At 68.9% G+C, this 51417-nt stretch carries 43 protein-coding genes, 2 pseudogenes and 1 riboswitch; of the genes and pseudogenes, 16 read left to right on the top strand and 29 right to left on the bottom strand.

The genetic code is table 11. From position 1 onward, the window contains the following. Positions 1 to 410, top strand: a pseudogene (locus tag ACIPC1_RS35420) (2-oxoacid:ferredoxin oxidoreductase subunit beta); the annotation flags it as partial. A 73-nt stretch (positions 411 to 483) separates the two neighbouring features. Here the strand turns inward: ACIPC1_RS35420 and ACIPC1_RS35415 are convergent. Beyond that, a complete protein-coding gene (locus ACIPC1_RS35415; protein ID WP_402524703.1) occupies positions 484 to 855 on the bottom strand; it encodes a winged helix-turn-helix transcriptional regulator in 372 nt (123 codons plus the stop codon). Positions 856 to 942: 87 nt separating this feature from the next. Between ACIPC1_RS35415 and ACIPC1_RS35410 the strand changes: the two genes are divergently transcribed. Further along, on the top strand, positions 943 to 1797 hold the full coding sequence (locus ACIPC1_RS35410) for an SDR family oxidoreductase (protein WP_402524700.1): 855 nt from the start codon (positions 943 to 945) through the stop codon (positions 1795 to 1797). Positions 1798 to 1940: 143 nt separating this feature from the next. Further along, positions 1941 to 2666: pseudogene (rarD, locus tag ACIPC1_RS35405) on the top strand (EamA family transporter RarD); the annotation flags it as partial. A gap of 59 nt (positions 2667 to 2725) precedes the next feature. On the opposite strand, the gene ACIPC1_RS35400 reads toward rarD, so the two are convergent. Continuing rightward, positions 2726 to 4213, bottom strand: a complete 1488-nt coding sequence (locus ACIPC1_RS35400; protein ID WP_402524698.1) for an MFS transporter — start codon at positions 4211 to 4213, stop codon at positions 2726 to 2728. A 125-nt stretch (positions 4214 to 4338) separates the two neighbouring features. Here ACIPC1_RS35400 and ACIPC1_RS35395 point away from each other — a divergent pair, with 125 nt between their 5' ends. After that, positions 4339 to 4779, top strand: a complete 441-nt coding sequence (locus ACIPC1_RS35395) for a helix-turn-helix domain-containing protein (protein WP_365442037.1) — start codon at positions 4339 to 4341, stop codon at positions 4777 to 4779. Between the two features lie 203 nt (positions 4780 to 4982). On the opposite strand, the gene ACIPC1_RS35390 is transcribed toward ACIPC1_RS35395, so the two are convergent. After that, positions 4983 to 5591 carry a CGNR zinc finger domain-containing protein gene (locus tag ACIPC1_RS35390; RefSeq protein ID WP_402524731.1) on the bottom strand — a complete coding sequence of 203 codons (609 nt, stop codon included), beginning with the start codon at positions 5589 to 5591 and terminating at the stop codon, positions 4983 to 4985. A 37-nt stretch (positions 5592 to 5628) separates the two neighbouring features. Here ACIPC1_RS35390 and ACIPC1_RS35385 point away from each other — a divergent pair, with 37 nt between their 5' ends. Beyond that, on the top strand, positions 5629 to 6087 hold the full coding sequence (locus ACIPC1_RS35385; RefSeq protein ID WP_402524695.1) for a VOC family protein: 459 nt from the start codon (positions 5629 to 5631) through the stop codon (positions 6085 to 6087). Between the two features lie 212 nt (positions 6088 to 6299). After that, positions 6300 to 7241, top strand: a complete 942-nt coding sequence (locus tag ACIPC1_RS35380) for a M28 family metallopeptidase (RefSeq protein WP_402524692.1) — start codon at positions 6300 to 6302, stop codon at positions 7239 to 7241. A 237-nt stretch (positions 7242 to 7478) separates the two neighbouring features. On the opposite strand, the gene ACIPC1_RS35375 is transcribed toward ACIPC1_RS35380, so the two are convergent. Continuing rightward, the gene (locus ACIPC1_RS35375; protein WP_402524690.1) at positions 7479 to 8897 is read right to left on the bottom strand and encodes a tetratricopeptide repeat protein; all 1419 of its coding nucleotides are present in this window, start codon (positions 8895 to 8897) and stop codon (positions 7479 to 7481) included. Positions 8898 to 9207: 310 nt separating this feature from the next. Between ACIPC1_RS35375 and ACIPC1_RS35370 the strand changes: the two genes are divergently transcribed. Beyond that, on the top strand, positions 9208 to 9789 hold the full coding sequence (locus tag ACIPC1_RS35370; protein ID WP_402524688.1) for a flavodoxin family protein: 582 nt from the start codon (positions 9208 to 9210) through the stop codon (positions 9787 to 9789). 18 nt (positions 9790 to 9807) lie between these two features. Here ACIPC1_RS35370 and ACIPC1_RS35365 read toward each other — a convergent pair whose 3' ends face one another. The 4 genes from ACIPC1_RS35365 to ACIPC1_RS35350 form a co-directional block, all read right to left on the bottom strand. Next, a complete protein-coding gene (locus ACIPC1_RS35365) occupies positions 9808 to 10701 on the bottom strand; it encodes an ABC transporter permease (RefSeq protein WP_402524686.1) in 894 nt (297 codons plus the stop codon). Beyond that, a complete protein-coding gene (locus ACIPC1_RS35360) occupies positions 10688 to 11722 on the bottom strand; it encodes an ABC transporter ATP-binding protein (RefSeq protein WP_402524683.1) in 1035 nt (344 codons plus the stop codon). The genes ACIPC1_RS35365 and ACIPC1_RS35360 overlap by 14 nt, the downstream gene beginning before the upstream one ends. 140 nt (positions 11723 to 11862) lie before the next feature. After that, complete coding sequence (locus ACIPC1_RS35355; RefSeq protein ID WP_402524680.1) at positions 11863 to 13080, bottom strand: outer membrane lipoprotein carrier protein LolA; 1218 nt, start codon at positions 13078 to 13080, stop codon at positions 11863 to 11865. A gap of 318 nt (positions 13081 to 13398) precedes the next feature. Continuing rightward, positions 13399 to 14409, bottom strand: coding sequence for a polyprenyl synthetase family protein (locus ACIPC1_RS35350; RefSeq protein WP_384374182.1), 1011 nt, complete (start codon positions 14407 to 14409; stop codon positions 13399 to 13401). 378 nt (positions 14410 to 14787) lie between these two features. Here ACIPC1_RS35350 and ACIPC1_RS35345 point away from each other — a divergent pair, with 378 nt between their 5' ends. From ACIPC1_RS35345 to ACIPC1_RS35335, 3 genes are all read left to right on the top strand, one after another. Further along, entirely contained in the window at positions 14788 to 16296 is a 1509-nt protein-coding gene (locus ACIPC1_RS35345; RefSeq protein ID WP_402524677.1) for a peptide MFS transporter, read from the top strand. A 17-nt stretch (positions 16297 to 16313) separates the two neighbouring features. After that, positions 16314 to 18332 carry a CocE/NonD family hydrolase gene (locus tag ACIPC1_RS35340; protein WP_402524674.1) on the top strand — a complete coding sequence of 673 codons (2019 nt, stop codon included), beginning with the start codon at positions 16314 to 16316 and terminating at the stop codon, positions 18330 to 18332. A gap of 285 nt (positions 18333 to 18617) precedes the next feature. Further along, a riboswitch (cyclic di-AMP (ydaO/yuaA leader) is annotated at positions 18618 to 18811 on the top strand. Positions 18812 to 18814: 3 nt separating this feature from the next. Further along, complete coding sequence (locus ACIPC1_RS35335; protein WP_402524672.1) at positions 18815 to 19573, top strand: LysM peptidoglycan-binding domain-containing protein; 759 nt, start codon at positions 18815 to 18817, stop codon at positions 19571 to 19573. A gap of 273 nt (positions 19574 to 19846) precedes the next feature. On the opposite strand, the gene ACIPC1_RS35330 is transcribed toward ACIPC1_RS35335, so the two are convergent. Beyond that, a complete protein-coding gene (locus ACIPC1_RS35330) occupies positions 19847 to 20653 on the bottom strand; it encodes an HAD family hydrolase (RefSeq protein WP_402524670.1) in 807 nt (268 codons plus the stop codon). Between the two features lie 311 nt (positions 20654 to 20964). On the opposite strand from ACIPC1_RS35330, the gene fahA reads away from it, so the two are divergent. Then, positions 20965 to 22212: a fumarylacetoacetase gene (gene fahA / locus ACIPC1_RS35325; protein WP_402524668.1), complete on the top strand. Its 1248-nt coding sequence runs from the start codon at positions 20965 to 20967 to the stop codon at positions 22210 to 22212. Positions 22213 to 22647: 435 nt separating this feature from the next. On the opposite strand, the gene recQ is transcribed toward fahA, so the two are convergent. Continuing rightward, entirely contained in the window at positions 22648 to 24684 is a 2037-nt protein-coding gene (gene recQ, locus ACIPC1_RS35320; RefSeq protein ID WP_402524666.1) for a DNA helicase RecQ, read from the bottom strand. 394 nt (positions 24685 to 25078) lie between these two features. On the opposite strand from recQ, the gene ACIPC1_RS35315 reads away from it, so the two are divergent. Then, complete coding sequence (locus ACIPC1_RS35315; protein WP_402524663.1) at positions 25079 to 25306, top strand: hypothetical protein; 228 nt, start codon at positions 25079 to 25081, stop codon at positions 25304 to 25306. Positions 25307 to 25404: 98 nt separating this feature from the next. Here the strand turns inward: ACIPC1_RS35315 and nuoN are convergent, their stop codons facing one another. From nuoN to ACIPC1_RS35245, 14 genes are read right to left on the bottom strand one after another with little or no spacing between them, the layout of a single operon-like run. Then, the gene (nuoN, locus tag ACIPC1_RS35310; protein WP_402524661.1) at positions 25405 to 27054 is read right to left on the bottom strand and encodes an NADH-quinone oxidoreductase subunit NuoN; all 1650 of its coding nucleotides are present in this window, start codon (positions 27052 to 27054) and stop codon (positions 25405 to 25407) included. Next, the gene (locus ACIPC1_RS35305; RefSeq protein ID WP_402524658.1) at positions 27051 to 28622 is read right to left on the bottom strand and encodes an NADH-quinone oxidoreductase subunit M; all 1572 of its coding nucleotides are present in this window, start codon (positions 28620 to 28622) and stop codon (positions 27051 to 27053) included. The genes nuoN and ACIPC1_RS35305 overlap by 4 nt, the downstream gene beginning before the upstream one ends. 5 nt (positions 28623 to 28627) lie before the next feature. Further along, the gene (gene nuoL, locus ACIPC1_RS35300) at positions 28628 to 30541 is read right to left on the bottom strand and encodes an NADH-quinone oxidoreductase subunit L (protein ID WP_365439088.1); all 1914 of its coding nucleotides are present in this window, start codon (positions 30539 to 30541) and stop codon (positions 28628 to 28630) included. 14 nt (positions 30542 to 30555) lie between these two features. Continuing rightward, entirely contained in the window at positions 30556 to 30855 is a 300-nt protein-coding gene (nuoK, locus tag ACIPC1_RS35295) for an NADH-quinone oxidoreductase subunit NuoK (RefSeq protein ID WP_003974374.1), read from the bottom strand. After that, positions 30852 to 31670, bottom strand: coding sequence for an NADH-quinone oxidoreductase subunit J (locus ACIPC1_RS35290; RefSeq protein WP_402524654.1), 819 nt, complete (start codon positions 31668 to 31670; stop codon positions 30852 to 30854). The genes nuoK and ACIPC1_RS35290 overlap by 4 nt, the downstream gene beginning before the upstream one ends. After that, a complete protein-coding gene (nuoI, locus tag ACIPC1_RS35285) occupies positions 31667 to 32278 on the bottom strand; it encodes an NADH-quinone oxidoreductase subunit NuoI (protein WP_402524652.1) in 612 nt (203 codons plus the stop codon). The genes ACIPC1_RS35290 and nuoI overlap by 4 nt, the downstream gene beginning before the upstream one ends. Beyond that, positions 32271 to 33644 (bottom strand): NADH-quinone oxidoreductase subunit NuoH, encoded by a 1374-nt coding sequence (gene nuoH, locus ACIPC1_RS35280; protein WP_402524650.1) that lies wholly within the window; start codon positions 33642 to 33644, stop codon positions 32271 to 32273. Before nuoH ends, nuoI begins: the two co-directional genes overlap by 8 nt. Further along, a complete protein-coding gene (locus ACIPC1_RS35275; RefSeq protein WP_402524648.1) occupies positions 33641 to 36145 on the bottom strand; it encodes an NADH-quinone oxidoreductase subunit G in 2505 nt (834 codons plus the stop codon). Before ACIPC1_RS35275 ends, nuoH begins: the two co-directional genes overlap by 4 nt. Beyond that, positions 36142 to 37527: an NADH-quinone oxidoreductase subunit NuoF gene (gene nuoF, locus ACIPC1_RS35270; RefSeq protein WP_402524645.1), complete on the bottom strand. Its 1386-nt coding sequence runs from the start codon at positions 37525 to 37527 to the stop codon at positions 36142 to 36144. The genes ACIPC1_RS35275 and nuoF overlap by 4 nt, the downstream gene beginning before the upstream one ends. Next, positions 37527 to 38366, bottom strand: coding sequence for an NADH-quinone oxidoreductase subunit NuoE (gene nuoE / locus ACIPC1_RS35265; RefSeq protein WP_402524643.1), 840 nt, complete (start codon positions 38364 to 38366; stop codon positions 37527 to 37529). The genes nuoF and nuoE overlap by 1 nt, the downstream gene beginning before the upstream one ends. After that, complete coding sequence (locus tag ACIPC1_RS35260) at positions 38363 to 39706, bottom strand: NADH-quinone oxidoreductase subunit D (protein WP_384374232.1); 1344 nt, start codon at positions 39704 to 39706, stop codon at positions 38363 to 38365. Before ACIPC1_RS35260 ends, nuoE begins: the two co-directional genes overlap by 4 nt. Beyond that, positions 39703 to 40440 carry an NADH-quinone oxidoreductase subunit C gene (locus ACIPC1_RS35255; protein ID WP_384374235.1) on the bottom strand — a complete coding sequence of 246 codons (738 nt, stop codon included), beginning with the start codon at positions 40438 to 40440 and terminating at the stop codon, positions 39703 to 39705. Before ACIPC1_RS35255 ends, ACIPC1_RS35260 begins: the two co-directional genes overlap by 4 nt. Next, on the bottom strand, positions 40437 to 40991 hold the full coding sequence (locus ACIPC1_RS35250; RefSeq protein ID WP_301983200.1) for an NADH-quinone oxidoreductase subunit B family protein: 555 nt from the start codon (positions 40989 to 40991) through the stop codon (positions 40437 to 40439). Before ACIPC1_RS35250 ends, ACIPC1_RS35255 begins: the two co-directional genes overlap by 4 nt. 14 nt (positions 40992 to 41005) lie before the next feature. Then, complete coding sequence (locus tag ACIPC1_RS35245; RefSeq protein ID WP_365439105.1) at positions 41006 to 41365, bottom strand: NADH-quinone oxidoreductase subunit A; 360 nt, start codon at positions 41363 to 41365, stop codon at positions 41006 to 41008. A 713-nt stretch (positions 41366 to 42078) separates the two neighbouring features. Here ACIPC1_RS35245 and ACIPC1_RS35240 point away from each other — a divergent pair. Continuing rightward, positions 42079 to 42915, top strand: a complete 837-nt coding sequence (locus tag ACIPC1_RS35240; RefSeq protein WP_402524638.1) for a C40 family peptidase — start codon at positions 42079 to 42081, stop codon at positions 42913 to 42915. Between the two features lie 279 nt (positions 42916 to 43194). Continuing rightward, complete coding sequence (gene def / locus ACIPC1_RS35235) at positions 43195 to 43824, top strand: peptide deformylase (RefSeq protein WP_402524636.1); 630 nt, start codon at positions 43195 to 43197, stop codon at positions 43822 to 43824. Between the two features lie 80 nt (positions 43825 to 43904). On the opposite strand, the gene ACIPC1_RS35230 is transcribed toward def, so the two are convergent. After that, a complete protein-coding gene (locus ACIPC1_RS35230) occupies positions 43905 to 45200 on the bottom strand; it encodes a geranylgeranyl reductase family protein (protein ID WP_402524632.1) in 1296 nt (431 codons plus the stop codon). Between the two features lie 98 nt (positions 45201 to 45298). On the opposite strand from ACIPC1_RS35230, the gene ACIPC1_RS35225 reads away from it, so the two are divergent. After that, positions 45299 to 45805: a GNAT family N-acetyltransferase gene (locus tag ACIPC1_RS35225; protein ID WP_384374247.1), complete on the top strand. Its 507-nt coding sequence runs from the start codon at positions 45299 to 45301 to the stop codon at positions 45803 to 45805. A 92-nt stretch (positions 45806 to 45897) separates the two neighbouring features. After that, a complete protein-coding gene (locus ACIPC1_RS35220; RefSeq protein WP_402524630.1) occupies positions 45898 to 46239 on the top strand; it encodes a PASTA domain-containing protein in 342 nt (113 codons plus the stop codon). Positions 46240 to 46247: 8 nt separating this feature from the next. On the opposite strand, the gene ACIPC1_RS35215 is transcribed toward ACIPC1_RS35220, so the two are convergent. From ACIPC1_RS35215 to ACIPC1_RS35200, 4 genes are all read right to left on the bottom strand, one after another. Then, positions 46248 to 46943, bottom strand: a complete 696-nt coding sequence (locus ACIPC1_RS35215; RefSeq protein ID WP_402524628.1) for a demethylmenaquinone methyltransferase — start codon at positions 46941 to 46943, stop codon at positions 46248 to 46250. 120 nt (positions 46944 to 47063) lie between these two features. Continuing rightward, positions 47064 to 48431, bottom strand: coding sequence for an acyltransferase (locus ACIPC1_RS35210; RefSeq protein WP_402524625.1), 1368 nt, complete (start codon positions 48429 to 48431; stop codon positions 47064 to 47066). Next, positions 48432 to 50750: a bifunctional polysaccharide deacetylase/glycosyltransferase family 2 protein gene (locus ACIPC1_RS35205; protein WP_402524622.1), complete on the bottom strand. Its 2319-nt coding sequence runs from the start codon at positions 50748 to 50750 to the stop codon at positions 48432 to 48434. Between the two features lie 19 nt (positions 50751 to 50769). After that, positions 50770 to 51192, bottom strand: coding sequence for a hypothetical protein (locus ACIPC1_RS35200; RefSeq protein WP_402524620.1), 423 nt, complete (start codon positions 51190 to 51192; stop codon positions 50770 to 50772). Positions 51193 to 51417: the final 225 nt, after the last annotated feature.

Raw genomic sequence — 51417 nt, 5'->3', positions numbered from 1 at the left:
TCTTCAACGACGGCGCCTTCGAAGTCCTCAAAGACAGACAGCAGGCCCAGGAAGCGGTCATCCGCCTGGAACACGGACAGCCCATCCGCTTCGGCACCGACCTGGCCAAGGGCGTCGTAAGGGACCCGGACACCGGCGACCTCAAAGTCGTCGACGTCACCGCGCAGAACGAGGCGCAGATCCTCGTCCACGACGCGCACGCGGCCTCGCCCACGACCGCCTTCGCCCTCTCCCGCCTCGCCGACCCCGACACCCTGCACCACACCCCCATCGGTGTCCTGCGTTCCGTCGAACGACCGGTCTACGACACCCAGATGTCCGACCAACTCGACACCGCCATCGAACAGAACGGCAAAGGCGACCTCGCCGCACTCCTCGCCGGCGGCGACACCTGGACAGTCGTCGGCTGATCGCTCGGTGACGTCCTACAGGGCCCTCGCTCCGTACGTCGTCACACAGGTACGTCCTACAGGGCCCGGGCCATCAGGTCCGGGCCCCGTCGTACGTCTCTCGCGCCTTCACCACGTCGTCCATCCGCTCTTCCGTCCAGGTCCCCAGCGCGCTCACCAGCAGGGCGGCCTCGCGGCCCAGCTCGGTAAGGGAGTAGTCGACCCGGGGCGGGATCACGGGCTTGGCGTCGCGATGGACGAGACCGTCGCGCTCCAGGGTCTGCAGGGTCTGGGTCAGCATCTTCTCGCTGACGCGCCCGATCGCTCGGCGCAGCTCGCTGAAGCGGTAGGGGCGTTCGTTCAGCTCGATCAGGACGAGGACGCCCCAGCGGCTGGTGACGTGCTCCAGGACGAGGCGGCGCGGGCACATGGCCTCGCCCTCGACGTTCCACTTACTTACGGCCATGCCAGTACCTTACTTCAAAGTGGGTACTTTCAAGAAGTTAGTGCAGCTCCTAGGGTGAGTGCCAAGCCCCCCAAGGAGAGAGCAAACATGAGCATCGTCATCACCGGAGCCACCGGACACCTCGGCCGCCACGTCATCGAGGGACTGCTGGAGAAGGTTCCGGCCGACCGGATCACCGCCGTCGTCCGGGACGAGGCGAAGGCCGCCGGGTTCGCTGCCCGCGGGGTGAGGATCGCGGTCGCCGACTACAACGCCCCCGAGACCTTCGACGGCCTCTTCTCCGCCGGCGACAAGGTGCTGCTGATCTCCGGAACCGAGTTCCACCTCGGCCGCGTCGGCCAGCACCAGGTCGTCATCGACGCCGCCAGGGCCGCCGGGGCCGCGCTCCTCGCGTACACCAGCGCTCCCGGCAGTCTCACGGCCGCCCTGGCCGACGACCACCGGGCCACCGAGGAGGCGATCCTCGCGTCCGGTCTGCCGTACTCCCTGCTGCGCAACGGCATGTACAACGAGAACTACACCGAGAACCTCGCCCCCGCACTCGAGCACGGCGCTGTCGTCCAGGCCGCCGGTGACGGTCGTATCGCCGGTGCCTCGCGCGGCGACTACGCGGCTGCCGCCGTGGCGGTGCTGACCGGCGAGGGCCACGAGAACACGACGTACGAGCTGAGCGGCGACACCACGTTCGGCTTCGCCGAGTACGCCGCCGAGGTGGCGAAGCACTCCGGTAAGGAGATCGCGTACCACTCCGTTCCGGCCGACGTCTACCTCGGCATCCTGACCGGCGCCGGGCTCCCCGAGGCCTTCGCCACGATCCTGGTGGGCGTGGACGCGTCCATCGAGAAGGGTGAGGTCGCGGCCACGACCGGCGACCTGTCCCGACTGACCGGCCGCCCGACCACGCCGATCGCCGAATCGGTCGCGGCGGCGCTGAAGGGCTGACTCCCCCCTCTGGCCCTCGCTGCCGCTTTCGAGCGCCCCCGCCTGTCATGACCGTATGGCGATACGGGCATGACAGGCGGGGGCGCTCGGCGCTACCTTCTTGAAGGCCGTACGAGCACGGCCGGACGGGCGAGGAGGACGCGATGGCGGTGAAGGCCAGGGGCGAGCAGCACATAGGTCTGCTGAACGGCATCGCCGCGTACGGCATTTGGGGCCTCGTCCCCCTGTTCTGGCCGCTGCTGGAGCCCGCCGGGGCGGCCGAGATCCTCGCCCACCGGATGGTGTGGTCGCTGGCCTTCGTCGGGATCGCGCTCGTCGTGCTGCGGCGCTGGGCCTGGGCCGGTGAACTGATCCGGCAGCCGCGCAAGCTCGGACTGATCACGGTGGCCGCGGCCCTCATCACCGTGAACTGGGGCGTCTACATCTGGTCCGTGAACGCGGGTCACGTGGTCGAGGCCTCGCTCGGCTACTTCATCAACCCGCTGGTCTCCATCGCGCTCGGTGTGCTGATCCTCAAGGAGCGGATGCGGCCCCTGCAGTGGACGGCGGTCGGCGTCGCCTTCGCGGCAGTGGTCGTCCTCACCCTCGGATACGGCAGCCCGCCGTGGATCTCCCTCACCCTCGCCTGCTCCTTCGGCACCTACGGGCTGGTCAAGAAGAAGGTCAACCTCGGCGGCATCGAGTCGCTCGCCGCCGAGACGGCCGTCCAGTTCCTGCCCGCGCTGGGCTTTCTGCTGTGGCTGGGGTCGACCGGGAAGGCGACCTTCGCCGCGGAGGGCGCGGGGCACATGGCGCTGCTCGCGTCGACGGGTGTGGTGACCGCGATTCCGCTGGTCTGCTTCGGCGCGGCCGCGATCCGCGTACCGCTGTCCACGCTGGGGCTCCTCCAGTACCTCGCGCCGGTCTTCCAGTTCCTGCTCGGCATCCTCTACTTCCACGAGGCCATGCCGCCCGAGCGCTGGGCCGGGTTCGCGCTCGTCTGGCTCGCGCTGTCGCTGCTCACCTTCGACGCGCTGCGCACCGCGCGCCGAGCGGCCCGGACGCTCAGGGCCGAGACCAGGGTTCCCAGGACCACCATCGCGACCGGCACCGTCAGCGCCGCGCGGAAGGCCGAAAGCGTCGCGTCCGGCTCATCGGCAGCCGGCCCCGATCCCGTCGACGCCAAGCCGTAGACCGCGGTCACCGCCGAGATCCCGATCGCCGAACCGAACTGCGTCGCCGTGTGCAGCAGCCCGCTCGCCAGCCCCTGTTCCGACTCGGCGACCCCGTCCGTGGCCGCGATCGTCAGCGGCCCGTAGGCGAGTGCGAAGGCGGTCCCCGCGATGATCAGGGTCGGGAACATCGCCGCGTACGACCAGTCCGCGCCGACGGGCAGGAACAGCCCGTACGCGATGACGGCGAGCACGAACCCGCCGAGGATCACCCGGGCGTGGCCGTACCGCTCGACCAGCTTCGGCGTGAGCGTCGGCGCAAGCACCGCGTCGCAGCCCATCACGATGAGCGCCACCGCCGTCTGGAGCGCCGACCAGCCGCGCAACTCCTGTAGATAGAGCGTCAGCACGAACTGGAAGCCGAAGAAGGCGCCCACGAAGAGCAGCGCGCCGAGGTCGGCACGGACCACGGATCCCTTGCGGAGGAGACCGAGGCGTACGAGGGGGGTGGCGGCGCGCCGTTCGACGGCGACGAATGTGGTGGCGAGGAGTAGCGCCGCAAGCGCCGCCGTGGCCGTCAACTGCCAGTCGTGCAGGCCGTGTTCGAGGCGGAGGACGGCGTAGGCGGCGAGCAGCATGGCTCCGGCGGCGGTGACGGCTCCGGTGAGGTCGAATCGTGCTTCTGCCGTACGGAGTTGGGGGCGCCGCTCCTGTACGGGGATCAGCCGGAGCGCCGCGAGGAGGATCGCCCCCGCGAGCAGTACCGGTGCGAAGAACACCCAGCGCCAGCCGAGTTCGGTGAGCAGACCGCCGATGACAAGGCCGAGGGAGAAGCCGCCGGCCGCCGTGCCCGCGAAGACCAGCAGGGCCTTGTTGCGGCGGGGACCCTCCTCGTACGAGGTGGTGATCAGGGAGAGCGCGGCCGGGGTCATGAACGCGGCGGACACTCCCGTGACGAAGCGGGCGACGATCAGCATCCAGCCCTCCGTGGCGAAGCCGCCGAGTCCGGAGAAGGCGAGGAAGACCGTCAGCCAGATGAGGAACATCCGGCGGCGGCCGAGAAGGTCGGCTGCGCGTCCGCCGAGGAGGGTGAAGCCGGCGTAGCCGAGGACATAGGCGCTCATCACCCAGGCCGCGGTGGTCGTCGACAGGTCGAGGTCGGACCTGATGGAGGGGATCGCGACCGCGAGCATCGCGACGTCGATGCCCTCCAGGAAGATCGTTCCGCAGAGGACGAGCAGTAGTGCCCAGGCGCGGGTGCCCACGGGGACTCCTCGGGTAGGGGGTGGTTACGTGACTGAGGGTCGGTTCCGTGACCGGGGTTCGGTTCCCTGACTGGGGTTCGGTTCCCTCTAGTAACCGACGCCAGCCTGCGGCAGCATCGACAGGTATGGAAGAAGGCACTTTGAAGTCACCGAGTAACTGCGAAGGCACCGTGGACTACGGGGACGCCGATCCCTTCCAGTGGGACACCCGGGAGGACTGCGAGGTGCGGCAGATCCTCGACCGGGTCGCCGGCAAGTGGTCCCTGCTGGTGATCGCGCTGCTCGATCGGCGCGTGCTCCGTTTCACGGAGTTGCGGCGGGAGATCGACGGGGTCAGTCAGCGGATGCTCACCGTGACCTTGCGGCAGCTTGAGCGGGATGGGCTGGTGAAGCGGACGGTGCACGCCGTGGTGCCGCCGCGGGTGGAGTACGAACTCACGCCGTTGGGCGGGACGTTGCATGCCACCATCCAGTCGCTGGTGACGTGGACGGAGCGGCATCAGGGGGAGATTGCTTCGGCTCGGGCGGACTACGACTCGCGGGCGTCAGCGGTGGCGGGCGGGTGACGGGGGCGGGATGACGGGGGTGACGGGGGTGACGGGGGCTTTTTTCGCCCCCTCCGCCCCTTCCCGTCCCTTGTTCCTGGGGGCTGCCGCCCCCAGACCCCCGCTGTCGCGCTGAACGCGCTCGGCCTCAAGCGCCGGACGGGCTGAAACGGGGCGGAGCCCCGAGCGGGCGGGGCGGCGATCGGGACGGCGCCGCCTCGTCCTCAAGCGCCGGACGGGCCGGCAGGGCCTGCTCGGCGGGCTCGGTGGGTGCGGGCCTTGTGGAGGTTGCCGCAGTGTTCCATGGCGCACCAGCGGCGGCGGCCGGGGCGGGATGTGTCGGCGAAGAGCAGCGAGCAGTTGTCCGACGCGCACTCGCGGATGCGGTGGGCGTGCGGGCCGGTGAAGAGGTCGACGGCGTCGCGCGCGACGGTGGAGAGGAGCTGGGTTCCCGTGGCGCCGGGGGCCCAGGCATGCGTACCGTCCGACGCGATGCGGGCGACCAGTGGCGGTTCGGCCGCGGCCGCGTTGACGAGGGCCAGGTCGCGGGGGCTCGGTGGGCGGCCGTGGGCGCGGTCGGCGGTCAGCAGGAACAGGGCGTCGCGCACGGTTCGCGTGTGCTCCAACTCCCGCTGGTCTACCGACAGTTCGAGCCCCGGCGAGAGACGGCTCCGGTCCGCCCAGTGCGCCAGGTCGGACGGCTCGTGCAGCACCTCGTAGCGGGCGAACTCGCCCGGACCGCCCGTCGTCAGCAGTTCCAGGCAGAGCGCGCCGGGGTCGAAGCGGTAGGACGTCCCGCCGTACGACACGAGGGTCAACCCTGGCGATTCCATTGCGCGCTCGCTCACGTAACCACTATAAGTGGTTACCATGACTCACGCGACCCTGCACTGGAAGCTCGTCATCGACGCGGAAGACCCGCACGCCCAGGCGGACTTCTGGGCTGCCGCCCTCGGCTACGAGGTCGAGGACAACAGCGCGCTCGTCGAAAAGCTGCTGGGCCTCGGCGCCGTACCGGCCGAGCTCACCGTCGAGTCCCACGGTCACCGGGCCTTTCGGGATCTGATCGCCGTACGGCATCCGGATGATCCGTACGAGGAGGAGAGCGGGACCGGGCTCGGGCGACGGCTGCTCTTCCAGCGCGTACCGGAGCCGAAGACCGTAAAGAACCGACTCCACCTCGACCTGCACGCGGGAGCCGATCGGCGTTCGGACGAGGTCGCCCGGCTGGAGGGGCTGGGAGCGACGGTGCTGCGGCAGGTGAAGGAGCCGGGCGGCGAGTGGGTGGTGCTGACGGATCCCGAGGGGAACGAGTTCTGTGTGCAGTAGCCGCGGACGCGGCCTCTCCCCTGTTCACCGTAGCCGCGGAAGCACCCTCTCTCTCCCCCGTTCACCGTAGCCGCGGACACGCCCCCTCCCCGATATGCGAACTCCCCTGACCAAATAGCGCCCTTGACGGAAAGTCAGTCACAGCTTCACCATCCAGGCACCCCATTCACTGTGGAATCCCTGTGATTCCCGCGGAATTCGGAGCCCCCCACATGAAGCTCTCCGCTACCGGGCGTGCCACTGCGGCTGCTGTCGTCGCCGTTGTCACGCTCCTCACCACCGGCTCGATAGCCGGCGCGGCGCCCGCACGTGTGGCCGCCGCGCCTGATCTCCCCGTGGCCAACATCAAGGCCCATCTCACACAGCTGCAGTCCATCGCGACCGCCAACGGCGGCAACCGCGCGCACGGCCGCACCGGCTACAAGGCCTCGCTCGACTACGTCAAGGCCAAGCTGGACGCGGCCGGATTCACCACGACCGTCCAGCAGTTCACGTCCGGTGGCCGTACCGGGTACAACCTGATCGCCGACTGGCCCGGCGGCGACACCGGCCAGGTCGTCATGGCCGGGTCCCACCTCGACAGCGTGACGGCGGGGCCCGGCATCAATGACAACGGGTCGGGTTCGGCGGCCGTGCTGGAGACCGCGCTCGCCGTCTCGCGGGCGCAGTACCAGCCCACAAAGCATCTGCGGTTCGCCTGGTGGGGCGCGGAGGAACTGGGCATGGTCGGCTCGCGTTACTACGTCAACAGCCTTGCCACCGGCGACCGGTCGCGGATCAGCGGCTATCTGAACTTCGACATGATCGGCTCACCGAACCCGGGGTACTTCGTCTACGACGACGATCCCACCATCGAGAAGACCTTCCAGACCTACTTCGCCGGGATCGGCATAGCGACGGAGATCGAGACCGAGGGCGACGGCCGCTCCGACCACGCGCCGTTCGACACCGCGGGCATCCCGGTCGGCGGTCTGTTCAGCGGCGCGGACTACATCAAGACAACAGCCCAGGCCGCCAAGTGGGGCGGCACGGCCGGCCTGGCCTTCGACCGCTGCTACCACGCGTCCTGCGACACGGCGTCGAACATCAACGACACGGCGCTGGACCGGAACGGGGACGCTCTGGCCTATGCGGTGTGGGAGTTGTCCTTCTAGCTCCGCCGTAGTCCCCCTGTAGTTATCCACAGTCGTGCCGTGACGGGCCCTTCGCGGGGTCCGGTCGTAGTCCTGCCCCGTGGTCGGTGCCATGTCTCTGCCCGAACGTCTTGAACGTCTTGAACCTCTCGAGCGTCTCGAACGTGCGGTCACCGGCCACGGGTGTGCGGGCTCCGGGTGTGCGGGCTCCGAGCGCAGGGCTAGGACCTGTCCGGCCGATCATGTCGCAGACGCGTCCTAGTCGGAGTGGCCGCGGGCGCGTTCGGTCAGACGGCCCATGCGGGTGCGGGTCTTTTCGAGTTGTTCGATGTCGTCGGCGGCCGGGCCGCCGTCGGCCGTGAGTTCGGTCCACACGCCGATCAGGTCGCGTCCGAGGTCCAGACCCTGTGAGGGGTCGCGGACGGCGCGCCAGGCCGTGGCCGCGCTCTGAACGTTGCCGTACGCGGCGTCCGGGTCCCGGTGCCTGCGGTGGACCCTGGCCAGGTCGAGCGACAGCCGGAAGGACCGGGGCGCGTCGCCACCCAAGTAGGCGATGTACGCGGTCAGTTCGCGCACCCGCAGCGCCTCCGGGTGCTCCGGGCCCAGCGTCTGCGCCGCCTCCGCGACAGCGCGCTCCGCCATGCCCGCGGCCTCTTCGATCCTGCCCTCCTGCACGGCCTCGTTGATCCGCGTCACACGTTCCGACAGGAAGGCCGCCTCACCCGCTCCTTCCGGCACCGGCGCCAGTACCGCTTCGGCGACCGCGTCGAAGCCCCGCACGGGGGCGGGCTTCGGCTCCGGTTCGGACTCCGGTACCAGATCCAGGTTCAGGGCGATCGGGGACCTGGCGGCCTTCCGCACGGGGGCCAGGTCGGGCGGCGGGCCGAACTCGCCCGTCGGGGGCCCCGCGACGCCGGGCGGTGTCTCCCCCTTCGGTTCCGGCAGCGTCCGCAGAGCGAAGGCCGACGGCGGGAGGACGCTCGGCGCGGGGTCGGTGGGCGCCGCGGGCCATACCGGGTCCACCGGCGGGGCAGGGGGCACCGGGGGCGTCCCGCCCGGTTGCATGGACGGAACCGGCGGTGGTGACGACGGTGGCGGCATCGGCGGTTGTCGCACCTGCCCGGCCGCGGGCTCAGGCGGGGGCGAGTGCGGCTGCCGGTCCGGGTACGACTGGGACTGCGGCTGCGACTGCCCGTCCTGGTACGACTGGGACTGCGGCTGTCGGTTCGGGTCCTGGTACGACTGGGACCGCGGGTCCGGGTACGACTCCGGCTGCGAGTCCGAGGCCGAGTACGACTCCGCCTGCGGGTGCGGCTGGAATCGACGCGGCTCCCCCACGTACGCGCTCGACCCGTCCACGTACACCTGAATCGGTACGACGAAGCCGGTGCGTTCGTCGTGGATCGCGGCGAGTACGGGCCGGCCGGTGGTGAGGGCGAGGCGGTGGAGGTGGTCGAGGACGGCGGCCTGGACGGTCTGGCCGGGGGCGGCGAAGACCGGCACGCCGCCGACCGAGGCCACGCCACCGCCCGGAGCGGCGCCCTCCGCGGGCACCCGCACCTCCACCGGCGTCACCGCGGGGTCCAGGTACTCCCCGGAGTACTCCCCGGAGTCGGCACCCTCCTCAGCGCGCCGCCGCTTGAGTTCCCGCTTCTGTTCGCGGCTGAGTCGAGACATCGTGCCCTCACTCGGGGTGATCGGGGGAGAAAGGGTGGACAGGGAGGACGGCGCCGAAAAAGATGTCCGCGCAGGTGCCCATCGGTCCACCCTGGTCCCGCGGACCACGGTGCGTCAACGCCGACGGTCCCGGGGCGGAGACGACCCCGGTGCCGATCACCCTCGTGCACATCCTCGCCTCCCACCTCACGCCGATCCCGGCCGGGGTTGCGAAACGGCAATCCAGTGGACAACTAAATGCGTACGCATATATTGTCCACGCATGTAGTCGCGGCGACCACCCTTCGCCGCACGCACCCTAGGGGGACCCATGAGCCGCCGTTTCCTGTTCCTGCTCGGCAGCAGCCGCTCCGACGGCAACACCGAACTGCTGGCCCGCAAGGCCGCCGAGCAGCTGCCCGCGGAGGCCGAGCAGCGGTGGCTGAGCCTCGCCGAGCATCCGCTGCCGGACTTCGAGGACCTGCGCCACGACAGTGACCATGTCCGCCCGACCGAGGGCAGCACGGGCCTGCTCTTCGACGCGACGCTCGCCGCGACGGACATCGTCATCGTCTCGCCCCTGTACTGGTACTCGGTCTCCGCGTCCACCAAGCGCTACCTCGACTACTGGTCGGGCTGGCTGCGCACCCCCGGCGTCGACTTCAAGGCCACGATGGCGGGGCGCACCTTCTGGGGTGTCACCGCGCTGGCGCACGAGGAACAGGAGGTCGCCGACCCGCTCATCGGCACCCTCAACCACTCGGCCGCGTACATGGGGATGCGCTTCGGCGGGGTCCTGCTCGGCAACGGCAGCAAGCCCGGTGACGTACTCAACGACAGCGAGGCCCTGACCCGCGCGAAGACCTTCTTCGCGCAGCAGCCGACGCTCGCCCGCTTCCCCTACGACAGCTGAGCACCAGGTCCCCGCGACTCAGGCCGTGATGTCCTTCGTCGTGAAGCGCGCCCACGCCGCCGACCCGAACACCGCCGCGTACAGAGCCTGTAGGCCGAGGTTGTGGACCAGGTCGTCCCAGTACACCGGGTCGCGCATGAGGTCGGCGAAGGACAGCCAGTAGTGGGAGAAGAAGTACGGCTGGAGCGCATGGAGCTGGGGGATCTGGTCGAGGATCTGGACGGTGATGACGAGCCCGACGGTCGTCGCCATCGCCGCGATACCGCTGCTCGTCAGCGTCGAGATGAACAGGCCGAGCGCCGCGACACCGATCAGTGACGCGGCGACGACCAGCGCGATGAGCAGGGCCCTGCCGAGTCCCTCCGCGAAGCTGATCCGGGTCCCGGAGATGGTCGTCAGCTCGCCCAGGGGGAACAGCACCGCGCCCACCGCGAGCGCCGAGGCCGCCACGACGAGGGTCGCGACCAGGCAGAACGTCATGGTGGTCGCGTACTTGACGAGGAGGAGGCGGGTGCGGCCGGCGGGCGCGACCAGGAGGTAGCGCAGGGTTCCCGCGTTCGCCTCGCCCGCGATCGCGTCGCCCGCGATGACGCCGATCGCCATCGGCAGGAAGAAGGGGAGCGTCACGGCCAGCGCCGTGAACACCAGGAACAGGCCGTTGTTGGTGATCTGCGAGATGAACGCGGGTCCTTCGCCACCACCGCCGCCCGGGCCGCCCCCGGATCCGTCGCTCGTCTCGATCCTGATGGCGATACCGATGAGGACCGGCACCGCCGCGAGCACGCCGAGCAGCGCGATGGTCCGCCACCGCCGGAAGGTGGTGACCAGCTCGCTGCGGAACAGCCCGAACGTCCACAGCGGGCTGGGCGCACGCATCACTTGCGTCTCGGACATGACCTCAGCCCGCGACATCGAAGCCCTCCCCTGTCAGCGCCACGAACGCGTCCTCCAGCGAGGCGCGTTCGACCCCGAAACCGCGGACCCGGACGCCCGCCGCGACCAACGCGGCGTTCAGCTCGGCGAGTTCGCGGTCCGGGGGCTCGGCGGTCACCCCGGTGTCCGTCACGACGAGATCCCCGACGCCTTGTTCCTTCAGTACGCGCGCCGCGTCCGCGGGATCGGGAGTCGTCACGACGAGACGCCCGCGCGCACCCGCCGCCAGATCGGCCACCGCGCCCTGGGTGATGAGCCGGCCCTGCGCCATCACGGCCGCGTGCGTGCACACCTGCTCGATCTCGTCGAGCAGGTGTGAGGAGAGGAAGACGGTGGTGCCGTCCGAGGCCAACTCCCTTACCAGGGAACGGATTTCGCGCATTCCCTGCGGATCGAGGCCGTTGGTCGGCTCGTCCAGGACGAGCAGCCGGCGGGGCTGGAGCAGCGCCGCCGCGAGCCCGAGCCGTTGCTTCATACCGAGCGAGTACGCCTTCGCCTTCTTGCCCGCGGCGGCGGCGAGCCCGACCCGGTCGAGGGCGGCCGCGACGCGTGTACGCCGGGTGCGCGGGTCGGCGGTCGGGTCGGCTGCGTCGTACCGGAGGAGGTTGTCGCGGCCGGAGAGGAAGCCGTACAGCGCGGGGCCCTCGATGAGGGCGCCCACCTGCGGGAGCACGGCGCGGGTGGCCCGGGGCATGGGCTGCCCCAGGACACGCGCCGTGCCCGAGGTCGGCTGGATCAGGCCCATCAGCATGCGGATGGTGGTGGTCTTGCCCGAGCCGTTCGGACCGAGGAAGCCGAAGACGCTGCCCGCCGGGACGGTCAGGTCCAGGCCGTCGACGGCGAGCTGTCCACCGCGGAAGCGCTTGGTGAGCGCGCGGGTGACGATCACGGTGTCAGTGTCCTCAGCCGAGTTCACCTCAGCCGTTGGCGCCGCGACCGCGCTCACCGCCCCTCCCGTGTCGCCCACCGGGTCGGGCTCCGCGGCGGACAGCTCCACCATGGACTCCTCAATTCGTCCTGTGATCCGACCTGTGACTCGTCCTGTGATCTGGCCTGTGATTCGGCCTGTGATCTGGCCTGTGATTCGGCCTGTGATCTGGCCTGTGACTCGTCCTGTGATCCGGCCTGTCCATACGAGTTCTACTGGGCCGCGTCGGCCGCCTTGACCAGCGCGTCCTTGGTGACGGCACCGGCGTACACCTTGCCGTCGTCCGTGATCAGCGCGTTGACCAGGCGGGTCGAGAAGACCGTGCCCGAGCCGAACTTGCCGGTGACCTGGTCGCCGAGGGAGTTCAGGAACCCGTCGACGTTGCTGTTGCCGGAGGAGCCGGACGGTACGCCCTCGCCACCGGTGTCGAACTCGGCGATGGAGTTCCAGCCCTCGCCGATCGTCTTGAGACCTTCGAGTCCGCCGAGTCCCGCGCCCAGGTCCTCGCCGGACTTCTGCGAGGACTCCGGCGCCTTCACGTCGTCGCCCTCGGTGACCTTCGCACCCTTGGGCGGGGTGAAGTCGAAGGTCGACGCGGCCGGCTTGGAGAAGTCGACCTTGGTGAAGCCGGCGTCCACGACGGCCGCGCCGCCGCTCGCCGGGGTCAGCGTGAACTTCAGCGGCAGCCCCGTCTTCGAGTCCACCGCGATGGTGATCGCGCCGACCGTGGAGCCGGACTGCTTCGGCTTGATGAGCAGCTTGTACGCGTCACGGCCCGCGACCTGCGCGGTGCCGTCGACGGTCACGGAGGTGGTGTCGTCGACGGCCTTGAGGGCCTCGTCGGCCAGCTCCTGGGGAGTGGCCGGGACGTCTTCCTGACCCTTTTCCGTCCCGGACTTGGGCGCGGTCGAGTGGTAGACCTCGTTCGACTTGCTGTCGTACCCCCACACGTCCGTGCCGTTGTGGATGAGGCTGTACTCGGCGGCGCTGTCCAGCAGGGAGACCTTGGACTTGTCCGGGCCGTCGGCCGCGACGCGCAGCGTGTGCGTGCCGGTGGCCAGCTCCAGGAGCTTGGATGACGGGTCGGCGGACGAACCGCCACTGCCACCGCCCTGTACGGCCCCGGAAGCGAAGCTGCTCTCCAGGCCACCGAGGTCGGGCAGCCCCAGATCGGTGCTGATCTTGACGGTGCCGGACAGCTGCTCGACGTCCGACTTGGCGATCTTCTCGATGAGCTGCTGGGCGCTGATCTTGGGCAGATCGGGGTCACCGGAGTCGGCAAGCGCCGGGACGAGCCCGATGGTCGCCGCCGCCATCCCCATCACCGCGACCGGGACGACGTAGCGCGCCGCCTTCCGCCGGCCGGTGCGCACGTCATCGGCCTCGGCCTCGTCGGCGTTCGTGCTGTGGTCGGATTCGTACGGTGCCATGTGTGCCTTACCTCCGTCGTCGGCGGCGGCTCGTCCTACTGCACTGGTCCACTCTTAGCCGCCATTCTCACCCGAACCGGTGAGGAGTGGTGTTCACCATCTGACCAAATCGACGGGAGAGATGCGTCAGACCCCGGACGCAACTCCGCGTACTCCTGCGGTATGACGTCACGCGGAGGTGCCTCCCGCAACCCGTAGGGGTTGGAGGAGGCACCACCACCTGACCTTGCTCTTGTGCTCTTGCTCTTGGCCTTGCCTTTGGCCTAGCTCTGGTCTTGCTCGTGGCCGGCAGCTTGGTGAAGTCGACCGGGGTTCGAGTCACCCCGCCCGGTGCACCACCGCGTCGCACAGCTCCACCAGCGCCGCCTTCGCGTCGCACTCCGGCAGCGGAGCCAGCGCGGCCCGCGCGTCCTCCGCGTACTGCACGGTGTCCCGCCGGGCCTGCTCAAGAGCCGGGTGGGCCCGCAGTCGGGCCAGCGCCTCGGCGTGCCGGGCGTCGTCCGTCATGTCGGAGTCCAGCAGCTCGCACAGCGCGATGTCCTCGGCGAGACCGAGCCGGGCCACCCGCTCCCGCAGGCGCAGCACCGGCATCGTGGGAATCCCCTCACGGAGATCCGTCCCCGGCGTCTTGCCCGACTCGCGCGAGTCGGACGCGATGTCCAAGACGTCGTCCGCGAGCTGGAAGGCGACGCCCAGCCGCTCCCCGTACTGCGTCAGCACATCCACGACAGCCTCGTCGGCCCCCGACATCATCGCGCCGAACCGGCAGGCGACGGCGACCAGGGAACCGGTCTTGCCGCTGAGCACATCGAGATAGTGGTCGACCGGGTCACGGCCGTCGCGCGGACCCGCGGTCTCCAGGATCTGCCCGGTGACCAGCCGTTCGAACGCCTCGGCCTGGATCCGGACGGCGTCGGGACCGAGGTCCGCCAGGATGTACGAGGCGCGCGCGAAGAGGAAGTCGCCGGTGAGGACGGCCACCGAGTTGCCCCAGCGGGTGTTCGCGCTGGGCACTCCGCGCCGTACGTCCGCCTCGTCCATCACGTCGTCGTGGTACAGCGTGGCGAGATGCGTCAGCTCGACGACCACGGCCGAGGGCACGACACCCGGCGCGTAGGGATCTCCGAACTGCGCGGCGAGCGTCACGAGCAGTGGCCGGAAACGTTTGCCGCCGGCCCGCACCAGGTGCTGGGCGGCCTCCGTGATGAACGGAACCTCGCTCTTGGTGGCTTCGAGCAAACCCTCCTCGACAGCCGCCAATCCGGCCTGGACATCGGCTTCGAGAGCCTGGTCCCGCACGCTCAGCCCGAACGGCCCGACGACGGTCACGAGAGGTTCTCCTGTCTGCTGACGATCACATGGCGAACTCGGTCGATCATTCGGTCGGTGACGCGGTTTGTCGATGTGTCGCTGCCATCACTCAAGTCAGCGTATCCGGTCACGTTTCGATCACCACGAGCGCCCACCGTCCCCATCGCCGACTTCCCTCACGAGTTCCCCCGGGCGGGACGGACAGTCCACGGCCGCAAAGAAACGGAACCTCCACCCGAACGGGAGGCCGCTCCACGTCCGGCGGCGGGACATCTCCACGTCCGGCGGCAGGACATCACGAGCGGTATGTTCTTGATCAATTAATACGGTCCGATATCCGACGACTTGCCATACTCCCCTCTGCCCCGTCAGCGCCCCGTGAGGAGACCGGCCGCCGTGTCCCGAAGCACCGTCGAATCCGAGCCAGGCAGCGAGCCGCCGCCGCCTCCCGGAGACGACCACGCCTTCTTCGGCCAGCCCAGGGGCCTGCTCACCCTCTCCGGCCTGGAGGTCTGGGAGCGCTTCTCGTTCCTGGGCATGCAGGCGATCCTCGTCCTCTACTTCGCCGACACCGTGGCCCACGGCGGCCTGGGCATGTCGTCGGGCACGGCCGCCTCGGTGTCGGCGGCGTACGGAACGCTCGTCTATCTGGTCTCGGTCGCCGGTGGCTGGCTCGCCGACCGGATGCTCGGCTCGTACCGCGCGGTCCTGTGGGGCGGCATCCTGATCGCCTGCGGCCACTACTCCATGGCGGTCCCGACGGGCACCATGACCTGGGTCGGCCTGGGCCTGATCAGCGCGGGCACCGGCCTGCTCAAACCCAACGTCGCCACCATGGTCGGCAAGCTCTACCGCACCGAGGACGAGCGCCGTGACGCCGGGTTCGCCCTCTACTACATGTCGATCAACATCGGCGCCTTCGCGGGCCCGCTCGTCACCGCCTGGCTCGGCGACCACCGGGGCTGGCACTGGGGTTTCTCGGCGGCGGCGGTCGGCATGACGTTCGGCCTGATCCAGTACGTCGCCGGCCGCCGTCACCTGGCCGGACGCAAGCACGCGGCGGAATTCGCCCTCGCTCCCGACGCGATGCGCCGCACGGTGCTGCTGATCGTCCTCGGCCTCCTCGCGGCGGCCGCACTCGCGACCCTCCTTGCCCTGGCCGGCTATCTGACGATGGACCGCTTCGTCGACCTGCTCACCCTCATCTCGGTGATCGCGCCGGTCGTCTACTTCGCGGTGATGTTCAGGAGCCCGCGCGTGACGGACGCCGAACGCGGCCACCTGCGCCCGTACGTCGTCCTCTTCCTCGCCTCGACCGTCTTCAACTTCATCCTCTTCCAGGCGTACTCGACGATGATGCTGCTCGCCGCGTCGAACGCCGAGAGCAGGATCCTCGGCTACGACTTCCCGGCCGGCTGGTACGCCTCCGCGCTCGGCGCCTTCGAGGTCGCCCTCGCGCCCGTGGTCGCCGCGCTGTGGGTCCGGATGGGCCGCAAGCAGCCGCACGCCTCCAACAAGATCGCGATCGGGGTCGTACTCGGCGGCCTGTCCTTCCTGCTGATCGTGCTGCCGACCAGCGGCCACAGCAGCGACGACTACCTGATGTCGGCCTGGTGGATCGTCGGCTCGTACCTGCTGCTCGGCCTCGGCGACATCCTCCTCGAAACGTCCGGCATGTCCGCCACCACCAAGCTCGCCCCCGTCGCCTTCTCCAGCCAGACGATGTCCCTCTGGTTCCTGTCCCTCGCGCTCGCCAACGGCATCCAGGCCCAGACCGTGAAGCTCTACGACGACGTCTCCAAGCCGGCCTACTTCGGCGTCAACGGCGCGATCGCGGTGGCCGCGGGCCTCGCCGTGATGGCACTCGCACCCTGGCTGCGCCGCACGATGCACCCCGTCCACTGAAACCACCGGGATCACGCATGCACATCCGTACGTCCTTCCCCTACGAGTCCGCTCACGAGGACGTCCTCATCCCCCTCCCGGACGGCACGCGTCTGTACGCCCGCATCTGGCGCCCCCTGACCGACGAGCCCGTACCGGCGCTCCTCGAATACCTCCCCTACCGCCTCACGGACTGGACGGCGCCGCGCGACTGGCAGCGCCATCCCTGGTACGCCGGTCACGGCTACGCCTCCGTCCGCGTGGACGTCCGCGGCCACGGCAACTCGGAGGGCATGCCGACGGACGAGTACTCGGAGGTGGAGCTGGCCGACGGCGTGGAGGTGGTCAACTGGCTTGCGTCCCAGCCCTGGTGCTCGGGCAAGGTCGGCATGTTCGGGATCTCCTGGGGAGGCTTCAACTCCCTCCAGATCGCGGCCCTCGCACCCGAGCCGCTCAAAGCGGTCGTCACGGTCTGCTCGACGGACGACCGCTACGACAACGACGTGCACTACATGGGCGGTTCCGTCCTCGCCGTCGACATGCACGCCTGGGCGGCCACCATGCTCGCCTTCGTCGCCCGCCCGCCGGACCCGGTGCACGTCGGCGAGGTGATGTGGCACGACCTGTGGGTGAAACGCCTGGCGGCGGTGGAGCCGTACCTCCACACCTGGCTGTCCCACCAGACCCGGGACGCGTACTGGAAGCACGGCAGCGTCTGCGAGGACTACGGCGCCATCCAGGCCGCCGTCCTCGCGGTGGGCGGCTGGCACGACCCGTACCGCGACACGGTGTTGCGGCTGGTCGAGAACCTGCCACCGGATCGCGTACGAGGCCTGATCGGCCCCTGGTCGCACCAGTACCCCGACCGGGGCCTGCCGCCGGGCCCCGCGATCGGCTTCCTCCAGGAGACCCTGCGCTGGTGGGACCACTGGCTGCGCGACGGGGACAGCGGAGTGATGGACGGGAACACAGGAGTGATGTCCGAGCCGCTCCTGCGCTCGTACGTCATGGACGCGCACCCTCCGGCAACGGTGTACGACACCTTGCCGGGCCGCTGGGTGGGCGACGAGGTCTGGCCGTCCCCCTCCGTGACACCCATCTCGTACGGCCTCCGGGGCGCACCGGTACTGGTCCGCTCGCCGCAGCACACGGGTGTCGACGCGGGCCGCTTCTTCCCCTTCGGGAACGACGCGGATCTGCCGCCGGACCAGCGGGAGGAGGACGGACGGTCGGCGTACTTCGAGTTCGAAGTCCCGGAGGAGACATGGGTGTTGGGCCGCCCGAAGGTGCGATTGCGACTGACGTCGGAGGCTGAACGCGGCCAAGTGATCGCCCGGCTCTGCGACATGGCCCCCGACGGCTCCTCCACCCTCGTCACCCGAGGCGTACTGAACCTGTCGGCGCGCCATGGCCGTGACCGGGCGGTTCCCTGGAAGCCGGGCTCCACGGAGGACGTGGTCTTCGAGCTGAACGGCATCGGTTACTCGTTCCCGCCCGGTCACCGGATCCGGCTCGCGGTCTCCTCCGCGTACTGGCCCTGGATCTGGCCCCAGCCGGGCTCGGAGGCGGGCTTCACCCTGGACCCTGCGGGCAGCGCACTCGAACTCCCCGTACGGGCAAGGCAGTCGACGTTCCCGATCGCCTTCGAGGAGCCGGAGGAGTCCGCACCCCTGGGAGTGGTCGTGCCGGCGACTCTGGACGAACCCCGCCCCGAACGCCTCGTCGTGCGCGATGTGGCCAAGGGCGAGTGGCGCCTCGAAGTCGACCCCCACTACGGCGGCACCCGCGTCTATCCCGACGGTCTCGAATTCACGGAGGACGCGCTGGAGACGTACACGATCAACGAGTCGGATCCGCTGTCGGCCCGCACGCGCTCGACGTGGTCGATCCGGCTGCACCGCCCGGAGTCGGCATGGGACGCGAGGGTAGAGACCCGCTCCGAAATCACCTGCGACGGCGATGACTTCATCACCTCGAACGAGGTGATCTGCCGGGACGGGGACGAGGTGGTTTTCCACCGGACGTGGGAGAAGAGGATCCCGCGGACGGTGGGGTAGCGCTGCGGTCGGCAGCCCTCGCGGGTTGCCCGTATTGCACCTTGATTGCCTGCGGTGCCGCTTTGTTCATGCTTGGTCGCGTGAAATGAGTCACGTCCACACAAGATCGACGTCTCGGTCCGTCTCGGAATGCCTCACAATTGCCCATTCGCGAAAGGCAAGTTGAGTTTCATATTCCGGACACAATCGGGCGATTCACCCTGTTGTGTGTGCAGGCGAAAGCGATCTACGGCGTCAAATCGGGCCTTGTTCCAGACATGTGCTCTCGCATACGTTCACGTCGATCCAGGTGGAACGCCGAATCCTGCCGCCGCCTGGAACCCCACCCATCCACACGCTCACGGCAGGAGCGGGGGACCCAGGTAAGCCGCCGATCCGGACACCGGAACGGCTAGGGGTGAAGCCGCACCCACCCATGCGGCCGGGCAGCTCCCGCCCGAACCCGACAGCTCACCTCGCAGGCGCCGGAGAGGAATTTCGTCATGCCCGCACGAGGCAAGCACCGCCGCCCCAGGACCAGCAACCTCACCCGCGGCATGGTCGCCGCCGGAACGGGCGGAGCCGCGCTCGCACTCCCCCTGGTGAGCGCGACCGGCGCGCACGCCGCCACCGCGACCAGCGTTCCGGCTCAGGCAACCGCCGCGACGAAGGCCGCTCCGGCCGCCGTCCCCGACGTCAAGCTCGTCACGTACAAGGTCGTCTCGGGCGACACCCTGTCCAAGATCGCGCGGGAGCACACCAAGGACGCCGGCTGGCAGGCGCTCTACAAGGCCAACGCCGCGGTCATCGGCTCCGACCCGGCGCTGCTTCGCCCGGGCACCACTCTGACCGTGGGCACGACGAAAACCACCCAGACGTCCACGAAGTCCGCGGAGTCGACCGCTTCGACCACCAAGTCCGCGGCGGTTCCCGCGACCTACAGCAACGATCTCGACGGCTGGATCAAGGAATCCCTGGCCGTCATGGCCCAGTCCGGGATTCCGGGCACCTACGACGGCATCTACCGCAACATCATCCGCGAGTCCGCGGGCAACCCCGCCGCCATCAACAACTGGGACTCCAACGCCGCCGCGGGCACCCCCTCCAAGGGCCTTCTCCAGGTCATCGACCCGACCTTCGCCGCCTACCACGTGGCCGGCACGTCGATGGACCCCTACGACCCGGTCGCGAACATCACGGCGGCCTGCAACTACGCCGCGGCGAAGTACGGCTCGATCGACAACGTCAACGGGGCCTACTGACGGGGCAGTTCGGACGTATGACTGTGGGTGGTGTCTGCCCCGGGCAAGCGGGCGCCCGGGGCAGACACACCGCCGACTGAGCAGCCGTACCGACAACCGCCCGCCAACCGGGCAGCCGTAGCGACACCCGGGCACGGGCACGGGCACCCGGCAGCTGTACCGACCACCGGGCACAGGCACCCGGGCAGCCGTACCGACAACCGGGCACAGGCACCCGCCAAGGGCAGACGCACCGACAACCGGGCGGGCATCCGAGCCGAACACCCAGGGCCGCTAGCCGAAGAGCCGCTCCAACACCACCGCGATCCCGTCCTCCTCGTTCGACAGCGTCACCTCGTCCGCCATCGCCTTCAGCTCCGGGTGGGCATTGGCCATGGCCACGCCCCGCGCGGCCCAGTCGAACATCGGGATGTCGTTGGGCATGTCGCCGAAAGCGATGGTGGCGGAGGAGGTGAGGCCGAGGTGACGGGCGGCGAGGGCCAGACCCGTCGCCTTGGTCACGCCGCATGGCTGGAGTTCGACCGTCCCCGGCCCCGACATGGTGACGGTCGCCAGCGAACCGGCCACCGCACGCGCCGTCATCGCCAACTCGTCGTCGGACAGGTAGGGGTGACGGAGCAACACCTTGCTGATCGGTTCCGCCCACAGGTCGTCACGCCGCTGCACCCGCACCGCCGGGAGCGTCGGATGCGGCATCACATACCCCGGCTCGATGAGCGTGAGCCCGTCCACCCCGTCCTGGTCCACGGCCGCGTAGACCTGCCCGACCTCCGCCTCGATCTTGCCGAGCGCCGTCTCGGCCAGCTCCCTGTCCAGGGCCACCGACCACAGCAGACGGTCCGCCCCCGCGTCGTACAACTGTGCCCCCTGCCCGCACACCGCCAGCCCCTGGCTGCCGAGTTCGTCGAGCAGCGGCCGCACTCTCGGCGCGGGCCGACCCGTCACCACCAGATGCCGAGCACCCTTGGCCGTGGCCTTCGCCAACGCGGCCCGCGACCGTTCGGAGAGCGTGTCGTCGCCGCGCAGCAGCGTTCCGTCCAGGTCGGTGGCGATAAGTGAATATGCAGTCGGAGCGGCCATGATCCGAAGAATACGGATCGAACGACACATCGGCCCGGCGTGAACCGGACGACGTCCGGTATCCCGTCAGCAACGCCGTTCACCGCACGGGGGTGACAAGCGCCACGAACGGCACGAAGTCCAGTCGGCCGCCCTCCGGATCGCAGTGGGCAGCGCAACTCGACACAGCCGAACGAGACTTATAGGGCATTACGAACCCTCCAGTCGCGGCCCCACCAAGTTCACCCCCCGTAACGTGTTCCGCGACCAAGCAGAACGCACGTCCCGCATGGCGAGTACGCCCGCAAGCCACGAGAGCGAGGCAGCACCCGATGCCCTCCTTCGACGTCCCCGAAGGCGATCCCTTCGGCCCCCACAACCTGCCGTACGGGGTGTTCTCCTTGAACGCCCGCACCCCGAACGACCCGAACGACCCGGCCGCCCCGACCGGTCGAACCGTCGGAGTCCGCCTCGGCGACCACGTACTCGACGCGGGCGCGGCAGCCCGGGCACTCGGCTCCCCGTACGCGGAACTGCTCGCCCGACCGACCCTGAACCCCCTCCTCTCAGCGGGCCGCACCGCCTGGTCCGACGTCCGCCGCGCCCTGACCGCGTGGGTGACGGTCCCGGCTCACCGCGAGACGCTCGAACCCCACCTCCACCCCCTCTCCGAGGTGACCCTGCACCTCCCCTTCGAGGTCGCGGACTACGTCGACTTCTACGCCTCCGAGAACCACGCCCGGAACGTGGGCCAGATCTTCCGTCCCGACGCGGCCGACTCCCTCACCCCCAACTGGAAGCACCTGCCCATCGGCTATCACGGCAGGTCCGGCACGGTCGTGGTGTCAGGAACGGACGTGGTACGCCCGTCGGGCCAGCGCAAGGCACCCACGGACGCGGCCCCCGTCTTCGGCCCCTCCATCCGCCTGGACATCGAGGCGGAGGTCGGCTTCGTGGTCGGCGCCCCCTCGGCCATGGGCACCCCCGTCCCCCTCTCCGCCTTCCGCGACCACGTCTTCGGCCTCTGCCTCCTCAACGACTGGTCGGCGCGCGACATCCAGGCCTGGGAGTACGTCCCCCTCGGCCCCTTCCTGGGCAAGTCATTCGCCACCTCGGTGTCCGCGTGGATCACCCCGCTGGACGCCCTGACCGACGCCCGGGTCGCACCCCCCTCACGCACACACCCCGTCCTCCCCTACCTGGACGACTCCGACGACGAACCCGGCGGCTACGACCTCCGCATCTCCGTCGCCATCAACGGCCACATCGTCTCCGAGCCCCCCTTCTCCACCATGTACTGGACGGCCGCCCAACAACTGGCCCACATGACGATCAACGGCGCCTCCCTCCGCACAGGCGACCTCTACGGCTCCGGAACGGTGAGCGGCCCCTCCGACTCCGAGCGCGGCTCCCTCCTGGAACTCACCTGGAACGGCCGAGACACCCTCGACCTCCCCACCGGCAAGCGCACCTTCCTGGAGGACGGCGACGAGGTAACGCTGACAGCGTGGGCCCCGGGGCCTGGCGGAACACGCGTGGGCCTGGGAGAGGTAACGGGACGCATCAAACCGACCTCCTGAGCGTCTTCCCCCACCCCGGCAGAGACCGACACCCTCACGCACCCGGAGCCGCACCCACAGCCGCACCACAGCCGGAGCCGTACCCGCAGCCGCAGCCGCAGCCGCAGCCAGATCCGAAGCCACAACCGGAGCCGCACCCGCAGCCGCAGTCGCAGTCGCGGCCAGAGCCAGATCCGGAGCCGAAGCCAGATCCGGAGCCGCAGTCGCCAAACCACGGAAGGGGCCGTGCCGGTACGTCCAAATGCTCGTCGCGTACGTTCGCGTCACCGGACGCCACGCCTCCTGACCAACGTCTGATCCGGCGGCGACGAGCGGGACGTACCGGCACGGCCCCGACCCACCCACGACCGCCGCCCCACCGCGTCACCGCCCCGCCGGCCCACCGCCCCCGCCGAGACCAGCACCCCGCCCGGTGGCAGACCTCACCCCGGAGAGCTACCCCCAGTCCTCCGGCTCCGGCTCCGGCTCCTCCCCCATCTCCGGCCAGTCCGGATCCGGAGCCTCACCAACTGCCGGAGCCGCAGCTCCCCCGCCCCCGGAAGCACTGGAAGCACCGGAGGCACCGGAGGCACCGGAGGCACCGGAAGCGTCCCCAAGTGCCCCAAGCACCCCCAACACCCCCTCCCCCCACGTCACCAGCTTCTTCTCACCCACACCACTGATCGTGCCCAACTCCGCCACCGACTTGGGCCACACCGTGACGATCTCCCGCAGCGTCGCGTCATGGAAGATGACGTACGCCGGAACGCCCTGCTCCCGAGCCTGCTCGGCGCGCCAGGCCCGCAGCGCCTCGAAGGCGGGGACCAGCTCCGGTGCCAGCTCGGCCACGGCGGCCTTGGCCTTCTTCTCGCCGCGAGAGGAGGACGAACGAGCACCCACCGGCTTCGGCGGCTCCTTCCGCAACGGCACCTCTCGCTCGCGCCGCAGCACCGTCCCACTCGCCTCGGTCAGCACCAGCGTCCCGTACTCGCCCTCGACGGCAAGCAGCCCCTGCGCCAGCAACTGCCGTACGACGCCCCGCCATTCGTTCTCGGAGAGATCCTCGCCGATGCCGAACACGGACAGCTGGTCGTGGTCGAACTGGATCACCTTGGCGGTCCGGCGCCCGAGCAGGATGTCGACGATCTGGACCGCACCGAACTTCTGCCCACGCTCGCGCTGCAACCGCACCACCGTGGACAGCAGCTTCTGCGCGGCGACCGTGCCGTCCCAGGTCTCGGGCGGCGTCAGGCACGTGTCGCAGTTGCCGCACGCGGGGGTGTGCGGGTCCTGGCCGAAGTAGGCCAGGAGCTGTGAGCGCCGGCACTCGGCCGTCTCGCACAGAGCCAGCATCGATTCCAGGTGGGCGGTCGCCCGGCGACGGAACGCCTCGTCGCCCTCCGAGCCCTGGATCATTTTGCGCTGCTGGACCACGTCCTGAAGCCCGTACGCCATCCAGGCCGTGGACGGCAGTCCGTCGCGCCCCGCGCGGCCCGTCTCCTGGTAGTAGCCCTCGACCGACTTCGGCAGGTCGAGGTGGGCGACGAACCGTACGTCCGGCTTGTCGATGCCCATGCCGAAGGCAATGGTGGCGACCACGACGAGGCCCTCTTCGCGCAGGAACCTCGACTGGTGGCGCGCGCGGGTGCCCGCGTCGAGGCCCGCGTGGTACGGCACGGCCTCGATGCCGTTGCGGGAAAGGAACTCGGCCGTCGTGTCCACCGACTTGCGCGAGAGGCAGTACACGATGCCCGCGTCGTCGGCGTGCTCCTCCCGCAGGAAGGACAGCAGCTGCTTCCTGGGGTCGGCCTTCGGCACTATCCGGTACTGGATGTTGGGGCGGTCGAAGCTCGCTTCGAAGTGCCGGGCATCCGGCATGCCCAGGCGCTGAGTGATCTCCTTGTGCGTGGCGCGCGTGGCCGTGGCGGTCAGCGCGATCCGCGGCACGTCCGGCCAGCGCTCGCCCAGCACGGAAAGCGCCAGATAGTCGGGGCGGAAGTCATGGCCCCACTGGGCCACGCAGTGCGCCTCGTCGATCGCGAAGACCGAGATCTTCCCGCGTGACAGCAGATTCAGCGTCGTGTCCAGACGCAGCCGCTCCGGGGCCAGGTAGATCAGGTCGAGCTCCCCCGCGAGGAACTCCGCCTCGACCGTCCGCCGCTCGTCGAAGTCCTGCGTCGAGTTCATGAAGCCGGCCCGCACGCCCAGCGCCCGCAGCGCGTCCACCTGGTCCTGCATCAGCGCGATGAGCGGGGAGACCACAACTCCCGTACCCGGTCTGACCAGGGCCGGGATCTGGTAGCAGAGCGACTTGCCGCCGCCGGTCGGCATCAGGACAACGGAGTCACCACCCGTCACCACATGCTCGATGATCGCTTCCTGCTCGCCGCGGAAGGCGCCGTACCCGAAGACCCGGTGGAGCGTGGCCAGCGCCTCGCTCTCACCCAGCGTCTCCGTCGCACCCGCTTCGGTCATCACACCTGTCCCACCCATCGCCCGTCCCCCGTCCGTCCTACTTCGCCCACGACAGCCACCTTAGGCCTCCGCACCGACAGCCTCGGAGTTATCCACAGGCTGCCCCTCGGACCGCCCCGCCCTCCTCAGCCCAATGGGTTCGCCGCATGGCAGCCACGGGACAAGCCGGAACATTTCGCTGATGCGAGGCCCGCTCCGCCCAAGGGCGCCCTCACTCCCACCGCCACCCTCCCCACCCCTCTCATCGCCCCATCCCCCTCATCACCCCTCTCCCCAAAGGGCCGCCCCCACCTGTCCCCCCTCAAGGCCGCCTGCACCCTCGCCCTGGCCGCCGCCCTGTCCCTGGCCACCGCCCCGGCCCACGCCGCCGACGAAAACCCCGGCGCTCGACCCCGCCACGCCCGCGACCCTCATGTACGAGACCGGGGCATACGGGAAGCCCAAGCTGGTCGCGGTGGAGTGGACCGTCACGGACACCGGCCAGACCGAGGCGCCGACGCTGTTCGGGAAGGACCTGGACAACACCGTGATCCCAGGCTTCTACACACTCCACGCCTGGATCTACCTCCACGCCTGGATCTACAAGCCCAACCCCACCGGCCTGTTCGAGCCGTGGAACCCGACGGTGAAGTGCCCCTGAAGTCCTGAAGTGAGACACCCCCGGAAAACGGATCGGGGCCCGCTCCCCGAAGGGAGCGGGCCCCGATCCGTACCCGGGCCGGCTCAGGCCGGCCCGGCTCAGCGCACGAACACCCCGGCCTGACCCGCCAGGTCCAGGAAGTACTGCGGCGCCACGCCCAGCACCAGCGTGACCGCCACACCCACCCCGATCGCCGTCATGGTCAGCGGCGACGGCACGGCGACCGTCGGGCCGTCCGGCCGTGGCTCGCTGAAGAACATGAGCACGATCACGCGGATGTAGAAGAACGCCGCGATCGCCGACGAGATCACACCGACCACGACCAGCGCGCCCGCGCCGCCCTCCGCCGCCGCCTTGAACACGGCGAACTTCCCGGCGAACCCGGAGGTCAGCGGGATGCCCGCGAAGGCCAGCAGGAAGACCGCGAACACGGCCGCCACCAGCGGAGACCTGCGCCCGAGCCCCGCCCACTTGGACAGGTGCGTCGCCTCGCCACCGGCATCGCGTACGAGCGTCACGACCGCGAAGGCGCCGATCGTGACGAACGAGTACGCGCCGAGATAGAAGAGCACGGACGAGACACCGTCGGGCGAGGTCGCGATGACACCCGCGAGGATGAAGCCAGCGTGCGCGATGGACGAGTACGCCAGCAGCCGCTTGATGTCGGTCTGCGTGATCGCGACGATCGCCCCGCCCAGCATGGTGACGATCGCGACGGCCATCATGACCGGCCGCCAGTCCCAGCGCAGGCCGGGCAGGACGACGTACAGCAGGCGCAGCAGTGCCCCGAAGGCCGCGACCTTCGTCGCGGCCGCCATGAAGCCGGTGACCGGTGTCGGCGCGCCCTGGTAGACGTCCGGGGTCCACATGTGGAACGGCACCGCGCCGACCTTGAAGAGCAGGCCCATGACGACCATCGCGACGCCGATGAGCAGCAGCGCGTCGTTGCCCATGGTGTCGGCGAGCGCCGGGTCGACGTTCTGGATGGTGCCGTCGACGACCTGCGAGATGGTGGCGTACGACACCGAGCCCGCGTAGCCGTACAGCAGGGCGATGCCGAAGAGGGTGAACGCGGAGGCGAAGGCGCCGAGCAGGAAGTACTTGACCGCCGCTTCCTGTGACAGGAGCCGCTTGCGGCGGGCCACGGCGCACAGGAGGTACAGCGGGAGCGAGAAGACCTCCAGCGCGACGAACAGCGTCAGCAGGTCGTTGGCCGCCGGGAAGATCAGCATGCCGCCGACCGCGAAGAGCAGGAGCGGGAACACCTCGGTGGTGGTGAACCCGGCCTTCACCGCGGCCTTTTCGCTGTCGCTGCCGGGTACGGACGCGGCCTGCGCGGCGAACGAGTCGACCCGGTTGCCGTGCGCCTCCGGATCGAGCCGCCGCTCGGCGAAGGTGAACACGCCGAGCAGTCCGGCGAGGAGGATCGTGCCCTGGAGGAACAGTGCGGGCCCGTCGACGGCGATCGCGCCCATGGCCGCGATGTGCGCCTTCGTGGTGCCGTATCCGCCCGCCGCGAGTGCCACGACCGCGGCGAACGCGGCGGCGAGTGCGACGGCGGACACGAACACCTGGACGTAGTAACGGGACTTGCGCGGGACGAACGCCTCGATCAACACTCCGACGATCGCCGCCCCGATGACGATCAAGATAGGCGACAATTGCGCGTATTCGATCTTCGGCGCGTCGATCTTCGAGATCGGGTCGGCTGCGGTTGTCCACAGGCTGTGGACGGCTGTTGCGCTCACTTGGCCGCCTCCACCTCGGGCTGGGGGTCCGTTTTATGGACGTCTGACATGGTCTGCTTGACCGCCGGGTTGACGATGTCGGTGAGCGGCTTCGGGTAGACGCCCAGGAAGATCAGCAGGGCGATCAGCGGGGTGACGACCAGAAGTTCACGCACCCTGAGGTCAGGCAACGCCGCCACCTGTGGCTTCACCGGGCCGGTCATCGTCCGCTGGTAGAGGACGAGCGTGTACAGCGCGGCGAGGACGATGCCGAAGGTGGCGATGATGCCGACGGCCGGATAGCGCGTGAACACGCCGACCAGGACCAGGAATTCACTCACGAAGGGCGCGAGCCCGGGGAGCGAGAGAGTCGCCAGACCGCCGATCAGGAAGGTGCCCGCGAGCACCGGGGCGACTTTCTGCACCCCTCCGTAGTCGGCGATCAGACGCGAACCGCGCCGCGAGATCAGGAAGCCCGCCACCAGCATCAGGGCGGCGGTCGAGATCCCGTGGTTGACCATGTAGAGCGTCGCGCCCGACTGGCCCTGGCTGGTCATCGCGAAGATGCCCAGGATGATGAACCCGAAGTGCGAGATCGACGCGTACGCCACCAGCCGCTTGATGTCCCGCTGGCCGACCGCGAGCAGGGCCCCGTAGATGATGCTGATGAGGGCCAGTACGAGGATGACGGGCGTCGCCCACTTCGAGGCCTCAGGGAAGAGCTGGAGGCAGTAGCGGAGCATCGCGAAGGTGCCGACCTTGTCGACCACCGCCGTGATGAGTACCGCGACCGGGGCCGTGGCCTCCCCCATAGCGTTGGGCAGCCAGGTGTGCAGCGGCCACAGCGGCGCCTTCACCGCGAACGCGAAGAAGAAGCCCAGGAAGAGCCATCGCTCCGTGTTGGTCGCCATCTCGAACGAGCCGTTGGCCCGAGCCTCGGCGATCTCCTGGAGCGAGAAGTTTCCGGCCACTACATAGAGACCGATTACGGCGGCCAGCATGATCAGGCCGCCGACCAGGTTGTAGAGGAGGAACTTCACGGCGGCGTACGACCGTTGGGTGGCCGCCACTTCGTCGCCGTGCTCGTGGGCCTTGTCCCCGAAGCCGCCGATGAGGAAGTACATCGGGATGAGCATGGCTTCGAAGAAGATGTAGAAGAGGAAGACGTCGGTGGCCTCGAAGGAGATGATCACCATCGCCTCGACGGCCAGGATCAGGGCGAAGAAGCCCTGCGTCGGCCGCCAGCGTGTGTTGCCCGTCTCGTGCGGGTCGGCGTCGTGCCAGCCGGCCAGGATGATGAACGGGATCAGCAGTGCGGTCAGTGCGACGAGCGCCACGCCGATGCCGTCCACGCCCAGTTCGTACCGCACCCCGAAGTCCGCGATCCAGGCGTGGGATTCGGTGAGCTGGTAACGACCGCCGTCGGGATCGAAACGGACCAGGACCACGATCGCCAGCACCAGCGTGGCCAGCGAGACGAGCAGCGCCAGCCACTTGGCGGCGACTCGTCGCGCGGCCGGCACGGCGGCCGTGGCGATCGCCCCGAGGGCCGGGAGCGCCGCCGTCGCTGTCAGCAGAGGAAACGACATCGGTATCAGACCGCCCTCATCAGCAGGGTCGCGGCGATGAGAATCGCCGCACCGCCGAACATCGAGACCGCGTACGACCGCGCGTACCCGTTCTGCAGCTTGCGGAGACGGCCGGAGAGGCCGCCCATCGAGGCCGCCGTGCCGTTGACGACGCCGTCGACCAGGGTGTGGTCGACGTACACCAGGGAGCGGGTGAGGTGCTCCCCGCCGCGCACCAGCACGACGTGGTTGAAGTCGTCCTGGAGCAGGTCGCGCCGGGCCGCGCGGGTGAGCAGCGAACCGCGCGGGGCGACGGCCGGTACGGGACGGCGCCCGTACTGGGCGTACGCGATTCCGACGCCGATGACGAGCACCACCATGGTGGCCAGGGTGACCGTCGTGGCGCTGATCGGCGCGTCGCCGTGGTCGTGTCCGGTGATCGGCTCCAGCCAGTGCAGGAACCTGTCGCCGATGCTGAAGAAGCCGCCCGCGAAGACCGATCCGAAGGCGAGCACGATCATCGGGATCGTCATCGACTTGGGCGACTCGTGCGGGTGCGGCTCATGGCCCTCGGCGTCCGGCTGCCAGCGCTTCTCTCCGAAGAACGTCATCAGCATCACGCGCGTCATGTAGAACGCCGTGATGGCCGCGCCCAGCAGGGCCGCGCCGCCGAGGATCCAGCCCTCGGTGCCGCCCTTGGCGAAGGCCGCCTCGATGATCTTGTCCTTGGAGAAGAAGCCGGACAGGCCGGGGAAGCCGATGATGGCCAGGTAGCCGAGGCCGAAGGTGACGAAGGTGACCGGCATGTACTTCCGCAGGCCGCCGTACTTCCTCATGTCGACCTCTTCGTTCATGCCGTGCATGACCGAACCGGCGCCGAGGAAGAGCCCGGCCTTGAAGAAGCCGTGCGTCACCAGGTGCATGATCGCGAAGACGTAGCCAATGGGGCCGAGCCCTGCGGCCAGCACCATGTAGCCGATCTGCGACATCGTCGACCCGGCGAGGGCCTTCTTGATGTCGTCCTTCGCGCAACCGACGATCGCACCGAAGAGGAGCGTGACGGCGCCGACCACCGTGACGACCAGCTGCGCGTCCGGCGCCGCGTTGAAGATCGCGCCGGAGCGGACGATCAGGTACACGCCCGCGGTCACCATCGTCGCGGCGTGGATGAGGGCCGAGACCGGGGTCGGGCCCTCCATCGCGTCGCCGAGCCAGGACTGCAGGGGCACCTGGGCGGACTTGCCGCAGGCCGCGAGCAGCAGCATCAGCGCGACGGCCGTGAGCTTGCCTTCGGTGGCGTCGCCGACGAGTCCCGGCTCCTCATGGGTGCCGAGCAGCGGTCCGAAGGCGAAGGTCCCGAAGGTCGTGAACATCAGCATGATGGCGATCGACAGGCCCATGTCGCCGACGCGGTTGACCAGGAAGGCCTTCTTCGCGGCGGTGGCGGCGCTGGGCTTGTGCTGCCAGAAGCCGATCAGCAGGTACGAGGCGAGGCCGACGCCCTCCCAGCCGACGTACAGCAGCAGGTAGTTGTCGGCGAGGACGAGCAGCAGCATCGCCGCGAGGAACAGGTTCAGATAGCCGAAGAAGCGGCGGCGCCGCTCGTCGTGCTCCATGTACCCGATCGAGTACAGGTGGATCAGCGAGCCGACGCCGGTGATCAGCAGGACGAACGTCATCGACAGCTGGTCCAGCTGGAAGGCGACGTCCGCCTGGAAGCCCTCGACCGGGATCCAGCTGAACAGGTGCTGGCCGATGGCCCGGTGCTCGGCGTCCTTGCCCAGCATGTCGGCGAAGAGGATCGCGCCGATCACGAAGGAGGAGGCCGCGAGGGCGGTACCGATCCAGTGGCCGACGGCGTCCAGCCGCCGCCCGCCGCACAGCAGTACGGCCGCTCCGAGCAGAGGCGCCGCTACGAGCAGCGCAATCAGGTTGTCCACGATTCAGCGACCCCTTACAGCTTCATCAGGCTGGCGTCGTCGACCGAGGCCGAGTGGCGGGAACGGAACAGCGACACGATGATCGCGAGCCCGACCACGACCTCCGCGGCGGCGACGACCATCGTGAAGAAGGCGATGATCTGGCCGTCGAGATTGCCGTGCATACGGGAGAAGGCGACGAACGCGAGGTTGCAGGCGTTGAGCATGAGCTCGATGCACATGAACACCACGATCGCGTTCCGCCTGATCAGCACACCGGTGGCGCCGATCGTGAACAAGAGAGCGGCGAGGTAGAGGTAGTTGACGGGATTCACTTCGACGCCTCCTCTGTCTTCGTGCGCTCCAAGCGTTCTTCGGCGCGCTGTTCCAGGGCCTTCAGGTCGCTCAGTGCTTCGGTCGACACGTCACGGATCTGGCCGCGGTCCCGCAGCGTCCTGTTGACCGTGAGCTCGGACGGGGTGCCGTCCGGGAGGAGGCCCGCGATGTCCACCGCGTTGTGCCGGGCGTACACACCGGGCGCCGGCAGCGGCGGGAGGTGCTTGCCCTCACGTACCCGCTTCTCGGACATCTCGCGCTGGGTCAGCGCCCGTTCGGTGCGCTCGCGGTGCGTGAGGACCATGGCACCGACGGCAGCCGTGATCAGCAGGGCGCCGGTGATTTCGAAGGCGAACACGTACTTCGTGAAGATGAGGGCCGCGAGGCCTTCCACGTTCCCGCCCGCGTTCGCTGCGGCCAGGCCGTTGAACTCCGTGAGGGACGCGTTGCCGATGCCCGCGAACAGCAGGATGCCGAAGCCGAGTCCGCACACCAGGGCCAGCCAGCGCTGCCCCTTGATGGTCTCCGTCAGGGAGTCCGCCGCGGTGACACCGACGAGCATGACCACGAAGAGGAACAGCATCATGATCGCGCCCGTGTAGACGACGATCTGCACGATGCCCAGGAAGTACGCGCCGTTGGCGAGGTAGAACACCGCCAGGATGATCATGGTCCCGGCGAGCGAGAGCGCGCTGTGCACGGACCTCTTCATGAAGACGGTGGACAGCGCGCCGATCACGGCGACGGTGCCGAGGACCCAGAACTGGAAGGCCTCTCCGGTGGAGGTGGAGTAGGCGGCGAGTTGAGCGCTCATGCCTCCACCCCCTCTTCCTCGGGCTTCTCGCCCCTGGAGACGGCGACCTGGCGCTCCGTACCGGGCGCGGCCTCCGTGACCAGGCCCCGGTAGTAGTCCTGTTCGTCCGTGCCGGGGAAGATCGAGTGCGGGCTGTCGACCATGCCCTCTTCGAGCCCGGCGAGCAGCTGCTCCTTGGTGTAGATCAGGTTGGCGCGGCTGCTGTCGGCGAGCTCGAACTCGTTCGTCATCGTCAACGCGCGTGTGGGGCACGCCTCGATGCACAGGCCGCACAGGATGCAGCGGGCGTAGTTGATCTGGTAGACGACGCCGTACCGCTCGCCCGGCGAGTAGCGCTCCTCGTCGGTGTTGTCCGCGCCCTCCACATAGATGGCGTCCGCGGGGCAGGCCCAGGCGCACAGCTCGCAGCCGATGCACTTCTCCAGGCCGTCCGGGTGGCGGTTGAGCTGGTGCCGGCCGTGGAACCGCGGGGCGGTGGTCTTGGGCTGCTCCGGGTACTGCTCGGTCAGCCGCTTCTTGAACATGGCCTTGAAGGTCACGCCGAAGCCGGCAACGGGGTTCTGGAAGCCCGGCTTCGTCTGCCCGGTCTCCTTGGGCTCCTCAGCCATCGGACCCCTCCTTTCCGTCACGAGATCCGCCAGTTGATCCGTCACTCGCAGTATCGGACCCACCACTGACAATCAACTCCCGCTCGCGGCGCGGACTGCGCCGTGGCACCGGTGGAAGCTCCTGCCCCGGCAGCGGCGGCACGGGGAATCCGCCGGCCATCGGGTCGAACGCCGGGGTCTCGGCGGGCACCTCCTCGGCTCCCTGCTTTTCCCGGAAGATGTCCGCGAGGAACGAGAGCAACAGCAGGACGAGGACGCCGCCGCCGACGTACAACGCGATGTCGGCGAAGTCGTAGTTCTCGTTCCTGAGCGTCCGCACGGTCGCGACGAGCATCAGCCAGACCACGGAGACCGGGATGAGGACCTTCCAGCCGAGCTTCATCAGCTGGTCGTAGCGCACGCGTGGCAGCGTGCCGCGCAGCCAGATGAAGAAGAACAGCAGCAGCTGCACCTTCACCACGAACCAGAGCATCGGCCACCAGCCGTGGTTGGCGCCCTCCCAGAAGGTGCTGATGGGCCACGGGGCACGCCAGCCGCCCAGGAAGAGCGTGGTCGCCACGGCCGAGACCGTCACCATGTTCACGTACTCGGCGAGCATGAAGAGCGCGAACTTGATCGACGAGTACTCGGTGTTGAAGCCGCCGACCAGGTCGCCCTCGGACTCGGGCATGTCGAAGGGGGCGCGGTTGGTCTCGCCGATCATCGTCACGATGTAGATCAGGAAAGAGACCGGCAGCAGGACGATGTACCAGCGGTCCTGCTGCGCGTCGACGATCGTCGAGGTCGACATCGACCCGGAGTAGAGGAACACCGAGGCGAACGCGGCGCCCATGGCGATCTCGTACGAGATCATCTGCGCGCAGGACCGCAGACCGCCGAGCAGCGGGTACGTGGATCCGGAGCTCCAGCCCGCGAGCACGATCCCGTAGATGCCCACCGAGGCGACCGCGAGGATGAAGAGCATCGCGATCGGCAGGTCCGTGAGCTGCATCGTGGTGCGGTGACCGAAGATCGAGACCTCGTTGCCGGAGGGCCCGAAGGGGATCACCGCGATCGCCATGAAGGCCGGGATGGCCGCGACGATCGGCGCGAGGACGTAGACCACCTTGTCCGCGCGTTTGACGATGAGGTCTTCCTTGAGCATCAGCTTCACGCCGTCGGCGAGCGACTGGAGCATGCCCCAGGGGCCGTGCCGGTTGGGGCCGATGCGCAGCTGCATCCAGGCGACGACCTTGCGCTCCCACACGATGGAGAAGAGCACGGTCACCATCAGGAAGGCGAAGCAGAAGACCGCTTTGACGACGACCAGCCACCAGGGGTCGGTGCCGAACATGGAGAGGTCTTCCGCGGCGAGGTACGGCGTCATGCCTCCACCTCCTTGGGGGCCTCGGTGGCGAGCGTCGCCGGGGCGATGCGGACGAGTGCGCCGGGCAGCGCCCCGGTGTCGGAGGCGACGCCCCCACCGGTGGAGTTCAGCGGGAGCCAGACCACCCGGTCGGGCATCTCGGTGATCTGCAGCGGCAGTTCGACCACTCCGAAGAGGCCGGTCACGGCCAGCAGGTCGCCCTCCTTGACGCCCGCCTCGGCGGCCGTGGCGGGCGACACGCGTGCGCGTGCCACGTGCCTGGTCCCGGCGAGCGCGTCGTCGCCCTCCTGGAGACGGCCCTGGTCGAGTAGCAGGCGGTGCCCTGCGAGCACGGCCTCCCCCGTGGCGGGCCGCGGCAGCCCCACCGCGGTCTCCAGGGGATCGGTGGCCCGCGGCCCGTCCCAGGCGCCCAGCCGGTCCAGCTCCCCGCGCGCGGTGCGCAGGTCCGGCAGACCGAGGTGTACGTCCATGGCGTCGGCCAGCATCTGCAGGACGCGCGCGTCGCTGGGCGCCAGCCGTCGGGTCATCTGGTCGGGCTTGAGCGCGGCCTCGAAGAGGCGTGCCCGGCCCTCCCAGTTGAGGAAGGTGCCTGCCTTCTCGACGACCGCGGCCACCGGGAGCACGACGTCCGCGTGTTCGGTGACCTCACTGGGCCGCAGTTCGAGCGACACCAGGAAGCCCACTTCGGAAAGTGCTTCACGCGCGCGTGCCGGTTCGGGAAGGTCGGCGAGCTCCACACCGGCGACGACCAGTGCCCGCAGCTCACCAGTGGCGGCCGCTTCGACGATCTGCCCGGTGTCGCGGCCGTGTCGGTGCGGGAGTTCGGAGACTCCCCAGGCCACCGCGACCTCGTCCCGCGCGCGCGGGTCGGTCGCCGGACGTCCGCCCGGCAGCAGCGTGGGCAGTGCCCCCGCCTCGATCGCGCCGCGCTCTCCGGCCCGGCGTGGAATCCACACCAACTGGGCGCCGGTCGCGGCTGCGGCCCTGACGGCGGCGGTGAGCCCGCCCGCCACGGCGGCCAGCCGCTCTCCGACAGCGATCACCGAGCCTTCGGCCTGCAGCGCCTCGGCGGCCTTGGCCCCGTCGCCCTCCAGACCGAATCCGCTCGCGAGCGCGTCCAGCCACTCGGTCTCGGTGCCGGGTGCGGCGGGCAGCAGCGTGCCGCCCGCCTTCTCCAGACCGCGCGTCGCGTGCGTGGCGAGCGAGAAGGTCTTCTGCCCGTGCCCACGCCACGCCTTGCGCAGTCGCAGGAAGACGCCGGGCGCCTCCTCCTCCGCCTCGAAACCGACGAGCAGGACGGCGGGTGCCTTCTCCAGAGAGGTGTACGTGACGCCCGTACCGTCGAGATCCCGTCCGCGTCCGGCGACCTTGGCGGCCAGGAAGTCGGCCTCCTCGCTGCTGTGCACGCGCGCGCGGAAGTCGATGTCGTTCGTGTCGAGGGCCACGCGCGCGAACTTGCTGTACGCGTAGGCGTCCTCGACGGTGAGACGGCCGCCGGTCAGCACACCGGTCCTGCCGCGAGCGGCCAGCAACCCCTGAGCGGCGGCTTCCAGGGCCTCGGGCCACGATGCCGGCTCAAGGACACCCTCCGGGGAGCGCACCAGGGGCGTCTCGATCCGGTCCCGCTGCTGGGCGTACCGGAAGCCGAACCGCCCCTTGTCGCAGAGCCACTCCTCGTTGACCTCGGGGTCGGCAGACGCGAGGCGCCGCATGACCTTGCCGCGCCGGTGGTCGGTGCGGGTGGCACAGCCGCCGGAGCAGTGCTCGCAGACGGAGTGCGAGGAGATGAGGTCGAAGGGGCGCGAGCGGAAGCGATACGCCGCCGAGGTCAGGGCGCCCACCGGGCAGATCTGGATGGTGTTCCCGGAGAAGTACGACTCGAAGGGGTCGCCCTCTCCGGTGCCGATCTGCTGGAGCGCACCCCGCTCGACCATCTCGATCATCGGGTCGCCGGCGATCTGGTTGCTGAACCGGGTGCACCGGGCGCACAGTACGCACCGCTCACGGTCGAGCAGTACCTGCGTGGAGATCGGGACCGGCTTCTCGTACGTCCTCTTCTTGCCCTCGAAGCGGGACTCGGCCTGGCCGTGCGACATCGCCTGGTTCTGCAGGGGGCACTCGCCGCCCTTGTCGCAGACCGGGCAGTCCAGCGGGTGGTTGATGAGCAGCAGCTCCATCACCCCGTGCTGGGCCTTTTCGGCGACGGGCGAGGTCAGGTGGGTCTTGACGACCATCCCGTCCGTACAGGTGATCGTGCAGGACGCCATGGGCTTGCGCTGGCCCTCGACCTCGACGATGCACTGGCGGCAGGCGCCGACCGGGTCGAGGAGCGGATGATCGCAGAACCGCGGGATCTCGATGCCGAGTTGCTCGGCGGCCCGGATGACCAGGGTGCCCTTGGGCACGCTGATCTCCACGCCGTCGATCGTCAGCGCGACGAGGTCCTCCGGCGGGACCGCCGCCTCCCCGCCTCCGGAGGGAGCGCTGGTGGTCACTGTCATGCGTTCACCTCCGTGTGGTGGTCCGCCCAGACGGTCGACTTGGCGGGGTCGAAGGGGCAGCCGCGGCCCGTGATGTGCTGCTCGTACTCCTCGCGGAAGTACTTGAGCGAGGAGAAGATCGGCGAGGCGGCGCCGTCACCGAGGGCGCAGAACGACTTGCCGTTGATGCTGTCGGCGATGTCGTTCAGCTTGTCGAGGTCGGACATCGCGCCCTTGCCTGCCTCGATGTCGCGCAGCAACTGCACGAGCCAGTACGTGCCTTCGCGGCACGGTGTGCACTTGCCGCAGGACTCGTGGGCGTAGAACTCGGTCCAGCGGGTGACCGCCCGTACGACACAGGTCGTCTCGTCGAAGCACTGGAGCGCCTTGGTGCCGAGCATGGAACCCGCGGCGCCCACTCCTTCGTAGTCAAGAGGGACGTCGAGGTGCTCGTCGGTGAACATCGGGGTCGAGGAGCCGCCCGGTGTCCAGAACTTCAGCCGGTGTCCGGAGCGGATTCCGCCGCTCATGTCGAGGAGTTGGCGGAGCGTGATGCCGAGCGGGGCCTCGTACTGGCCCGGATTGGTGACGTGGCCGCTGAGCGAGTAGAGCGTGAAGCCCGGGGACTTCTCGCTGCCCATCGACCGGAACCATTCCTTGCCCTTTTGCAGAATGGCGGGAACTGACGCGATCGATTCGACGTTATTTACAACAGTTGGGCACGCATAGAGGCCTGCCACAGCAGGGAAAGGGGGACGGAGCCGCGGTTGACCACGGCGGCCTTCGAGCGAGTCGAGCAGTGCGGTCTCCTCACCGCAGATGTACGCGCCTGCGCCCGCGTGCACGGTGAGCTGGAGGTCGAGTCCGCTGCCCAGGATGTTCTCGCCGAGGTAGCCCGCCGCGTAGGCCTCACGTACGGCCTCGTGCAACCGCCGCAATACGGGGACCACTTCACCACGTAGATAGATGAAGGCATGCGAAGACCGGATGGCATAACACGCGATCACAATGCCCTCGATGAGGCTATGCGGGTTCGCGAAGAGGAGCGGGATGTCCTTACAGGTTCCCGGCTCCGACTCGTCGGCGTTGACAACTAGATAGTGTGGTTTGCCATCACCCTGGGGAATGAACTGCCACTTCATTCCGGTAGGGAATCCGGCACCGCCGCGGCCACGCAGACCGGAGTCCTTGACGTAGGCGATCAGGTCGTCCGGCGACATGGCGAGCGCCTTGCGCAGACCCTCGTACCCCTCGTGCCTTCGGTAGACGTCCAGAGTCCAGGACTTCTCCTCGTCCCAGAAGGCCGACAGCACGGGTGCGAGCAGTTTCTCGGGGCTCGTCTCGCCCCCACGGTCGAATTCGCTCGCGTGGGCGGTGCCCCCGTTTTCGGGTGCCAAGGTCATCACTCCCCCTCCTCGACAGGACCCGCCGGGTGGGACGGGTCGGACGCCGACGTGTCCTGCGGCGCGTCGTGTGAGCTCAGGTGCTCGGCGGGCGGCTGGTCCTGGGGACCACGACCACGCGGATGTACTACGCGCGCAGGCTGCGTCTCGCCCTTGGCCAGGCGCAGCCCGATCAGTGAGGCCGGTCCCGCACTGCCGCCCGCCTCGACGGCGCCCTCGCGCTCGTCGGGGAAGCCCGCCAGGATCCGGGCGGTCTCCTTGAAAGTGCACAGGGGGGCGCCCCGGGTCGGATCGACGGGGGCTCCTGCGCGCAGGTCGTCCACGAGGCGCTTCGCGGAGGCCACGGTCTGGTTGTCGAAGAACTCCCAGTTGACCATCACGACCGGCGCGAAGTCGCAGGCGGCGTTGCACTCGATGTGCTCCAGGGTGACCTTGCCGTCGTCGGTGGTCCCGCCGTTGCCGACGCCCAGGTGATCCTGGAGGGCCTCGAAGATGGCGTCGCCGCCCATGACCGCGCACAGGGTGTTGGTGCACACACCCACCTGGTAGTCACCGCTCGGCCCGCGCCGGTACATGGAGTAGAAGGTGGCGACCGCGGCGACCTCGGCCGTGGTCAGGTCAAGCACCTCCGCGCAGAACCGCTGCCCCGTGCGCGTGACGTGGCCCTCCTCCGACTGCACGAGATGCAGCAACGGAAGGAGCGCCGAGCGGGAGTCCGGGTAGCGGGCGATGATCTCGCGCGCGTCGGTTTCGAGCCGGGCTCGGACGTCGTCCGGGTAGACGGGCGCGGGCAGTTGGGGCATGCCCAGGCCTACACCCTGGGAGGGAGTGGTGGTCACCGGTCGACGCCTCCCATCACGGGGTCGATGGACGCGACGGCGACGATGACGTCGGCGACCTGGCCGCCCTCGCACATCGCCGCCATGGCCTGAAGGTTGGTGAAGGACGGGTCGCGGAAGTGGACCCGGAAGGGGCGAGTGCCTCCGTCGGAAACGGCGTGCACCCCGAGTTCGCCCTTGGGTGACTCGACCGCCACGTACGTCTGTCCCGGCGGGACGCGGAAGCCTTCGGTCACCAGCTTGAAGTGGTGGATCAGGGCCTCCATGGAGGTGCCCATGATCTTTTTGATGTGGTCGAGGGAGTTGCCGAGTCCGTCGGGGCCGAGCGCGAGCTGGGCGGGCCAGGCGATCTTCTTGTCGGTGACCATGACCGGGCCGGGCTGTAGCCGGTCCAGGCACTGCTCGACGATGCGCAGGGACTGGCGCATCTCCTCCAGGCGGATCAGGAAGCGCCCGTAGGAGTCGCAGGTGTCGGCGGTCGGGACCTCGAAGTCGTAGGTCTCGTAGCCGCAGTAGGGCTGCGACTTGCGCAGGTCGTGCGGCAGGCCCGCGGAGCGCAGGACCGGGCCGGTGGCGCCGAGGGCCATACAGCCGGCCAGGTCGAGATAGCCCACGTCCTGCATACGGGCCTTGAAGATGGGGTTCCCGGTGGCGAGCTTGTCGTACTCGGGAAGGTTCTTCGTCATCTTCTTCACGAACTCGCGGATCTGGTCCACCGCGCCCGGCGGCAGGTCCTGGGCGAGTCCGCCGGGACGGATGTACGCGTGGTTCATCCGCAGGCCGGTGATCAGTTCGTAGATGTCGAGAATGAGTTCACGATCTCGGAAGCCGTAGATCATGATCGTGGTGGCGCCCAGTTCCATACCGCCGGTGGCGATGCACACCAGGTGGGAGGAGATCCGGTTCAGCTCCATCAGGAGCACGCGGATGATCGTGGCGCGGTCGGGGATCTGGTCCTCGATGCCGAGGAGCTTCTCGACGGCGAGACAGTAGGCCGCCTCGTTGAAGAACGGCGTCAGATAGTCCATGCGCGTCACGAACGTGGTGCCCTGCGTCCACGTGCGGAACTCGAGGTTCTTCTCGATGCCGGTGTGCAGATAGCCGATGCCACAGCGGGCCTCGGTGACCGTCTCGCCGTCGATCTCCAGGATGAGCCGGAGCACGCCGTGGGTGGACGGGTGCTGCGGACCCATGTTGACGATGATGCGCTCGTCGTCGGACTTCGCGGCGGACTGGACGACCTCGTCCCAGTCGCCGCCGGTGACCGTATATACGGCACCCTCGGTCGTCTCACGGGCCGCGGCGGCGGACGCGCCGGGGGAAGGGGTCTGCGTGCTCATGAGTACGACCTCCGCTGGTCCGGAGCCGGGATCTGGGCGCCCTTGTACTCGACGGGGATGCCGCCGAGGGGGTAGTCCTTGCGCTGCGGGAAGCCCGGCCAGTCGTCCGGCATCATGATCCGCGTCAGCGCCGGGTGACCGTCGAAGATCAGCCCGAAGAAGTCGTACGTCTCGCGCTCGTGCCAGTCGTTCGTCGGGTACACGGAGACGAGCGAGGGGACGTGCGGGTCGGCGTCAGGGGCGCTGACCTCCAGGCGGATCAGCCGGTTGTGGGTGATCGAGCGCAGGTGGTAGACGGCGTGCAGTTCGCGGCCCTTGTCGTGCAGGTAGTGGACTCCTGAGACGCCGGTGCACAGTTCGAAGCGCAGGGCCGGGTCGTCGCGCAGGGTCTGGGCGACGCGGAGCAGGTACTCGCGTTCGATGTGGAAGGTGATCTCGTCGCGGTCGACGATCGTCTTGTCGATCACGTTCTCGGGGACGAGTCCCTGTTCCTCCAGGGCGCCTTCCAGTTCGTCGGCGACCTCGTCGAACCAGCCGCCGTACGGGCGGGTGGTCGGGCCCGGCAGCCGGATCGAGCGGACCAGGCCGCCGTAACCGGAGGTGTCACCGCCGTTGTTGGCGCCGAACATGCCGCGCTGGACGCGGATCTCCTCGCCGCCCTCGCCACGACGGCCGGGCAGGTTGGAGGCGCCGAGATCCTTCTCGGGGTTGACCCCGTTGCTGGCGTCGCTCACCGCAGCAGCCCCTTCATCTCGATGGTGGGGAGCGCCTTGAGCGCCGCTTCCTCCGCCTCGCGGGCCGCCTCCTCGGCGTTCACGCCGAGCTTGGAGGTCTGGATCTTCTGGTGGAGCTTGAGAATCGCGTCGATCAGCATCTCGGGCCGCGGCGGGCAGCCCGGCAGATAGATGTCGACCGGGACGATGTGGTCGACTCCCTGCACAATCGCGTAGTTGTTGAACATTCCACCCGATGAGGCACAAACCCCCATGGAGATCACCCACTTGGGGTTGGGCATCTGGTCGTAGACCTGCCGCAGCACCGGCGCCATCTTCTGGCTGACCCGGCCGGCGACGATCATCAGGTCCGCCTGCCGCGGTGATCCGCGGAAGACCTCCATACCGAAGCGCGCCAGGTCGTAGCGTCCGGCGCCGGTCGTCATCATCTCGATGGCGCAGCAGGCGAGTCCGAACGTGGCGGGGAAGACGGACGACTTACGCACCCAGCCCGCGGCCTGCTCGACGGTGGTCAGCAGGAATCCGCTCGGCAGTTTTTCTTCGAGTCCCATGTCTTAAAGGCCCCTCAGTCCCATTCCAGACCGCCGCGCCGCCATACGTACGCGTACGCGACAAAGACGGTGAGCACGAAGAACAACATCTCCACGAGCCCGAAAACACCCAGGGCGTCGAAGGTGACGGCCCAGGGGTAGAGGAAGACGATCTCGATGTCGAAGACGATGAAGAGCATCGCCGTCAGGTAGTACTTGATGGGGAAGCGCCCGCCGCCGGCCGGCGTGGGGGTCGGCTCGATACCGCACTCGTAGGCCTCGAGCTTGGCTCGGTTGTAACGCTTTGGACCGATAAGCGTGGCCATAACCACGGAGAAGATCGCAAAGCCTGCCCCGAGGGCTCCCAGTACGAGGATCGGCGCATACGCGTTCACGCTCCTCGCTCCTCTCAGTCGGCGTTGACTGCTGGCGGTTGCGTCGGACAGGTACTCCCGCCCCGCGTGCTTCACGAGCTCCACCCGTCCCGGCGAAGATCGCGCACATGTGAAGCAGGTCACAAGCCCAACTGCCCCGCATCTTATGCCCGCCGGTCTGTGATCTGCGACACGGGGTACGACAACGACTTTGTGATCTCCACCACCTGGCGAACGATCATGAAGTCCGACGAGCGTCGATCTTCGTACGTGAAGCGTCCACCCGGTCACGAGAGGTGACATTTCCGCTCGTCACCCCAGGTCCAGGACGGCATCTCCATATCAAGAGACTTCAGCAGCAAGCAAATTGGTGCTGGACGCGTGGCCTTGATAGAGGGCTCGTTCACACATCAGTGGGAGGCCGACGGACGGATGTGGACGCGTGCACGCGTTCACGAGCGGCGACGGTCGGGGAGCCCGCGCGTGACGCCGTCGCCGCGGTGACCGTTCCGTGACCTGCGCCACATCTCCCTATGGTCCAAATAAGCCGGGCTTGGCCATCGATCCAACCGGTGATAGGCGACGGGCAATCCGGACGTAATGCGGAAAGCCCATGATCACGGGCTTGATGGGCGGTGTCCGCAATGCCCGTTACGGCGTCAATAAGGAGTGACGCCAGGTGAATTCGACACAAGGATTGAACAACTGTGGCGCAGCACACGTTTCTTGAAGGTATGAGGGAGTCCCTGGTACCGGTTGTTCTCATGTCCCACACCGCTCACATACGTAGCCACCGGAAACCCCGCCGCAACGGGTCGACGCTCGCGATGCGCGCCGGAGTTGCCGGTGGCGTTCTCAGCACCCTGGCAGTGGCCGGGGCGTCCGGTTCGGCGAACGCTGCCGAGTCGTCCACGACCCAGACGCTCGACCTGTCCGCTCTGACGGCCGACCTGGCCACTCAGATCGCGCAGTCCGCGGACGCCACCCAGCAGGCCGCCGCGAACTACGAGCTGGAGGCGGAGCGTGACGCTGCCGCCGCCGAGGCCGCGCAGCAGGCGAAGACGGACCTCGCCGACGCGAAGGCGAAGGCGGCGGCCAAGAAGAAGGCTGCCGACGAGGCCGCGCGCAAGGCCGCCGCCGCCGAGGCCGCCTCGCGCTCCTCGGAGCGGACCACCCTGTCCGCCTCGACGTCGACGACCGTCTCCGCCCCGGCCAGCGGCAGTGTCGCGACCGTCATCGCCTTCCTCCAGGCGCAGGTCGGCGACGCGTACGTGATGGGCGGCACCGGCCCCAACTCGTGGGACTGCTCCGGTCTCGTGCAGGCCGCGTTCAAGCAGGCCGGCGTGGACCTGCCGCGCGTCTCGAGTGACCAGTCGACGGCCGGTACGCCGGTCTCGCTGTCCAACCTCGCGGTCGGGGACATCCTGTACTGGGGCTCGGCCGGTTCGGCGTACCACGTGGGTGTGTACATCGGCGGCGGCCAGTACCTCGATGCGGCCAACCCCTCCAAGGGTGTGGTGATTCAGGACCTTTCGGGCTACCCGGCCACCGGTGCGGTGCGCGTCCTCTGAGCTGAGTCGCAGCATCGAGCCGAGTCGCGCGATTGAGTTGCGTCGCACGATTCTTCACGGTTGAGGGCCGTCGTTCGGGAGAGCGGCGGTCCTTTCGCCGTGCCCGGTGTGCCGCCGGCGCTGTGCGGGGTGCGCCCTGGCGCTGTGCGGGGTGCGCTGTGGCGCTGTGCCAGGTGTTCTGCTGTCGTGGAGCCGCAAGGCTCCCCGCGAGGGCCCACAAGGGTTCACAGGGGGCCCACAAGGGTTCACAACAGCCCCACACCTGAAGGAGACACAGCTATGCCCCGAGTGTTCGTACAGGGCAAGCCCGTCGACTCGTACCCGGCGCTCTCGCCGGAGGCCCGGCGGGGAGTGGTGCGCCGGATCACCGAGGTCGGGGAGGAGGTGCTGCACCGGCCGTGCCGGGACGTCACCGAGTTCGGCCCCGATCTCGCGGCGCTCATCGGCGACATGTTCCTGACGATGCGTGTCGCGGACGGAGCGGGCCTCGCCGCCAATCAGGTGGGCGTCGATCTGCGCCTGTTCGTGTACGACTGCCCGGACGACGACGGAGTCCGGCATGTCGGCCATATCGCCAACCCGGTCCTGGATCAGCTCGCCCCGGCCGGACGGCGGCTCCTCGACGAGGGCGAAGGATGCCTGTCGGTGCCGGGCGCCGTCATGGACGTACCCCGCCCCGATCGCGCCGTCGTGCGCGGCTTCGACAAGGACGGGAACGCCCTCACGATCGAGGGAACGGGCTACTTCGCCCGCTGCCTCCAGCACGAGACCGACCACGTCAACGGGCAGGTCTACCTGGACCGGCTCTCCAAGCGGGAACGGCGGGAAGCGCTGCGGCAGATGGCGGACCGGCGTGAGCGGGTTGTCACCCGCCGCGCGGCCAAAGAGGCCGGGCTGAGCGGACAGTAGGCCGCCATGCCCCGCCCGGCGGCCAAGGCCCAGGTTGGGGGCCACCTTGGTAGGACCGAGTCAGAGGTGGTCCCGCATGATCATGATTTCGGAGCGACCTTCGACAGTCCGTTGATGATGCGGTCCATCGCATCGCCGCCCGTCGGGTCCGTCAGGTTGGCGAGCATCTTCAGCGTGAACTTCATCAGGATCGGGTGGGTCAGGCCGCGCTCCGCCGCGATCTTCATGACCTTCGGGTTGCCGATGAGCTTCACGAAGGCGCGGCCGAGTGTGTAGTAGCCGCCGTAGGTGTCCTTGAGCACGCGCGGGTAGCGCTGGAGGGCCAGTTCACGCTGGCCGGAGGTGGCCCGCGCGTGCGCCTGGACGATGACGTCGGCGGCGATCTGCCCGGACTCCATGGCGTAGGCGATGCCCTCGCCGTTGAAGGGGTTCACCAGGCCGCCGGCGTCGCCGACCAGCAGCAGCCCCTTGGTGTAGTGCGGTTGGCGGTTGAAGGCCATGGGGAGGGCGGCGCCGCGGATCGGGCCCGTCATGTTGTCCGGGGTGTAACCCCAGTCCTCCGGCATCGAGGCGCACCACGCCTTGAGGACTTCGCGCCAGTCCAGTTCCTTGAAGGAGTCGGAGGTGTTCAGGACTCCGAGGCCGACGTTCGACGTGCCGTCGCCCATCCCGAAGATCCAGCCGTAGCCGGGGAGAAGACGGTCCTCGGCCCCCCGGCGGTCCCAGAGCTCCAGCCAGGACTCCAGGTAGTCGTCCTCGTGACGCGGCGAGGTGAAGTACGTACGGACCGCGACGCCCATCGGGCGGTCCTCGCGGCGGTGCAGGCCCATCGCCAGGGAGAGGCGGGTGGAGTTGCCGTCGGCCGCGACGACCAGCGGCGCGTGGAAGGTGACCTCGCGCTTCTCGCCCGAGTCGCCCAGCTTCGCGTGGACGCCCGTGATGCGGCCGGTGCGGTCGTCGATGATCGGGGCGCCGACGTTGCAGCGCTCGTAGAGGCGCGCGCCCGCCTTCTGGGCCTGGTGCGCGAGCTGCTCGTCGAAGTCGTCGCGCTTGCGGACGAGTCCGTAGTCGGGGAAGGAGGCGAGATCCGGCCAGTCGAGCTGGAGGCGGACGCCACCGCCGATGATGCGCAGGCCCTTGTTGCGGAGCCAGCCGGCCTCTTCCGAGATGTCGATGCCCATGGAGACGAGCTGCTTGGTGGCGCGCGGGGTCAGTCCGTCGCCGCACACCTTCTCCCGTGGGAACGCGGTCTTCTCCAGGAGCAGGACGTCGAGTCCGGCCTTGGCCAGGTAGTACGCGGTGGTCGAACCGGCTGGCCCGGCCCCGACGACGATGACGTCGGCGGTGTTTTCGGAGAGGGGCTGGGGCTCGGTCACGGCGGGTTCTCCCCAAGATTCGCAATCAACGTGCCGACGGGCACTGGACATGGGCAGTCTATGCAGCGGTACTGATCACCTGGCTGAAGGGCTGCCCCGTGAACCGAGCTCTCCCCGACGTGACACTCCGAGTCCCCACCGACGAGGACGCCTTCGCCTGGCACCGGATCTTCGCCGACCCGGAAGTCATGGAGTTCCACGGGGGCAGAAGGGCCGAGCTGTCCGTGTACGAGGAGCTCACCGCGCGGCAGCGCCGGCACGACGCGGAGCTGGGTTTCTGTCTGTGGACCCTGGTCGGCTCCCAGGGTGAGGTGCTGGGGTTCACCGGGGCGCAGCCATGGCCGTACGCGTGGGGGCCGACGGGGCAGATCGAGATCGGCTGGCGGCTCGGCCGGGCGCACTGGGGCAAGGGGTATGTGACGGCCGCCGCGCGCACCACCCTGGAGCGGCTCCGCGCGGCGGGCGTCTCCGATGTCGTCGCCGTGGTCGACTCGCGCAACGAACGCTCCATCGCCGTGACGAGACGGCTCGGCATGGAGTTCGCGGAGGCGGTCACGTCGCCGGCCTCGCCCCTGCCGGCCCACAGGTTTCATCTGGCCCTCTGACGGCCGCGGAACGGCCACCGGCCCCTCGCCCGACGGCTTCCGGAAGGGCACGGCCGGGGCTTACCCTTCCGGTACCGCTGGGGGTGACGTCCGTGCGCCTGACACCCAAGACACCCGAAGTGCGCGTACCGCGGCTCGTGGGCCTGATGGCTGTGGACGCGCGTGAGACGGCCGAAGCGCGAGGTGTGCTGCTCGCCGCGCCCGACCGGCCCGACTTCCATCTCACGGTCGTCGACTATGTCGTACGGCAGTATCCGCCGCCCGATGCGGAGGTGCCGCGCGGCACCGTGATCACCGTGTGGTTCGACTTCGGGGACGCCGAGGGCGGCGGGGGCGCGGGGGTGCATGAGCCGCGCCGGACCGGTCCCCCGCCGGGCGGTCTGTACCGCGAACTCGACGAGCCGGGCGACCCGTTCGAGGTCCTCAGGTACTGAGCCTTGGGTCAGGAGGTCTTGAAACCCCGGTGCAGTGCCACGACCCCGCCCGTCAGGTTCCGCCACGCCACCTTGGACCAGCCCGCCTTGCGCAGGCGTTCGGCCAGCGCGGGCTGGTCGGGCCAGGCTCGGATGGATTCGGCGAGATAGACGTACGCGTCGGGGTTGGAGGAGACGGCGCGGGCGACCGGCGGCAGCGCGCGCATCAGGTACTCGGTGTAGACGGTACGGAAGGGCGCCCACGTCGGGTGCGAGAACTCGCAGATCACGACCCGGCCGCCGGGCTTGGTCACCCGGTACAGCTCGCGCAGCGCCTCGTCCGTGTCCTGCACGTTGCGCAGCCCGAAGGAGATCGTGACCGCGTCGAAGGTGTCGTCCTTGAAGGGCAGCTTCGTCGCGTCGCCCGCCGTCAGCGGCAGCCAGGGGTGGTTCTTCTTGCCGACGCGGAGCATCCCGAGGGAGAAGTCGCAGGGGACGACGTACGCGCCGGTGCGGGCGAAGGGGAGGGACGAGGTGGCCGTGCCCGCCGCCAGGTCCAGGATCTTCTGCGCGGGCCGCGCGTCGACCGCCTTCGCGACCTCCTTGCGCCACACCCGGTCCTGGCCGAGGGAGAGCACGTCGTTCGTCAGGTCGTAGCGTTCCGCGACGTCGTCGAACATCGAGGCGACTTCGTGCGGCTGCTTGTTCAGGGATGCGCGGGTCACGCCCCCATTGTGGCAGTACGGGCCGGGCGACTCTCCGGCGCCCGGCCCGTACGCCGGTCTCCAACAAAACGGGCTTAACGGTCTACGGCCTTATCGGCCTGCGGGCTACGGGCTACGGGCTTACGGCAGCAGCTTCGGCTTCTTCTTCGCCGCGACGTCCTCGACCCAGCCGAAGAGCGGGATCGCGATCCAGATCAGCACCCAGCCGATGCCGAACATGAACCACTGGCTCTCCAGCGGCAGCCATTTCTCGAACGCGGGAACCTTCCAGAACTGGTCGATCAGTGGAACCGCCAGTACCAGTGCGATCTCGTGCCAGAGATAGATCGTCACGGCCCGCCCATTGAAGATCGTCACGATCCTGTCGAGCCGTTTGAAGCGGGCCAGCCACCCGAAGTCGACGTCGCGGTACGCCTTGAAGTACATCAGGAGCGTCACGAAGCCGGCCGACCAGAAGGCCTGGGCGAGCGGGATCTCGTCCAGGTCGTACGTCCCGAACTCCCCTTGGTGGGAGAAGGCGTACCAGCCGCCGTACGCCAGCGCGGCCAGCGCCGCCAGGACCACCGGCGGAGGTCTCAGCCGCTGGAGCACGCCTTCGCGGTGCGCGAAGCCGACGAGCCAGCAGAACAGATAGGTGGCCAGGTCCGTGATCGCGCTGCCGAAACGGTTCCACGGCGGCGTCCACCCGTACTGGAAGACCACGATCGGGACGAGGGAGAGCAGCAGGACCGGAATCGGTGCCTTCCGGAAGATCCACAGGAGCAGTGGCGACAGCAGCACGAACCAGAGATAGGTCCGCAGGTACCAGAGGATCTCCCAGGCCTGGACGCCCCAGTGGTTGCCCGGCGGATCGCCGACCGGCACGATCCAGAAGACGATCTGCCAGCCCGGCATCCAGTCGTGGATCAGCATCGCCACCACGACGAAGAACCCCCAGAACCAGAACGGCGGAAGCAGCCGCCGCATCCGGCTCCAGACCACCTTGAGCGCGGGGCGCTCCAGGGATTTGGCCATCAACGTGCCGGCGAGCGCGAACATCACGCCCATCGACGGGAAGACCAGGCCCGCCCATGCCCAGCCGAAGGTGTGGTACGCCACCACGCGGACGAGTGCCACGGCGCGCAGCGCGTCGAAGTAGCGGTCACGGCCGCCGGCCTTCGGCTTGGGCGGGGGCTCCGCCTCCTGCTCCGGCTCTTCCGGTACGGGGTCCGGTGGCTCGGCCCGGACGGGGGTCAACGACGCGGTGGTCGAGACCCCTTCCGGCTCCTCGGGAACGTACTGCCAGGGCTGCTCGTACTGCACGGGCTGCACGGGCTGCACAGTCTCCCGATACGGCTGCACGTACCCCTGGTCGTACTGCCGCGGGTACCCCTGCACGTACGGCTGAGGCTGCTCCCCGTACCCGTACCCGTACCCGTACGCATATCCCTCCTGCCCCGACTCCCCCGACTGCCCCGACTCCCCCGGTTGCTCCGCCCCCCAGCTCATCTAGCTCACCCCCGCCGGAGTCCCGACCTCGCCCGTGCGCTTGAGCTTCTGCCAGCGGAGTCGTCCGCCGGTCAGTGCCGTGACGCTGGAGTGGATCAGGACCAGGTACATCATCTGGCGGTAGGCGAGTTGCTGGAGCGGCATCATCGCGAGGTAGCGGTACTTCTCCTTGTCGAGGCGGAACGCGTAGGCCGCGCAGAAGAGTTGGATACCGAGGACGGCCAGCCAGGCGAGCAGCGCAGCCTTGAAGTCCACGAAGATCATCGAGTAGACGGTGAACACGTCGATGAGCGGCGCGAAGATCGGCGTGAAGATCTGGAAGATCACCACGAGCGGCATGCCGACGCGGCCGAAGCGGCCCGAAGGGCCCCTGTCCGTCAGGGACTTGCGGTGCTTCCACAGCGCCTGCATGGTGCCGTACGACCAGCGGTAGCGCTGCGACCACAGCTGTTTGAAGGAACCCGGCGCCTCCGTCCAGGCGATGGCGTGCTCCTGGTAGACGACCCGCCAGCCGCCGCGGTGCATGGCGATGGTGATGTCGGTGTCCTCGGCGAGCGTGTCCTCGCTCATGCCGCCGACCTCAAGCACCGCGTCCCGGCGGAACGCGCCGATGGCGCCCGGGATGGTGGGCATGCAGCGCAGCAGGTCGTACATGCGGCGGTCGAGGTTGAAGCCCATCACGTACTCGATGTGCTGCCAGGCGCCGATGAGGGTGTTGCGGTTGCCGACCTTGGCGTTGCCCGCGACCGCACCGATCTCCGGGCGGGCGAAGGGCTGCACGAGCTGGTGCACGGCGTCCGGCTCGAAGACGGTGTCGCCGTCCATCATCACGACGAGGTCGTAACTCGCGTTGCGCACACCGTTGTTGAGGGCGGCGGGCTTGCCCGCGTTCTCCTGCCGGATGACCCGGACGTTCGGCATGCCGAGCGACTCCGCGATCTCCTTGGTGCCGTCCGTGGAGCCGTCGTCGACGACGATGATCTCGATCGGATGGGTGCTCTCGGCCAGCGAGCGGAGGGTGTTGGCGATGCACTCCTTCTCGTTGTACGCGGGCACGATCACGGTCACCGGCCTGGTGACGGTCGGCCCCCAGCTGAACTCGCCGCGCTTGCCGCGTTTCCTGTTGCGCTGTCTGTGGTGCCGGCGGGCGAGGATCAGCATCATGCCGAACCTGCCCATGACGGCGAAGCCGACGACGCCCAGGAACCAGGCCAGTACCGGTACGACCCACTCGGCGACCGCGACCGCCGCGACGAGTGCCTTGCCCTCGTAGAGGGTGGCGCCGGTGGCCTTGGTGTGGGCCGACTGCTCGGTGTTCCGGCCGGCGGTGCCCTGCGCCACCGGTGACTGCTGACCGGACTGACCGGACTGCGCGGACTGGGCGGACTGACCGGGCTGCTGAGCGACCCCGACGGCCTCAGCGTCGCCCGAGTCCTGACTGCGCAGCTTGGCCTCGGCGCCGCTGACCGTGGTGAAGGAGTACCCCTTCGCCTTCATGTCCTTGATGTACGTGCCGAGCGCGGCGACCGTCTGCTCGCGGTTGCCGCCGGCGTCGTGCATCAGGACGACGGCGCCCTTGTCGTCCTTCGGCGTGGCCCCCTTGATGATCTCCGAGACACCCGGCTGCTTCCAGTCGTCGCTGTCGTCGTCGACGAAGACGGTGGTGTAGTCCAGGGCGCCGACCTCCTCGTAGACCGGCCAGCTGTAGTTGTCTACGGCGTCGATCTCGGCGGAGTACGGGGCGCGGAACAGCGTCGTCTGGATCCCCGCGGCACCCGCCAGGGCGAGCTGCGTCTGTTTCAACTCGCGCTGGAGCCGCGCCGTGCTCTGGTAGGAGAGGTCGACGTGCGTGAAGGTGTGGATGCCCACCTCGTTGCCCTGGTCCACCAGGTCCTTCACGATGCCCGGATTGCGCGAGACCGCCGAACCGACCATGAAGAACGTGGCTTGTACGTCGTTCTCCGCAAGGATCTTGAGGATCTGGGGAGTCCAGGTCGGGTTGGGACCGTCGTCGAAGGTGAGCACGATGGTCTTGTCGGGCACGGACTGCGTCTTCTCCGCCCCATCGTCGAACGTCAGGATGGGGCCGCCGTCAAGGACCTTCTGGGGAACCTTGTCGTAGGCCGCGCCGTCGCGGACGCGCGAATCGTTGCCGATCTCCGAGCGCAGATATCCGTCGAGGAGCATCACGCTGGAGAGGGCCACCAGGAGCAGTACGGCAAGGATCACACGCGGTTTCTGCAGCGCCGCGGCCCTGCCGGCGGCCCGCTCCATCCTGGAGGGGGCCCGTCGGCGGCCGCGCGAGGTCGTCGTAGTCATAAGTGTCGGTGCGCTCCGGTCAGTTGGCGCCGGTGGAGGCGGACGCGGAGGCGGAGGCGGACGCTGAGGGGGACGCGGCTTCGTCCGTGGGTACGTCGGTGGGCGATGCGGTGACGGGCTGTGCGGGCGGGGTTCCGGTACGGGCCAGGCCGCCCGGCAGCTGCCCGTGGCCGCCGGTCCCGGGCGCCCCGCCCGCCTCGCCGCCCCTGAAGGGAAGCAGTGCGGAAGGCGTCACCGAGATGCCCCAGCCCATGAAGGTCATGCCGAGCACGACCGCGTACCCGAGGCAGACGACACCGAGGAGGGTGCCCATCCGGCGCAGCAGACGTGATCTGCGCCCGGAGTTGTCAACGAACACGGGACCGTCCGCGGACCCGTTGCCACGTTTCTTGCGGCGGCCACTCATAGTGGTGCGGTTTTCGATGGCGGACTCGGATTGCATTCACCAGACATTAGGAGGGATTTATGTGTCAAAAACTCGGGTTCCCATGTGAGGCACCAATGAGAAACGCCCCAGCCTGTCTCTTCCCTGAGAGAATCCATAAGCATCCTCCCAGCTCAAGACGGTCACATATAAACCTTATGCACCATTTTCACGACCAATTCATCCGATTTGTGAGTACTTTCCCATGACGTTCCTGTGCTCTTCCTGTATTCAGGATTCACG

Origin of the sequence: Streptomyces sp. NPDC087263 (assembly GCF_044744645.1) — a bacterium.
In the GTDB taxonomy this organism is placed as follows: domain Bacteria; phylum Actinomycetota; class Actinomycetes; order Streptomycetales; family Streptomycetaceae; genus Streptomyces.
This window is presented reverse-complemented; position numbering and strand designations above follow the sequence as displayed.

Coding starts and splice junctions, on each gene's coding strand:
- ACIPC1_RS35415 (WP_402524703.1), bottom strand. CDS start 855: ATGGCCGTAAGTAAGTGGAACGTCGAGGGCGAGGCCATGTGCCCGCGC.
- ACIPC1_RS35410 (WP_402524700.1), top strand. CDS start 943: ATGAGCATCGTCATCACCGGAGCCACCGGACACCTCGGCCGCCACGTC.
- ACIPC1_RS35395 (WP_365442037.1), top strand. CDS start 4,339: ATGGAAGAAGGCACTTTGAAGTCACCGAGTAACTGCGAAGGCACCGTG.
- ACIPC1_RS35390 (WP_402524731.1), bottom strand. CDS start 5,591: ATGGAATCGCCAGGGTTGACCCTCGTGTCGTACGGCGGGACGTCCTAC.
- ACIPC1_RS35385 (WP_402524695.1), top strand. CDS start 5,629: ATGACTCACGCGACCCTGCACTGGAAGCTCGTCATCGACGCGGAAGAC.
- ACIPC1_RS35380 (WP_402524692.1), top strand. CDS start 6,300: ATGAAGCTCTCCGCTACCGGGCGTGCCACTGCGGCTGCTGTCGTCGCC.
- ACIPC1_RS35375 (WP_402524690.1), bottom strand. CDS start 8,897: ATGTCTCGACTCAGCCGCGAACAGAAGCGGGAACTCAAGCGGCGGCGC.
- ACIPC1_RS35370 (WP_402524688.1), top strand. CDS start 9,208: ATGAGCCGCCGTTTCCTGTTCCTGCTCGGCAGCAGCCGCTCCGACGGC.
- ACIPC1_RS35365 (WP_402524686.1), bottom strand. CDS start 10,701: ATGTCGCGGGCTGAGGTCATGTCCGAGACGCAAGTGATGCGTGCGCCC.
- ACIPC1_RS35360 (WP_402524683.1), bottom strand. CDS start 11,722: ATGGTGGAGCTGTCCGCCGCGGAGCCCGACCCGGTGGGCGACACGGGA.
- ACIPC1_RS35355 (WP_402524680.1), bottom strand. CDS start 13,080: ATGGCACCGTACGAATCCGACCACAGCACGAACGCCGACGAGGCCGAG.
- ACIPC1_RS35340 (WP_402524674.1), top strand. CDS start 16,314: ATGCACATCCGTACGTCCTTCCCCTACGAGTCCGCTCACGAGGACGTC.
- ACIPC1_RS35335 (WP_402524672.1), top strand. CDS start 18,815: ATGCCCGCACGAGGCAAGCACCGCCGCCCCAGGACCAGCAACCTCACC.
- ACIPC1_RS35330 (WP_402524670.1), bottom strand. CDS start 20,653: ATGGCCGCTCCGACTGCATATTCACTTATCGCCACCGACCTGGACGGA.
- fahA (WP_402524668.1), top strand. CDS start 20,965: ATGCCCTCCTTCGACGTCCCCGAAGGCGATCCCTTCGGCCCCCACAAC.
- recQ (WP_402524666.1), bottom strand. CDS start 24,684: ATGGGTGGGACAGGTGTGATGACCGAAGCGGGTGCGACGGAGACGCTG.
- ACIPC1_RS35315 (WP_402524663.1), top strand. CDS start 25,079: ATGTACGAGACCGGGGCATACGGGAAGCCCAAGCTGGTCGCGGTGGAG.
- ACIPC1_RS35305 (WP_402524658.1), bottom strand. CDS start 28,622: ATGTCGTTTCCTCTGCTGACAGCGACGGCGGCGCTCCCGGCCCTCGGG.
- ACIPC1_RS35290 (WP_402524654.1), bottom strand. CDS start 31,670: ATGAGCGCTCAACTCGCCGCCTACTCCACCTCCACCGGAGAGGCCTTC.
- nuoI (WP_402524652.1), bottom strand. CDS start 32,278: ATGGCTGAGGAGCCCAAGGAGACCGGGCAGACGAAGCCGGGCTTCCAG.
- nuoH (WP_402524650.1), bottom strand. CDS start 33,644: ATGACGCCGTACCTCGCCGCGGAAGACCTCTCCATGTTCGGCACCGAC.
- ACIPC1_RS35275 (WP_402524648.1), bottom strand. CDS start 36,145: ATGACAGTGACCACCAGCGCTCCCTCCGGAGGCGGGGAGGCGGCGGTC.
- nuoF (WP_402524645.1), bottom strand. CDS start 37,527: ATGACCTTGGCACCCGAAAACGGGGGCACCGCCCACGCGAGCGAATTC.
- ACIPC1_RS35260 (WP_384374232.1), bottom strand. CDS start 39,706: ATGAGCACGCAGACCCCTTCCCCCGGCGCGTCCGCCGCCGCGGCCCGT.
- ACIPC1_RS35250 (WP_301983200.1), bottom strand. CDS start 40,991: ATGGGACTCGAAGAAAAACTGCCGAGCGGATTCCTGCTGACCACCGTC.
- ACIPC1_RS35240 (WP_402524638.1), top strand. CDS start 42,079: ATGAGGGAGTCCCTGGTACCGGTTGTTCTCATGTCCCACACCGCTCAC.
- def (WP_402524636.1), top strand. CDS start 43,195: ATGCCCCGAGTGTTCGTACAGGGCAAGCCCGTCGACTCGTACCCGGCG.
- ACIPC1_RS35210 (WP_402524625.1), bottom strand. CDS start 48,431: ATGAGCTGGGGGGCGGAGCAACCGGGGGAGTCGGGGCAGTCGGGGGAG.
- ACIPC1_RS35205 (WP_402524622.1), bottom strand. CDS start 50,750: ATGACTACGACGACCTCGCGCGGCCGCCGACGGGCCCCCTCCAGGATG.
- ACIPC1_RS35200 (WP_402524620.1), bottom strand. CDS start 51,192: ATGCAATCCGAGTCCGCCATCGAAAACCGCACCACTATGAGTGGCCGC.